This is a genomic window from Pollutibacter soli (genome assembly GCA_029269725.1).
Classification (GTDB): domain Bacteria; phylum Bacteroidota; class Bacteroidia; order Chitinophagales; family Chitinophagaceae; genus Pollutibacter; species Pollutibacter soli.
In genome coordinates this window covers 1-57,671 of the sequence record JARJHS010000006.1, presented here as the reverse complement: position 1 = coordinate 57,671, position 57,671 = coordinate 1, and the positions used below count along the sequence as shown (strand labels likewise).

Annotated in this window: 46 protein-coding genes (1 of these 46 running past the window's edge); 23 read left to right on the top strand and 23 right to left on the bottom strand. The window is 42.1% G+C overall.

Annotated features, from left to right (window positions below; genetic code table 11):
• Together P2W82_RS15450 and P2W82_RS15445 are read left to right on the top strand one after the other, a co-directional pair.
• Window positions 1–3,340 carry the 3' portion of a HAMP domain-containing protein gene (locus tag P2W82_RS15450; RefSeq protein WP_336516812.1) on the top strand. 3,083 nt of this gene lie to the left of the window's left edge, so the window shows 3,340 of its 6,423 coding nt (coding positions 3,084–6,423); its start codon lies beyond the left edge, outside the window; it ends in the stop codon at window positions 3,338–3,340.
• Window positions 3,341–3,346: 6 nt separating this feature from the next.
• A complete protein-coding gene (locus tag P2W82_RS15445) occupies window positions 3,347–4,627 on the top strand; it encodes a response regulator (RefSeq protein ID WP_336516811.1) in 1,281 nt (426 codons plus the stop codon).
• A 62-nt stretch (window positions 4,628–4,689) separates the two neighbouring features.
• Here P2W82_RS15445 and P2W82_RS15440 read toward each other — a convergent pair whose 3' ends face one another.
• The gene (locus tag P2W82_RS15440; protein WP_336516810.1) at window positions 4,690–5,034 is read right to left on the bottom strand and encodes a response regulator; all 345 of its coding nucleotides are present in this window, start codon (window positions 5,032–5,034) and stop codon (window positions 4,690–4,692) included.
• A gap of 194 nt (window positions 5,035–5,228) precedes the next feature.
• On the opposite strand from P2W82_RS15440, the gene P2W82_RS15435 reads away from it, so the two are divergent.
• Complete coding sequence (locus P2W82_RS15435; RefSeq protein ID WP_336516809.1) at window positions 5,229–5,489, top strand: YtxH domain-containing protein; 261 nt, start codon at window positions 5,229–5,231, stop codon at window positions 5,487–5,489.
• Window positions 5,490–5,744: 255 nt separating this feature from the next.
• Here the strand turns inward: P2W82_RS15435 and P2W82_RS15430 are convergent, their stop codons facing one another.
• The 3 genes from P2W82_RS15430 to P2W82_RS15420 all read right to left on the bottom strand — a co-directional run bounded on the left by P2W82_RS15430 (window position 5,745) and on the right by P2W82_RS15420 (window position 8,125).
• Window positions 5,745–6,176 carry a response regulator gene (locus P2W82_RS15430; protein WP_336516808.1) on the bottom strand — a complete coding sequence of 144 codons (432 nt, stop codon included), beginning with the start codon at window positions 6,174–6,176 and terminating at the stop codon, window positions 5,745–5,747.
• A 215-nt stretch (window positions 6,177–6,391) separates the two neighbouring features.
• Window positions 6,392–6,556, bottom strand: a complete 165-nt coding sequence (locus P2W82_RS15425) for a DUF1328 family protein (RefSeq protein ID WP_336516807.1) — start codon at window positions 6,554–6,556, stop codon at window positions 6,392–6,394.
• A 186-nt stretch (window positions 6,557–6,742) separates the two neighbouring features.
• Complete coding sequence (locus tag P2W82_RS15420) at window positions 6,743–8,125, bottom strand: sensor histidine kinase (protein WP_336516806.1); 1,383 nt, start codon at window positions 8,123–8,125, stop codon at window positions 6,743–6,745.
• 212 nt (window positions 8,126–8,337) lie between these two features.
• On the opposite strand from P2W82_RS15420, the gene rpoN reads away from it, so the two are divergent.
• Genes rpoN through P2W82_RS15400 form a run of 4 tightly spaced genes read left to right on the top strand, consistent with a single transcriptional unit; the run spans window position 8,338 to window position 14,724 of the window.
• The gene (rpoN, locus tag P2W82_RS15415) at window positions 8,338–9,762 is read left to right on the top strand and encodes an RNA polymerase factor sigma-54 (RefSeq protein WP_336516805.1); all 1,425 of its coding nucleotides are present in this window, start codon (window positions 8,338–8,340) and stop codon (window positions 9,760–9,762) included.
• Window positions 9,763–9,785: 23 nt separating this feature from the next.
• Window positions 9,786–11,276, top strand: coding sequence for a sigma-54-dependent transcriptional regulator (locus tag P2W82_RS15410; RefSeq protein WP_336516804.1), 1,491 nt, complete (start codon window positions 9,786–9,788; stop codon window positions 11,274–11,276).
• 3 nt (window positions 11,277–11,279) lie between these two features.
• On the top strand, window positions 11,280–13,268 hold the full coding sequence (locus tag P2W82_RS15405) for a PAS domain-containing protein (RefSeq protein ID WP_336516803.1): 1,989 nt from the start codon (window positions 11,280–11,282) through the stop codon (window positions 13,266–13,268).
• 13 nt (window positions 13,269–13,281) lie between these two features.
• Window positions 13,282–14,724: a hybrid sensor histidine kinase/response regulator gene (locus P2W82_RS15400; protein ID WP_336516802.1), complete on the top strand. Its 1,443-nt coding sequence runs from the start codon at window positions 13,282–13,284 to the stop codon at window positions 14,722–14,724.
• A gap of 109 nt (window positions 14,725–14,833) precedes the next feature.
• Here P2W82_RS15400 and P2W82_RS15395 read toward each other — a convergent pair whose 3' ends face one another.
• The gene (locus P2W82_RS15395; protein WP_336516801.1) at window positions 14,834–15,301 is read right to left on the bottom strand and encodes a ferritin-like domain-containing protein; all 468 of its coding nucleotides are present in this window, start codon (window positions 15,299–15,301) and stop codon (window positions 14,834–14,836) included.
• A gap of 275 nt (window positions 15,302–15,576) precedes the next feature.
• Here P2W82_RS15395 and P2W82_RS15390 point away from each other — a divergent pair, with 275 nt between their 5' ends.
• On the top strand, window positions 15,577–16,461 hold the full coding sequence (locus tag P2W82_RS15390) for a DMT family transporter (protein ID WP_336516800.1): 885 nt from the start codon (window positions 15,577–15,579) through the stop codon (window positions 16,459–16,461).
• Here P2W82_RS15390 and P2W82_RS15385 read toward each other — a convergent pair.
• The gene (locus P2W82_RS15385; protein ID WP_336516799.1) at window positions 16,447–17,676 is read right to left on the bottom strand and encodes a pyridoxal phosphate-dependent aminotransferase; all 1,230 of its coding nucleotides are present in this window, start codon (window positions 17,674–17,676) and stop codon (window positions 16,447–16,449) included. The two genes, P2W82_RS15390 and P2W82_RS15385, sit on opposite strands and share 15 nt — an antisense overlap.
• A gap of 312 nt (window positions 17,677–17,988) precedes the next feature.
• On the opposite strand from P2W82_RS15385, the gene P2W82_RS15380 reads away from it, so the two are divergent.
• A complete protein-coding gene (locus P2W82_RS15380) occupies window positions 17,989–18,849 on the top strand; it encodes a polysaccharide deacetylase family protein (protein WP_336516798.1) in 861 nt (286 codons plus the stop codon).
• A 6-nt stretch (window positions 18,850–18,855) separates the two neighbouring features.
• Here P2W82_RS15380 and P2W82_RS15375 read toward each other — a convergent pair whose 3' ends face one another.
• The 5 genes from P2W82_RS15375 to P2W82_RS15355 all read right to left on the bottom strand — a co-directional run bounded on the left by P2W82_RS15375 (window position 18,856) and on the right by P2W82_RS15355 (window position 27,079).
• Window positions 18,856–21,270: an alpha-L-rhamnosidase-related protein gene (locus P2W82_RS15375; protein ID WP_336516797.1), complete on the bottom strand. Its 2,415-nt coding sequence runs from the start codon at window positions 21,268–21,270 to the stop codon at window positions 18,856–18,858.
• A gap of 64 nt (window positions 21,271–21,334) precedes the next feature.
• Entirely contained in the window at window positions 21,335–21,940 is a 606-nt protein-coding gene (locus P2W82_RS15370) for a hypothetical protein (RefSeq protein WP_336516796.1), read from the bottom strand.
• An 18-nt stretch (window positions 21,941–21,958) separates the two neighbouring features.
• Complete coding sequence (locus P2W82_RS15365) at window positions 21,959–22,534, bottom strand: outer membrane beta-barrel protein (RefSeq protein ID WP_336516795.1); 576 nt, start codon at window positions 22,532–22,534, stop codon at window positions 21,959–21,961.
• 235 nt (window positions 22,535–22,769) lie between these two features.
• Entirely contained in the window at window positions 22,770–25,664 is a 2,895-nt protein-coding gene (locus tag P2W82_RS15360) for a glycosyl hydrolase (RefSeq protein WP_336516794.1), read from the bottom strand.
• 86 nt (window positions 25,665–25,750) lie between these two features.
• The gene (locus P2W82_RS15355; protein WP_336516793.1) at window positions 25,751–27,079 is read right to left on the bottom strand and encodes a Gfo/Idh/MocA family protein; all 1,329 of its coding nucleotides are present in this window, start codon (window positions 27,077–27,079) and stop codon (window positions 25,751–25,753) included.
• Between the two features lie 203 nt (window positions 27,080–27,282).
• Here P2W82_RS15355 and P2W82_RS15350 point away from each other — a divergent pair, with 203 nt between their 5' ends.
• The gene (locus P2W82_RS15350; protein WP_336516792.1) at window positions 27,283–28,392 is read left to right on the top strand and encodes a hypothetical protein; all 1,110 of its coding nucleotides are present in this window, start codon (window positions 27,283–27,285) and stop codon (window positions 28,390–28,392) included.
• 76 nt (window positions 28,393–28,468) lie between these two features.
• Here P2W82_RS15350 and P2W82_RS15345 read toward each other — a convergent pair whose 3' ends face one another.
• The gene (locus P2W82_RS15345) at window positions 28,469–28,909 is read right to left on the bottom strand and encodes a DUF1573 domain-containing protein (protein WP_336516791.1); all 441 of its coding nucleotides are present in this window, start codon (window positions 28,907–28,909) and stop codon (window positions 28,469–28,471) included.
• Window positions 28,910–28,913: 4 nt separating this feature from the next.
• Window positions 28,914–29,375 carry a DUF1573 domain-containing protein gene (locus tag P2W82_RS15340; protein ID WP_336516790.1) on the bottom strand — a complete coding sequence of 154 codons (462 nt, stop codon included), beginning with the start codon at window positions 29,373–29,375 and terminating at the stop codon, window positions 28,914–28,916.
• Window positions 29,376–29,598: 223 nt separating this feature from the next.
• Between P2W82_RS15340 and P2W82_RS15335 the strand changes: the two genes are divergently transcribed.
• The gene (locus P2W82_RS15335) at window positions 29,599–31,992 is read left to right on the top strand and encodes an alpha-ketoacid dehydrogenase subunit alpha/beta (protein ID WP_336516789.1); all 2,394 of its coding nucleotides are present in this window, start codon (window positions 29,599–29,601) and stop codon (window positions 31,990–31,992) included.
• A 235-nt stretch (window positions 31,993–32,227) separates the two neighbouring features.
• Here P2W82_RS15335 and P2W82_RS15330 read toward each other — a convergent pair whose 3' ends face one another.
• The 3 genes from P2W82_RS15330 to P2W82_RS15320 form a co-directional block, all read right to left on the bottom strand.
• Window positions 32,228–32,626: a thiol-disulfide oxidoreductase DCC family protein gene (locus P2W82_RS15330; RefSeq protein WP_336516788.1), complete on the bottom strand. Its 399-nt coding sequence runs from the start codon at window positions 32,624–32,626 to the stop codon at window positions 32,228–32,230.
• Window positions 32,627–32,825: 199 nt separating this feature from the next.
• Entirely contained in the window at window positions 32,826–33,548 is a 723-nt protein-coding gene (locus tag P2W82_RS15325) for a YebC/PmpR family DNA-binding transcriptional regulator (protein WP_336516787.1), read from the bottom strand.
• A 129-nt stretch (window positions 33,549–33,677) separates the two neighbouring features.
• Window positions 33,678–35,165, bottom strand: coding sequence for an amino acid permease (locus tag P2W82_RS15320; RefSeq protein WP_336516786.1), 1,488 nt, complete (start codon window positions 35,163–35,165; stop codon window positions 33,678–33,680).
• Between the two features lie 187 nt (window positions 35,166–35,352).
• Between P2W82_RS15320 and P2W82_RS15315 the strand changes: the two genes are divergently transcribed.
• Genes P2W82_RS15315 through P2W82_RS15300 form a run of 4 tightly spaced genes read left to right on the top strand, consistent with a single transcriptional unit; the run spans window position 35,353 to window position 39,647 of the window.
• On the top strand, window positions 35,353–36,624 hold the full coding sequence (locus P2W82_RS15315; protein ID WP_336516785.1) for a dicarboxylate/amino acid:cation symporter: 1,272 nt from the start codon (window positions 35,353–35,355) through the stop codon (window positions 36,622–36,624).
• Between the two features lie 52 nt (window positions 36,625–36,676).
• A complete protein-coding gene (locus tag P2W82_RS15310) occupies window positions 36,677–37,378 on the top strand; it encodes a DedA family protein (protein WP_336516784.1) in 702 nt (233 codons plus the stop codon).
• 5 nt (window positions 37,379–37,383) lie between these two features.
• The gene (locus tag P2W82_RS15305) at window positions 37,384–38,616 is read left to right on the top strand and encodes an MFS transporter (RefSeq protein WP_336516783.1); all 1,233 of its coding nucleotides are present in this window, start codon (window positions 37,384–37,386) and stop codon (window positions 38,614–38,616) included.
• Window positions 38,617–38,648: 32 nt separating this feature from the next.
• A complete protein-coding gene (locus P2W82_RS15300; protein WP_336516782.1) occupies window positions 38,649–39,647 on the top strand; it encodes a glycosyltransferase family 9 protein in 999 nt (332 codons plus the stop codon).
• 4 nt (window positions 39,648–39,651) lie between these two features.
• Here the strand turns inward: P2W82_RS15300 and P2W82_RS15295 are convergent, their stop codons facing one another.
• The 3 genes from P2W82_RS15295 to P2W82_RS15285 form a co-directional block, all read right to left on the bottom strand.
• A complete protein-coding gene (locus tag P2W82_RS15295; RefSeq protein WP_336516781.1) occupies window positions 39,652–39,939 on the bottom strand; it encodes a hypothetical protein in 288 nt (95 codons plus the stop codon).
• Between the two features lie 121 nt (window positions 39,940–40,060).
• A complete protein-coding gene (gene mdh, locus P2W82_RS15290; RefSeq protein ID WP_336516780.1) occupies window positions 40,061–40,990 on the bottom strand; it encodes a malate dehydrogenase in 930 nt (309 codons plus the stop codon).
• A gap of 268 nt (window positions 40,991–41,258) precedes the next feature.
• Entirely contained in the window at window positions 41,259–41,753 is a 495-nt protein-coding gene (locus P2W82_RS15285; RefSeq protein WP_336516779.1) for a TlpA family protein disulfide reductase, read from the bottom strand.
• A gap of 134 nt (window positions 41,754–41,887) precedes the next feature.
• Here P2W82_RS15285 and efp point away from each other — a divergent pair, with 134 nt between their 5' ends.
• The 3 genes from efp to accC all read left to right on the top strand — a co-directional run bounded on the left by efp (window position 41,888) and on the right by accC (window position 44,523).
• Window positions 41,888–42,454 (top strand): elongation factor P, encoded by a 567-nt coding sequence (gene efp, locus P2W82_RS15280; protein ID WP_336516778.1) that lies wholly within the window; start codon window positions 41,888–41,890, stop codon window positions 42,452–42,454.
• A gap of 158 nt (window positions 42,455–42,612) precedes the next feature.
• A complete protein-coding gene (gene accB / locus P2W82_RS15275; protein ID WP_336516777.1) occupies window positions 42,613–43,095 on the top strand; it encodes an acetyl-CoA carboxylase biotin carboxyl carrier protein in 483 nt (160 codons plus the stop codon).
• A gap of 69 nt (window positions 43,096–43,164) precedes the next feature.
• Entirely contained in the window at window positions 43,165–44,523 is a 1,359-nt protein-coding gene (gene accC / locus P2W82_RS15270) for an acetyl-CoA carboxylase biotin carboxylase subunit (protein ID WP_336516776.1), read from the top strand.
• Window positions 44,524–44,858: 335 nt separating this feature from the next.
• On the opposite strand, the gene P2W82_RS15265 is transcribed toward accC, so the two are convergent.
• From P2W82_RS15265 to P2W82_RS15255, 3 genes are all read right to left on the bottom strand, one after another.
• A complete protein-coding gene (locus tag P2W82_RS15265) occupies window positions 44,859–47,051 on the bottom strand; it encodes a glutamine synthetase III family protein (protein WP_336516775.1) in 2,193 nt (730 codons plus the stop codon).
• Window positions 47,052–47,221: 170 nt separating this feature from the next.
• Window positions 47,222–48,484 carry a hypothetical protein gene (locus tag P2W82_RS15260; protein WP_336516774.1) on the bottom strand — a complete coding sequence of 421 codons (1,263 nt, stop codon included), beginning with the start codon at window positions 48,482–48,484 and terminating at the stop codon, window positions 47,222–47,224.
• Between the two features lie 64 nt (window positions 48,485–48,548).
• Window positions 48,549–49,724, bottom strand: a complete 1,176-nt coding sequence (locus P2W82_RS15255) for a glycosyltransferase family 4 protein (RefSeq protein WP_336516773.1) — start codon at window positions 49,722–49,724, stop codon at window positions 48,549–48,551.
• 56 nt (window positions 49,725–49,780) lie between these two features.
• On the opposite strand from P2W82_RS15255, the gene purL reads away from it, so the two are divergent.
• From purL to P2W82_RS15235, 4 genes are all read left to right on the top strand, one after another.
• A complete protein-coding gene (gene purL, locus P2W82_RS15250) occupies window positions 49,781–52,000 on the top strand; it encodes a phosphoribosylformylglycinamidine synthase subunit PurL (RefSeq protein ID WP_336516772.1) in 2,220 nt (739 codons plus the stop codon).
• A gap of 33 nt (window positions 52,001–52,033) precedes the next feature.
• Window positions 52,034–53,029, top strand: a complete 996-nt coding sequence (rfaD, locus tag P2W82_RS15245) for an ADP-glyceromanno-heptose 6-epimerase (protein WP_336516771.1) — start codon at window positions 52,034–52,036, stop codon at window positions 53,027–53,029.
• A 74-nt stretch (window positions 53,030–53,103) separates the two neighbouring features.
• Window positions 53,104–53,901, top strand: a complete 798-nt coding sequence (proC, locus tag P2W82_RS15240) for a pyrroline-5-carboxylate reductase (protein WP_336516770.1) — start codon at window positions 53,104–53,106, stop codon at window positions 53,899–53,901.
• 64 nt (window positions 53,902–53,965) lie between these two features.
• Window positions 53,966–54,361, top strand: coding sequence for a hypothetical protein (locus tag P2W82_RS15235; RefSeq protein WP_336516769.1), 396 nt, complete (start codon window positions 53,966–53,968; stop codon window positions 54,359–54,361).
• Between the two features lie 81 nt (window positions 54,362–54,442).
• Here the strand turns inward: P2W82_RS15235 and P2W82_RS15230 are convergent, their stop codons facing one another.
• Window positions 54,443–55,543 (bottom strand): T9SS type A sorting domain-containing protein, encoded by a 1,101-nt coding sequence (locus P2W82_RS15230; RefSeq protein WP_336516768.1) that lies wholly within the window; start codon window positions 55,541–55,543, stop codon window positions 54,443–54,445.
• Window positions 55,544–55,906: 363 nt separating this feature from the next.
• Here P2W82_RS15230 and P2W82_RS15225 point away from each other — a divergent pair, with 363 nt between their 5' ends.
• Window positions 55,907–57,553 (top strand): CTP synthase, encoded by a 1,647-nt coding sequence (locus P2W82_RS15225; RefSeq protein ID WP_336516767.1) that lies wholly within the window; start codon window positions 55,907–55,909, stop codon window positions 57,551–57,553.
• Window positions 57,554–57,671: the final 118 nt, after the last annotated feature.

Here is a 57,671-nt window from a genome sequence, read left to right as displayed (position 1 = left end):
CCGTGAAGTTGGTACTGAAGGTAAGCTCGGCGGCCAGGCTGAAGTACGCGGTGTTGCAGGTACATGGAAAGATCTGACAGACTCCGTGAACATGATGGCCAGTAACCTGACCAGCCAGGTGCGTGGTATTGCGAAGGTGGTAACATCAGTGGCAACAGGTAATCTTCGTCAGAAACTTTCTATCCAGGCTAAAGGTGAGGTGGCTCAGCTTACGGACACGATCAATGAAATGATTGAAACTCTCGCGGTGTTCGCTGACCAGGTAACAACGGTTGCGCGTGAGGTAGGAGTTGAAGGAAAACTGGGGGGGCAGGCGAGTGTACCTGGTGCGTCCGGTATCTGGAAAAACCTTACGGAGAACGTAAACCAGCTGGCCCAAAATCTTACAACGCAGGTACGTTCAATTTCTGAAGTGGCATCCGCGGTAACGAAAGGTGACCTTACACGAAATATACGCGTGGAAGCGAAAGGTGAAGTGGAAGCGTTGAAAGATACCATCAACCAGATGATCACCAACCTGCGTGAAACCACTTTGCGGAACCAGGAACAGGACTGGCTGAAATCCAACCTCGCGAAATTTGGCCAGATGCTGCAGGGACAAAAAGATCTGCAGACAGTAACACAAAAAATTCTTTCAGAGCTTGCACAGGTAGTAAATGCTCACCACGGTGCATTCTACATTCTCCGACAGGATGATGAGACACAGAAATTCAAACTGACGTTGTTTGCTTCCTATGCGTATAGGGCAAGCAAAAATATCCCGCTGGAGTTTGGTATCGGCGAAGGTTTGGTGGGGCAGTGCGCACTTGAAAAAGAACGTATCATGCTTACCAATGTGCCTGACAATTACATCAAAATCAACTCAGGTCTCGGAAGTGCATCTCCAGCCAACCTCATTGTTGAACCGGTGTTGTTTGAAAATAAAGTGAAGGCCGTTATTGAACTGGCTTCACTGGAATCTTTCAGCATGACGCATCTGGCTTTCATCAGTCAGCTTACAGAGAGTATCGGAATCGTGTTGAATACAATTGAAGCAAATACAAGAACAGAAGAACTTCTTGCACAATCACAATCTCTGGCTGGTGAGCTCAAGATTCAGCAGGAAGAGCTGCGCAGAACAAATGATGAGCTCCAGGATAAAGCTTTGCTGCTGGTAAAACAGAAAAATGAGGTAGAAGCGAAAAACAAAGAGGTAGAAGAAGCCAGGAGATCGCTTGAAGAAAAGGCAGAACAGCTGACACTAACGTCCAAGTATAAGTCAGAGTTCCTTGCAAACATGTCCCATGAGTTGCGTACACCCCTGAACTCATTGCTGATCCTTGCGCAACAGCTGTACATCAATGCCGAAGGAAACCTTACGGAAAAACAGATCCGCTATGCGAAAACGATTCACTCCTGTGGTGATGACCTTATTCAGCTGATCAATGATATTCTCGATCTTTCGAAGATCGAATCCGGATTTATTTCCACGAATATTTCACCGGTCAAATTTTTCGAAATTGCTTCGTTTGTGGAAACCACATTCAAGCCGATCGCAGAAGCAAGACATCTCCGGTTTAGTATTGATACCGATCAGCAATTGCCGGATATAATGCATACGGATTTGCAGCGTCTCAACCAGATCTTAAAGAATCTGCTTTCGAATTCATTCAAGTTTACCGAGAAAGGTGAGGTGAAGCTCAGAATTTTCGCAGCAGATAAAGGATGGAAACCAGGCATTCATTCGCTTGACCAGGCACAGAAAGTGGTTGCATTTTCGATAACGGATACGGGTATCGGAATTCCGCAGGACAAACAGAACATTATTTTTGAGGCATTCCAGCAGGCGGAAGGTTCAACGAGTCGTAAATATGGTGGCACCGGTCTTGGACTTTCCATCAGTCGCGGCCTTGCAGAACTGCTTGGCGGTACAATCGAACTGGAATCAATTCCGGGAGAGGGTAGTACGTTCACACTCTTTGTGCCATTAAGTTCTGTAACAGAAACCATTCAGCATCTTCCTTTACAAAAAGAAGGAAGTGTTGCTCATAGTTTAAGCCAGGGCGACGGCGATATCAATACTTTGCTCAACAGGCTTACTGCTGAAGCGAAAGACGGGCGCACGATGGGGCAGGTGAATGAAATGATCAATGAAACCGGTGACGACAGAAGTAATATTCAACCAGGTGACGGTGTAATACTGATCGTTGAAGATGATCTTCGTTTCGGTAAGATCATTGTAGATAAAGCGCATGAGCGCGGATTAAAAGCGGTTATTGCTGTCAGTTATTTTGATGTTTTTGATTTCATAAACAGGTTCAATCCGGTAGCTGTAACGCTTGATGTAAAACTTCCGGACACCAGTGGTTGGAAAGTGCTTGACCTTCTACGCAATGATCTTAACTATCGTCATATTCCGATTCATTTGATTTCAGGTGAAGAAAATAAGAGCCTGGCAATGAAGAGAGGCGCAAGAAGTTTTCTGATGAAGCCGCTAACCAATGAAGCTTTGGATGATTTGTTTGATGATATTATTTCTTTGCGTAACAAACAGAAGCGCAATGTTCTTGTCGTGGAAGATAATGAGATTGAATCATCACAGATTGCGCAATTGCTAAAGGAAGAGAATATCGATATAACAATTACCGATACTGGAAATAAAGCGTTGAAACAGTTGACGGAAGAAGAGTACGATTGTATCATTCTTGATTATACACTGCCGGATATCCCGGGTGAGCAACTCCTGGGGCAGATAGCTGCAGGTAAAAAGAGTAATACGCCAGTGATTGTTTATTCAGCAAAGGATTTCAATAAGAATGAATGGATTCAGCTCAACCATCACAGCAATGCTGTAGTTGCGAAAGGGGTGAATTCAATTGAGTACCTGCTTGAAGAAGCGGTGTTGCAGATGCATATCAATTACAGTGACCTTGCTCCTGAGAAGCAGAAGCTCATTGAAAATCTGAGGAGAAAAGAAGATATTCTGATTGGTATGAATGTGTTGGTTGTTGATGATGATGTAAGAAATCTCTTCGCACTTACAACCGTTTTTGAACGTTATAACATGAATGTAATAACGGCCGAAAGTGGAAAAGAAGCGATTTCCATTCTGAATAATGACAAGCAAAAAGTGGATATGGTGTTGATGGATATTATGATGCCTGAGATGGATGGATATGAAACGATGCAGAAGATCAGGAGAGAACATAAAAACAGTTCACTCCCGATCATTGCGGTCACTGCAAAGGCAATGAAAGGCGACAGGCAGAAATGTATCGAAGCAGGTGCTTCAGATTATATTACCAAACCATTGAAAGTGGATCAGTTATTGTCTCTGATGCGCGTATGGTTCTATAAATAATATATTTTGATACAGGATAAAATTCTTCTTGTGGATGACAGGGAAGATAACCTGATGTCCATAGAGCTTACCCTTGAACCTGACGGTTACCAATGTGTAAAAGCCCGTTCGGGGCGTGAAGCGTTGAAAATATTGTTGAATCAGTTTGATTTCGCATTGATCCTGATGGATGTAAATATGCCGAATCTGAACGGATTTGACACCGCTACCCTTATCTATGAAAGGGAGCGACTGCGCCACATCCCGATCATATTTATTACCGCAAATAATTATGGTGATGAGAATATGTTCAAAGGCTATCGGTCAGGAGCAGTCGATTATATTTACAAGCCTGTAAATCCTGCATTGCTGAGAACTAAAGTCGGCGTTTTCGTCGATCTGTATCGTAAGAACAGGCAATTGCGTGAGCAGGAGCGCCGGATGTCCATCATCAATAAAAATCTTGAAGAGGAAATTTCAGAACGAAAGGCTTCTGAAGAGAAAGTTAATGAACTCAATCACCAGTTGCTTGAATATATCGGAAGGTTGGAAGCGGCTAATACCGAACTGGACAGGTTTGCGTTCATGGCCTCCCATGATTTGCAGGAACCGCTACGAAAAATCAGGATGTTCTGTGACCGGCTTTCTATTAAATACCGGGACAGGCTAGACGAAGAGGGGCAGATGTTTATCAACAGAATTCAGAATTCGGGTGCCCGTATGCAGGCGCTGATTGAAGATATTCTCACATTTTCAAAAATTAGTTTCGATAACAATCCGCTTGAAGAAACAGATGTTAACAGCGTGATCAAAGAGATTCTTTCTGAACTTGATGATCAGATTGTTGAGAAAAAAGCTGTTATTACTGTTGGTGAAATTCCGAAGTTGAATCTCATCCAGGGATTGATGTATCCCCTGTTTCAAAACCTGTTAAGCAATGCGTTGAAGTATAGTCGCAAGGATGTTCGGCCTGAAATAAGCATCAGTTCGGAGATGTTGGAGCTCAATGAAAATGGTGATGAAAATCAAATTGGTAAATACTGCAGGATTTATATACGGGACAATGGCCTTGGCTTTGAACAGCAGTATGCGGAAAAAATCTTTGCCATGTTTTCCCGCCTGCACCAGGGGCCGGAATACCAGGGTACAGGAATCGGCCTCGCGCTATGCAAAAAAATACTCGAGCAGCATAAAGGGTTTATTTCAGCGAGAAGTGCGGTGAATAAAGGCGCCACCTTCATCCTTTCATTTCCGGTTTATAATTCGGTAGCTGCTGAAGTTCCCACGAGGGCTCGAGTAGAAGATTGATCGGAAAATTTATAGAAAGTTTGAGGCAGTCGGCATTTGCAAGCTGCGCCTGATCTTAAGTGTTAGTAAAATAAATTGAGGTTGTCCAGATTCAGGGGCTTCTCCAGAATACGAACATCTCCCGGAATATTCAGATGTGAGAAATCTGATTTATAGGCACTGATTAATGTGAGTTCTGTAGCGGGATAGTCTGTCATAATACCAGCTGCAAAATCCCACCCCAGGCCATCAGGAAGATTGTTGTCGAGGAAAACAATATCAGGAGAAAAGTTCCTGATGCTCTGTAATCCCTCTTTTAATGTATGCGAAAAATTTACTTCGTAGCCTTTTCTTGCATAGAACGATTGAAGGAGCAAACAGAAATCTACCTCGTCATCAATAATCAGTATTTTCTTCTTTCCAAGCATGGATTAACAAGCAATTTAAATAAAAATCTGTTGTTTGAACGGAGATTAGGGGTCTTTGTTGCAAATGGTCTAATCATTATTGTATTTTAACAATCAAGCGTTACGGAAATTGAAGAATTAATCAATCATGGCATGTTATTTTCATCCGATATAGTGTAATTGCCTTTATTACTTAATGAATAAAATTTGAGGTTATGAACATTTCAAAAAAGAACAAAATACTTCTGGGCGTTTTAGGTGCAGCGGCAATAGGCGCCGTAGTTGCCATGCTTGTGGCTCCCGAAAAAACTAAAAAACTCAGGAAATCAATGAAAGATATGGCAGGGGATTGGTCAGATAAATTAAAAGATCTGGCAGCTTCAGGGAAGCATGAACTGGAAGGAGCAAAAGTGAAGGCCAGGTCAGAAATGAATCATCTTAAATCCAAAGCGGAAGAATCATTGGGCCGAATGTAAGCTGCTTAAACGCATACTGCCGCAGATGGGAGCGATCCGGTCTGCGGCATTTTTATTAAGATTACAGAATTCAGAATACGGGGATACGGAAAGAACAACTGAAAACAGAAACAGTGGAAAGAAAATCAAGCTATTGAATATTTGTCCGAACGGAGCTCTTCCAAAGGGCATAGAAAACTGATACGAAATACAGGAAAAAATAAAGCGGGCTCACCCTGTAGTATCTGTCACCTATTGCATACATCCCTCTGCGCTTTAGGCAGGTACGGTCGCCGTCTTCAGCCAATAAGATCTGATTTCTGACAGAACAGTGATTAGACCATCGAAACTGGTCGGCTTAACAACATACGTATTCGCTCCAAGTTCGTAGCACTTCCTCACTTCATTATCACTCTTTGTTGTTGTAAATATAATTACGGGAATACGCTTGTAAACAGGATGTTGTTTAATGAATTGAAGCACTTCGCGCCCATCTTTTTTGGGCATATTCAAATCGAGTAAAATAAAAACAGGAAAATTTGTGTCCACATGTTTGTTCTGCTGGATAGAATCCAGGTAACTCAGGAGTTCAACTCCATTCTGTACAAAATCAATTCGTTCGCCATATTGCTGTTCCTGGAATGCGGTCTGAAGTAAGAATCGGTCGTCTGCATCATCTTCTGCAACGAGAATAAAAAACTTTCCCATACGGGCGGTAAATTACAGAATTTGAGGTGATCCTGAAATTTTTTGCAACAACTATATAATACTTTGAATATAAAGCGCATATATACCTGAAAACCTATTAAAATACCGCAGTAGCTGTAATACATACTTCCAGTCATCAACAGCTGAAAATTAAAAATGCAGTCTGGGAGACTGCACTTTTAAAACCTATGAAAACCATCCTTATAAATGCATTGTTATGTTCTTCTTACCAGGCCTGCTAATAGCGATAGCACAAACAGGACTATAAAAATGAAGAATATTATTTTCGCAATTGATGCTGCTCCTGCTGCAATTCCACCAAATCCAAGTAATGCTGCAATCAATGCTATAATCAAAAATGTTATCGTCCAGCGAATCATAAAATAAGTTTTAATAGTTTAAAAATTATCTCTTTTAATCACTTTTCAACCGCTGCTTCGTAGTATATAGTTCAAAATTTTGTGCCAGTTTTTTTTAGCCTGAAAAATGACAGGTACCGAATTTTATCGTGTAAGGAATTCTACAATTTGTTAAACCCGTTTAACAAAAATGTAGAAAATTGAAAATCAACGGTGGGATCTGATCGGGAAATAAAGGTGGAAGGTAGCACCCGCTCCAGGCTTTCCCTCCGCAAGAATATATCCTTTGTGATTGACCATTATTTTTTCTGCGAGCGCCAGGCCTACACCTTTCCCGTCCGGGGCTGTCTCTGCAGTCTGCAATCTTTTAAAAAGCTGAAATATCTTTTTACTGAATTCCTGTTCGAAGCCAATACCGTTGTCAGCAACACTTACTTTATAATAACTGGTCTGCAGAATTCCATGCTCATCCTGTTTATTATTATCTGTTACCGTACCTGTTATACTCAATTGAAGATTGCGATCTTCATGAGCATATTTTATGGCATTATCAATAAGCGACTTAAACAGCAACCTCAGCTGAGATCGAAAACCCAATATTGTAACCGACAAATTGATTTTAATATCCGCCTTCTTCAGCACAGGATGATCAATCATGTCGTTCACCGCTTCGTTCACCACAGAAGTAAGATTGAATTCAGTCATGCCTTCGGTGGTTCGTGAAAGCGCCATGTATTGTACAGCCTCCTGTATCAGTTCCTGTATCCTTGTCGCAGCCACCTGTATCCTGTCGATGATCATCTTTCCTTCTGCATCCCCGTGATTTTCAACCAGCCGGGAACTCAGAATTCGTATTTTTCTAAGCGGTTCCTGGAAATCATGTGATGTGATAAAGGTGATCTGCTGAAGTTCTTCATAGGTTTGATTCAGTTCGATAATATTCGCCTGTAAATCCCGCTGGAATCGGGAACGCTGAACAATTTCACGCATAATTAAAGCAAATGTGATCAGCAGGAGAGAAAGTGATACAAGAAAAAGATGTCTGAAATTTTCCGGCGTTTTTGACTCAAGTATGTTTTTACTGCCACTGGTCTTACTTAAAAGGCTATCCTGCTCATCTTCAATCTGCCTTATTAACATATGACAGGTGTCCATCAGGACTTTACCCCGATGCAGGTTACCCCTCAAAATACTATCGCCCTGATCAAATGATTGAAGTGAAAAATGCATTGACTCCATACGCCTGCTGATGTAGCCTCTGAGCTGCGTTACTTTGATCTGGGTGTTGATGTCGTCTTCAGTCAGCTCCTGGATTTTCTCCGTAGCCGGATAAACCTGTTTTGAATAATATATGTACGGTTCGAGAAAACTGCTATCACCCGTAAGTAGAAAACCTCTTTGCCCTGATTCTGCTTCCTTAATAAAATGTTCGAGGCGATTAAGTTCTATAATGATCTTATTGGATTGTTCTTCGCTATGCGACAGTTTGAGTAGTTCGTTTATGCGACGTTGAAATGTTAGTGATAGGATCACCAGCGTCGCCAGTGAAACCACAAAAACTATGATCGCATAAGAGAATTTCGACTTCAAACTTTTGGGAATTTAATACACACTTGTAGATCTATTTCTACATTTTTCAGGGTTTTGCTGGTAATCTTACAGGACGATCCGGGGGAATTGGGAAATAAAATTTACAAAATATCCGCTTAATACGGCTTTTTTAGCGCTCTTTCTTAGAAAAGTGTGGAATTGCAGCGAAATGGTAATGTATTTGTTTTATACATCCTGCAAAATTACCGGCTATGATTAATCAGGTTCAAACTCAAAAGCAGCAGTATAAGATATTACCTCAGCAAATTCAACTTCTTAACTTATTTCATCTGAACAACCTTGAATTGGAACAACGTATCCAGGATGAAATCGATGATAATCCCTTACTGGAAGAAAATGGGGCTACAGATGAGTTGGTCGCCGATAAAACTGCAAAGGATGCAGTCCAGGATTTCCAGAATTGGGACGAATATGGTTATGACGATATTCCGGATTATAAAAAAGAATACGAGAATTATTTGTCAACGGAAAAAATGCCGGACAGACCGCTGGCCGAATCCGTCGATTTCCGTGAAGAACTGAAAAGGCAATTCCGCTTTCTCGATTTTTCTGAGAAAGAAACTATTTATGCGGATTTTCTGATTGACTCGGTTAATGAGCAGGGATTTCTTGAGGGAGATCTTGAAGCTATTGCAAATGAACTTTCTTTTAAATACCAGGCTTGGGTGGAAGAGTCTACATTGTCTCCCATACTCGAGGCTATCCAATCTCTCGAGCCCCGTGGAACTGCCAGCCGAAATCTCCAGGAGTTTTTTCTGATTCAACTCTGCGACAGAGATCAGAGTTGCCCTTTAATTCATAATGCAACTGCGGTTGTGCGTGACTGTTTCTCACATCTCCGCCAGGGAAATATGGAAAGAATAAAAAAAGAACTGGGTATCGATGCAGATGATCTGCAAAGCATACTGAAATTACTTGCATCATTGAGAACCCGCCCGATTGATGAAACAGGTTCATCTTTCCAGAGTAATCATAGTATTATTCCTGATTTTGTAATTACACAGGAAGGTGAACAGATCCAGGTAAATCTGTTTAAATCGAGAGCAGCCAGCCTCTATATAAATCAATCCTGGATCAATATGGTGCAGGATGCTGAACATGATAAAACAAAGGATCAGCATACAAGACAATACCTGCGTGGGAAACTGAATTCTGCACAATGGTTTGTAAATGCACTTCAGCAGCGCGAATCAAATATGCTGAAAGTGATGAAAGCGATTGTGCAATGGCAGTATGATTATTTCCAGGACGGTAATATCAGTCTGTTGAAACCGATGGTATTGAAAAACATTGCAGAAAAAACAAACCTGGATATCTCTACTATTTCCAGGATCACTTCAAACAAATATGCCGATACTCCATTCGGATATATTTCACTGAAGAATCTTTTCTCAGAAGGACTTTCCAATGCGAACGGGGAAATGACAAGTAATAAAGTGATACAAAACAGTATCGAGGAAATCATCAGTATAGAGGATAAGTCGAATCCCTACACTGACCAGCAGATTGTAAAACTGCTGACGGACAAGGGATATGGAATCGCTCGCAGAACAGTTGCTAAATACCGCGAACAACTCAGAATACCTGTTGCGCAGATGCGCGCAATATGGGGATAATTAAAAAAATCTAATCTACTAATATGAATAAACGAATTCTCGTAATAGATGACGACAGGGACATGTGTCTCTTACTCAACAGATTTCTTACAAGGAATCAGTTTCATGTGGATGAAGTATCCACCGGCCGCAAAGCCCTGGCTTATCTTGAAACCTCCGAGACCGATCTCATCCTTTGTGATGTGAGGCTGGATGACATGGATGGAATTACACTACTTGCAAAGATCAAGGAAATGATACCATCAGTTCCCGTGATAATGATTACGGGGTACAGTGACATCCGTACCTCAGTAAAAGCAATGAAGCTGGGCGCATATGATTATGTAACAAAGCCATTGCTTCCTGAAGAAATCCTGATCACGATTCAGAAAGCTTTGAGTCAGCCTGCGCAGGCGAGCACGGTGAAACAAGCAGCACCTGTTTCAGAAATGGAAAACGGAAGAACTCCTCAGCAATCAGCTGTTCATTTTGTGCCAGGCGGACAATCAGCTTCCGGAAATGAAAAATATATATTCGGTAACACGGAATCATTCAAGAAAATTATCCACCAGGTAAAGCTGGTTGCACCTACTAATTACAGTGTAATTATTTACGGTGAAAGTGGTAGTGGTAAAGAAGCTATAGCGAATGAGATCCACAAGCTGAGTAAACGTAATGCAAAACCTTTCGTTGCCATTGACTGCGGTGCACTTTCAAAAGAACTTGCCGGTAGTGAATTGTTTGGTCATGAAAAAGGGGCATTCACCGGTGCATTGAATCAAAAGGTGGGAAGTTTCGAATTGGCTAACGGCGGTACCATATTCCTCGACGAGATCGCCAATCTTTCTTACGAAATACAGGTATCGCTTCTTCGTGTTGTGCAGGAGAGAAAAATGCGTCGTGTGGGTGGAGTGAAGGATATTGAACTGGATGTTCGCATCATCATCGCCAGTAACGAACAATTGTGGGATGCTACACGCACGGGTAAATTCCGCGAAGATCTTTATCACAGGTTCAATGAATTCAGCATCAATGTACCGCCATTACGGGAACGCAGAGAAGACATCATGTTGCTGGCTGAGCATTTCCTCCGCCAGACAAATAGTGAACTCGGCAAACAGGTAAAAGGATTTTCTCCGGATGTAGAAGAAGTGTTTAAGAATTATGTGTGGTACGGTAATCTGCGTGAATTAAAGAATGTAGTAAAGAGAGCGACCCTTCTTACAGAAGGTGAGAAGATTGAATTGTACACACTGCCATTCGAGATTACTCACTTTTCAAAATTACAATTCAATGAAAGCGCCAACCAGAATAGTTCGCCGCATGATGGTGAAGAAAATGGCAATAGTGCCGGCAACTTCAAATTTCGCGAAACATCCCTGCGCAAAGCCACAATCGATGCTGAATACCAGATGATACTGGATGCTTTGAAAGAGGCCAATTACAACAAAAGCAAGGCAGCCAGGATTCTGAATATTGACAGGAAAACACTTTACAATAAGATGAGCCTCTACAAGGAATTAAAAAATACCTAATCTATGATGCATCCCGGGAAAGACGACCATAGCAACCATTTCAAATTACTCCTCGAAGAGGGGCTTGACGGAAATTTGTTTGAAAGAATCACGGATTTTTTCCCGGCGATCATTTATGTATATGATGCAGAAAGAAAACAGTTGGGTTATGTGAACAAACAACTCAAAGAGGTACTTGGTTACAGTATTGAAGATGTGAAGGGATGGGATGGGGATATGTTGAAAATGGTTTTCAAAGACGATGTTGACGCCGTAAAACAGGAACTTTCACATTACGAAGAACTAACGGATGATGCCAGTTATTCTTTTGGCTGTCGGTTCAACAGAAAAGAAGGAGACTTTTTTCATTTTCGGGTAAAAGGAACTGTGCTCAGACGTTCTCCTGATGGCAAACCCGGTTCTATTCTTTTTGTTGCACAGGATATCACCCGCGAAGTGAATTCGGAAGCAGAGGTAAAAGCATCGCTTCAATTAATTGACGATTCTGAAGACCTGCTTAAGTACGGTACGTGGAAACTGGATATCGGGACGGGAAAAATGAAAATGTCCCGGGGGATGTACAAGTTATTGGGGTATCCTGATGAAAAAGAAGTTCCTGAACCTGATCTCGCTCTTTTTCTGAACCATGTTGATAAGGAAGCACTGCCTGATTTGCAGGGGATGTTTGACGACAGCATCATCAGAGGAAAAGAATTTGAACACAGCTACGAAATCACCGGAGAGGATGGAATTACAAAAAGCGTTTCTTCAAAAACGCGCGTTGTAGTTAACGAGGATGGCACAGTTAAATCTGTTCTTGGCATCACCTGGGATGTTACGCGATACTATTCTCTGTATCGTGATCTTTTGCATTATAAAAATATGGTACTCGAGAAAGAGTTGTTCCTTAATAATGGGTCGTGGGAATATGATGTCGCTACGGGAACAATGGAATGGTCTGAAGGAATGTTTCATTTGTTCGGTTATGAGAATACAACAGAGTATTCGGGGCGTAAAGTTGATCGCGCATTTATGAACTCTCATCAGAGTGTTGAAGAGGCAATAAAAAGCAATGAGTCGTGGGAGCATGCACTTGCCACCGATGACTATTTCATCAGAGAAGAAAGGATCGCAACCAGAAGCGGAGAATCTAAACTGATCGAGACTTATGGAAAGATTATCCGGGATAAAAAAGGAGTTGTTGAGAAAGTACTGGGGACCACAAGGGATATCACTAAACTTCGGGAGTACGAACTAAAGCTGGAGCACAAAATAGAAGAATTAGCGAGAAGCAACCGCGACCTCGAAGAGTTTGCCTATGTTGCTTCGCATGATCTCCAGGAACCACTGAGAAAAATTGCCACTTTCTCTGAACGCCTGAGCTCAAGGTTTTCGGAATTGCTGGGGACGGATGGTGGCGTATACCTGGAAAGGATGAAGGGCGCATCAGAAAATATGCGGATCTTGATTGATAATCTTCTTGAATTTTCAAGGACGACCAGGAATGAGCCGTATTTTGAAAAAATTGATTTGAACCAGCCGCTCAATAATGCGTTAAAAGAGCTTGAGTTGAAGATGGAGGAAACAAAGGCGATCGTGATATCGGATAACCTTCCGCAGATACAGGCGGTAAAATCCCAGATGCAGCAGTTGTTCAATAACCTCATTTCAAACGCAGTTAAATTTTCTAAACCTGGGCTTCCCCCGGAAATACAGATTAGATACAGGATACTTCCCGCTGAAGAGAAGAAAAGGTTCAACCTTAATGGGGTAATGAACTACATCGAGCTGAGAGTGCAGGACAACGGTATCGGTTTCGAAAAAGAATATGAAGAAAGGATCTTTAAAATATTTCAACGCTTGCACGGGAAATCGGAATATCCAGGTTCGGGAATAGGTCTTGCCATTTGCAAAAAAATTGTTGACCACCATAAAGGGATTATTTATGCAGAGAGTGAACGTGGAAAAGGATCAAGCTTTATCTTCATCCTACCCGAAAAACAATATAGTTAAATCACCTACTGAAATGCCTTCTGAGAAACCTTCCACGAGGATACTCATCATTGATGATGATGAAGATGACTTTTTTATCACCAGTGAGTATATCAAGAATATACCCGGTCATGAATTTATCATCGATTGGAGTTTTAAATACAGGGAGGCTCTTGATCTTATCAGCTCCCGTAAATATGATCTGTATTTTGTTGACTATCGCCTTGGAGCTAAAACCGGCCTCGACCTGATCAGGGAAGCAAAAACTTTCAATTGTGAAGAGCCGATCATCCTGCTGACAGGAAAGGGTAATCATGAAATCGATATCCAGGCCATGCAGGCAGGTGCTGTTGATTACCTTATTAAACCGGAATTGTCAACTGAAAAACTCGAAAGGAGTATCCGCTATTCGCTGGAAAGGATGATGTCGCTAAAAGCACTTCGCACCAACGAGCGAAAGTTCAGAAGTATTTTTGAAAGATCTAAAGACGCAGTTTTCCTCGCAGACAACGAACTCTATTTTATTGATATCAATTACGCTACTACCGAATTGCTTGGGTATGAGAAAGAGCAGTTGGGTTTTCTGAGTGTATTCGATCTTCTGATCAACAAGACTGATCAGCAAAAAATTCTTGATGACCTGGTGAATACCGGTGACGTTGATGATATGGAAGTGGAGCTGGTGACAAAATCAGGTGAGAAAAAATACTGCATTCTCTCACTGTCACGGGAAACCGATCTGCAGGGTGATAGTTACATACAGGGAATTATTCATGATATAAGTAACCTTAAAAAAGTAGAGAAAGCCAATCTCCAGATCGAAAAACTGGCTATTGCAGGTCGCCTTGTTCGTACCCTTGCACATGAGGTGAGAAATCCGTTGAACAATATCAGTCTTTCTGTACAGCAATTAGGACTGGAACCTTTCTCTGAGCAGGCCAAGGTCTATCTTGAAATCGTTGACAGAAATACACGGAGGATCGGAGATCTGATTTCTGAGCTTCTGGATTTTTCACGACCGGGTGACCTTGTGCAGGTGAAAGCCGCTTTACAAACCATTGTAGATGAAAGCATTTCCGCGGCATTGGATCGTATTACTTTAAAGCAAATCAGTCTTCATGTAAAATATCCGCCGGATCCTGCCTGGATTCATGCTGACGCTTCGAAGTTACAGATCGCTTTGCTGAATATTATTATCAATGCAATTGAAGCAATGCCGGAGAAAACCGGTGTTTTGGAAATTGAAATTATGGCTGAGCCAGGTGGTTACAAAATGATCGTGAGAGATAATGGTGTGGGCATTACAGAAGAAAATCTCCCGCGACTTTTCGAACCTTATTTTACGTCAAAAAGAAACGGACTCGGTTTGGGTCTTGCAACTACACTGATAATTCTGCAGCAACATAAAGCGACTGTAGATGTAAATTCTGTTCCTGGTAAGGGTACTGAGTTCAAAGTGAGCTTTCGCGAATTCTAATATTGTAATAAAGAAAATTAAAAAAGTCCCGGTTGGTTTCGGGACTTTTTTATTGGCTGGGGAGTTTTATTACCCTTTACCGATATATATGGAGTTAAGTGTACTATCGTTAACGGATAACTGCGTTTGCATCTCTGTAACTTCTTACCTGGTTATGTGCAAGTTGTATACCAGCTTTTTGCCTGGTGATGAGGTTAAGAAGAGCAACGGTCATGTCGGCATCAGATTGTAACGCATCTTCATATGCTTCAACTGCAACATCTTCTCCATATTCACAGGAGTCAAGAATAGCCAGTCGATCTGATGATGACAAACTTGTCTTTACATCCATCCATATTCTGTAAATTTTTCCACCGATTGTACTGCTTGTAGCAGGTTCACCACCCAATGCTGCTACCTCATTGGACAGTTCAATATTGTTTTGCCTGCTTTCCTGAATCATTTTACCAAAAATGGCTTTAATATCCATGTCCATTTCGCCTGCTTCACTGATTGCCTTTTCATAACCAGCAATGCGGTCATGATTTGTCTGGATCAGGTCATTTAATACCCTGATCGTTTTTTCATTACTAATCATACCTACACGTTTTACTTGGTGAATATTTATATATCTGATAAAACCATGCCATTTTTTAAAAGATGATGTTGTTAAAAATGTAATTCACATGATCTGAATAACTGCCAGATCACATGTACAGATTCCTGTACATTCTGTTCGTATTTTCAACAGTATTACAAATATGAAGGTTTACAATTGTGCAATTATGTTCGGTTTGAATAGAAAATGTGTATGAATTCTCACTCCTATTTTTGCTGCGACATAAATTTTATTACTAACAAAAAAATTATCGGTTGACATATTTTAAACTTACGCTGGTTGCCTTATTCTGGGGAGGAACGCTGATCGCAACGCGTGTTGCTGCACAGGTGTTTGAGCCATTCTGGGGCGCATCTTTGCGTTATATTCTCGCATTGTTATTTCTTATCCCGCTGGCGCTCCATTTCAACAAAAACTTTTTTAAGATCGGCCTGAAGACGTTTATTCAGGTGTCACTATTAGGTTTCACCGGAATTGCTGCCTACAATTATTTCTTCTTTAAAGGCCTGCAATTGGTTCCTGCGAGTCATGGCGCGCTTTTGATTGCCTTGAACCCGGTTTTAGTAATGTTGCTTTCTGCCTGGTTATATCACGAAAAAATTGGTGGACTAAAAGCGCCAGGAATTATTCTCTCGCTTTGCGGAGTTGTATTTGTGATATCAAGAGGTCATATTACAGGATTATTCAGCCAGTTTGAAAAGGGTGATCTGTATATGTTGTTCTGCCCGATTGCCTGGGCCATTTATACCCTGGCCATTCGAAATGTGATGAAAAAGGTTTCGGCAGTGTCAGCAGCAACCTGGGCAACACTAACAGGTTGTGTTATGTTGTTGATCTTTACGACAACAGAAACATTTCCAAAAGTTGTACCGGGGAAAGTATGGATAGCTCTCGTGTATCTCGCATTGTTCGGAACAGTGCTTGGCTTTATCTGGTATTTTGATGCGATTCAGAAAATCGGAGCTACGAAAGCTGCGGTCTTCAATTACCTGATACCCGTATTTGCTTTACTGCTTTCGGTTGTTATTCTGAAAGAAGATGTTCATTGGTATACATGGATTGGCGCACTGCTCGTAGTAGCGGGGATAGTTTTAATCAACATCCATCCCAGACATATTGCCAAACTAAGCAACAGCTGAACCTTCTTTCTGTTTTTGGGGTATCGTCTTTCCAGGATAAACCTCCAGCGCTTTTTCGAGGCAGTCCATGGCGTCATTGATTGCTTCTTTGTTCAGCACATAAGCCAAACGAACTTCATTTTTACCAAGACCTGGAGTACCATAAAAACCTGTTGCAGGAGCAAGCATCACAGTTTTGTTGTTGTGCGAGAAAGATTCAAGAAGCCATTGACAAAACCGGTCACAATCATCGATCGGTAATCTTGCAATCGCATAGAAAGCGCCACCGGGATTAGGACAAAAAACATCCGGCATAGCGTTCAATCTTTTTACCAGCAAATCTCTGCGGGATAAATATTCAGCTTTGGGTGCATTAAAATAATCAGCAGGCAGATCTACTGCTGCCTCAGCGAGTATCTGTGCAAGACCGGGAGGACTAAGTCTCGCCTGAGCAAATTTCATTGCTGTATCGTATACGGCTTTGTTACGTGTTACCAACGCTCCAATTCTTGCTCCGCAAGCTGAATACCTTTTCGAGATGGTATCCATTAGTAAAACATTTTCTTCCAGCCCATCCAGTTGCATGGCGCTGATAAACTCACCATCGTAACAGAATTCACGATAAGCTTCATCGGAAAAAAGATAGAGGTTATGTTTGAGACATATGGACCTTAACTCTTCCATTTCCTGTCGGCTATATAAGTACCCTGTCGGATTATTGGGATTGCAGATGACAATGCCCTTTGTTTTTGGCGTGATCACTTTTTCAAACTCACTGATGGGGGGTAAGGCAAATCCATTTTCAATATGTGAGGTGATGGGCACCACTTTTACACCGGCCATAATTGCGAAACCATTATAGTTTGCATAAAACGGTTCCGGGATGATTAACTCATCACCAGGATTCAGACAACTCATTAATCCGAAAATGATCGCCTCGCTTCCGCCTGCGGTAATCAGAATCTGGTGGTGGTTAACATTTATGCCTACATGCCTGTAGTATTCTGTCAACTTGCGGCGATAACTTTCATTACCTGCGCTATGACTGTATTCCAGCACAGGAATATCTGCTTTTCGCACAGCATCCATAATCGCCGGTGGTGTTTCAATATCGGGCTGGCCAATATTGAGATGAAAAACTTTAATACCTTTTTTCTTTGCTGCTTCCGCGTAGGGAACCAGTTTTCTGATCGGCGACGGGGGCATCAGTTTGCCCCTTTCTGATATGGATAGCATAAGGCGAAGGTAGGTAAAATAGGCAGAAGGCAGGTGGGGAGGCAGGAGGAAACAGCCGGGGACAGGATAGAAAATATGGAATGCAGGGCAGAAAACTGGAACTGAAAACCGACAACTGGAATAAAAACATAAACAGAGAACATTGAACATAAACAGATATTAGAAACAGTAAACAGAATACTGAAAATTGAAAACGGTGAGAGCAACATCGGGTTAGTTGCGTAGTATTTGTTGTCTGTTGCCTGCAGGCTCCTTGGTTCACTGCCGCTATTTACTGCATCATTTTTCTTATTTTCATAGAAATTGCCTGATATGAAATTTCTTTTTTGTTTGCTCTTTGTTTTTCTGTTTTTCGTTCCGGATTGTTCGGCGCAAACAAAATCACCAAGGTTGATTGTCCGCGGGGATGATATGGGTTTTGCTCATTCGGGAAATGAAGCGATTCAGAAAACCTATCGTGATGGGATCGTAACTTCTGTTGAGATCATCGTTCCTTCACCGTGGTTTCCGGAAGCTGTAAAAATGTTAAATGCATACCCTAAGATCGATGTGGGAATACATATTGCTCTGACCAGCGAATGGGATAATGTGAAATACCGCCCCGTTTCCAACTGCCCAAGTCTTGTTAATGAAGATGGATATTTTTACCCGATGATCTGGCCCAATATTAATTATCCCGGTCAGAATCTTAAAGACAAAGCATTTAAGAACGAGGATATCGAAAAAGAATTAAGAGCGCAGATAGAACTGGCGATAAAAAAGATTCCGCGTATATCTCATATCTCAGCACATATGGGGTGTTATGATATGACCCCTGAAACAAAAGCCATCGCAAAAAAAATTGCTAAAGAATACAAAATTGATATCGACCTGGCTGACTATAATGTCAAGTATGCTCCTTTTGTCGGAGCCCATAAAACATCAGCAGAAAAAAAGCAAAGCTTCATCAAAATGCTGGAAGGTTTGAAAACAGGTGAAACTTACATTTTTGTTGAACATCCTGGATTAGATACGCCCGAGCTTCGTGCAATATCACATATCGGATATGAAAACGTTGCTGAAGACAGACAGGGGGTTACAGACATGTGGACCGATGCCGATGTTAAGGCAGCAATTAAAAAATTGGGCATACAGTTGATCAGTTACGCTGATCTCAGACAAATGTCTAAATAATATTCATCAACGTATTTGTGGAATTAGTTCTGATGTCGTCGTAATCTTCAACTCATTTCTGCCTTCCGATAGAAGTGTAGTCATGCCATTCCAGGTAAAGCTGCCTGGAATGCCTTTAGGAAGGTCTATCATTACGAGAAATTTGTTTCCCGTAAATTGATAGTCTACAACGATCTTACCGGCAGGATGTGGCATTGATCCTTTTGCTGATTTCAATTTTCCAAGATGAGGTTGAATCTTCACTTTTGAAAATCCAGGCGCATCAGAATCTATTCCCAATACGATTCTGAAAAATTCAATATTCGGACTAGCGCCCCACGCATGGCAATCTGATCTTGTCCGATTGATATCAGAAATCTCCGCCCAGGTTGTCATTCCCATCTTTAAATTTTCTCTCCATACATCCAGCCAGTTCATATAGTCATTTCCTTTGCCTGCTTTTGCGAGCGCCTGGTGGATATAGTATTTGAAGTAAATGGTTGCCTCGGCGAGACTTGTATCTGTTGCAATTTTTTCAGCAATTACAGCCGCAGAATCCTTTGAAATTATTCCGCTGAGAATGGCAAGAGCATTGGTGTGTTGTGAGAACAAATCTTTTTCCGGCGTATCAGCAAAAAGCATTTTGTTCTTATCCCAGTATTTTTCTCTGATAGTATTTTGTAAAAGAATTGCGGCCTGGTCATAGTCGTTTGCTATTCCTTCATTACCGAGTTTTTTCTCGAGCTCTGAGGCGAGTTTGTATGCCCACAGGAGTTGTGCATCCAGCATTGCAGAGTTCCCGTTTTTTCCCATCGGTCCGATGCCTCGATACCATCCATGGCTTTCGCACCAGTCAGTAAAGGTCCAATAGGGGAGATCTTTTAATGATCCATCGGTTTGCTGGTACCTGCTGAAAAAAGACAGAAGCTGACGTATACCGGGGATCATTGATTTCACGAATGCGGGATCATTCCTGTAATAGTAATAATCATGAATCATCCCGATCCAGAAAAGTGAAAATGGCGGAATTTCCTGTGCATGCGTGGTAGGGAATCGGCTCAATGTAACGCCTTCGGCTAAACGGGAATGGTCAATCTGGCTGATCGCCTGTCGCGCGAGACGATCATCTCCGGAGTTGTAATAAGAAATCAACGCCTGTATCCTCGTATCTCCAATATACTGAAGCTGTTCGTAGTAGGGGCAGTCCATGTAAGTTTCTGCCGCACACAATCTTGCTGTTCTCCATCCCACATCGAAAATCCGGCTTGCCGAATCATCATTGGTGAAATTAATTGAAGCTTGTCTGGTGAATGGATATCCAGTAAATATTCCATAGAAATCTTCAATGGTGAGAGCGTTATTTTTTGTTTCAATTTCAAACTGGATATAGCGCCAGGTTCTCCAGGCAAGTGTACTGAATTCCTGGTTGTCACTTCCATCGGAAATAACCATGTCTCTTACGCCGACAAATCTTTTTCCTTCTGTTTCATTACGATTGCCTTTTTGATTCTGCGCTTTCCAATTGTTTCCTGCTTCTTGTATGTACAACGCTTCAGCATTACCGATATTGATAGCAGCATCCTTCCCTTTACTGAATTTCAAAACCGGGTATGCATTTGTGAGATGTCCCTGGTCAATAAGAATAGTCGCCTTTGTATGAGCAGGAATACTGAACGATTTTTTTGAAGAAGGAAACTCCCTGGGAACAGTCACATTGGCGGCTCGGACAACAGATTTCATCCGCTCAGGCTTCATCTCCATCGCCGGGATATTCCGCGGAGTAAGCATCCAACCCTCTGACCATTCGAACACACCTTTCGGAAGTCCGTTGGAAAGCTGTCTGCAATTCGTCCAGCCTTGCTCGCTCGTGAACGGATTGGATGCGGAGTTCATATCCACCTTATCCCCGGGACCAGCGACATAAAATGTATATATCAGGTCCGGAGTAAGCGGGCTGTATCTTTTATCCTGGATGCATTGCCAGCTTTTATCAGTGTTGACAATTGACTCTTCTGAAGTGTTTCCCTGCAATATAAAAGCCGTCTGAATGGATACCTGTGCTTCCGGATTTCTGCTCCCAAAATTCCAGACTATCGCGTGGATGGTGTTTTCGCCGTGTTTGAGATTTGCAGCAATGTCTACTGTTTCAAAATTCCAATGATAGATGTCGCTTCTTGCAGGCCCAGTCGATACGAGTTGGTTATTGATAAAAAGCTTATACCTCGAATCTGCAGAAACGTGTATAATAAATGACCCTGGTTTTTGATTGAGGCTAATCTTTTTTCTGAAATGATAAACGTGATAATCACTTCCCGATTCAGATTGAAAACTGATCCAGTACGCACTCCATTTCTTGTTCAGTATATCCGGATGGATAGACTGTGCAGAAAGGGATTGGAGAATTGCAATGACGAAAAATATTATAGGCAGGCATCGTTTCATTGTCGAACAAATTGAACAGGTAAGAATTGACGACCTGCAAAAAAATGCTTTTATGTTTTACCATTTACTGTTTTTTAGAACTTTTTTTAGGGGAGAGGTAAACCTGGAAGCCTAAATTCAATATAATGTTATGTACCCCAGGACTGTGGCTATTTTCTGTTTGATATTGGTACATTAATGATGTTTCAAGTGAAACTGTTTTGTTTAAAAAGTACGCCATTCCAAAAGCTCCCGAGTATTGATACCCATTGTATTTTGTGTCACCATTATCTGATTTGAATGCCGCTAACCGAAGTCCGCCGGCTAATTCTCCGAACAAATTAATTTTCGATGCAGGGGCCAAAAAATAGTACCGTGTAAATATTCCTGGAGTAAACCGGGAAAATGAGTTTTCATCCCAATCCGATATTGACGAGTTAAAATATTTTGAATGTGTAAATGAATAGCCCGTATTTATTCCAACAGCAAATTTGTCCAGAACAAAATAACCTGCCTTAGGTGTAATTGAAATTTCGATAGATCTGTTTTTAAACTGCGTCTCTTCACCAAATTTCTGGAATGCGCCATTGATCTGTCCTCCAATCATCCAGTTGTCTTTTTCCACCTGGCTTTTCCCCTCGTATGATTGCATCAATAAAATAATCAAAAGAACAAGTTTTCCTGGTCTCATATAATTAAGTTGTGTAGGTTATTTTTTATTGGGGAAATAGATCTGTAATCCGATTTCCGCATTGATCTCATTGTATGTGAATCTATCGGAGTAATGAACTTTCAGCCATTTTAAGATCAATTCCAGGCTTAGCGATTTATTCAGAAAAAACACCGGGCCACCTCCAACACCATATTCAAAGCCAGATGTATTTGAACCTTGGTCGAGGTTGAAAGAGTTGCTGTAAAAAATTGCTGGTTCGACGATAAGGTTAACTTTCGCATCAGGCTTAAGAAAATAATACCGCGCAAAGGTTCCCACACGTAAATAGAGAAATTTCGTCTTTTGTTCAGGAGTAACGGGATCAATATAACTTGACTGACTATATGCGCTCGAGAGTTTTAGTCCGACGGCCAGTTTATCCATTATAAAATATCCGGCAGAGGGACTCAGAGAAAATATAAAGCCTTTTGAAGTAGAACCAGCTGATGGGTTACTGTAATCGAAGTCAAATCCGGCAGATCCACCTGCCATCCAGCTTTTCTTTTCAAGCTGTGCGTGAGCTTGTAATGCGGTAATAAAAAAGAGAAGTAATGGCAAAAATGTTTTGCGCATAGATGGTGTTTTTCAGGTTAAAAAAAGTTTTCAGTTTCCGTAAACCAGTAATTTTCAACAGGTAGCTTCGATCAGAATATTTGCTGCATTGTAATTGTTAAAACTAGCAATTCCATTACTTACTGAAACATATTCCAGGAAAAATGTATTCCGATGTAAATTTCAGGTATCGGTTCGATTCATGTTTTTCATCGCTTAACTTTTTAATGCTCGCATATCCCAGGTTTTTATTTGTTCATGGAATTATAGTTCCTTTCCTCAACTGGACAGGTCCGGTTAACCCTGCTTCAATCAGTTTCGCATCCGCAAATGGAGTACGCCAGGCATTATCCAACTTTGTGATATTGCTTCTTGAATTTCTGAAGGCAGCAGGTTTCTTCGCCTCACCGATCAGCCAGTTATTGATTGTTGCAACAACTTCGATGGTAAGATTATTTTTTCCGGATTTTACTTTACCTGTGATATCGAATCTTTGACTCTGATGCCAGTGGTCTCCCAGCCATTCTCCATTCAGATATACCCTGGCAATTTCTCTCACGCGGTTGATTTCAAGAAAAAGGGGAGTGTTGCTGTTGCCCTCCCAGTTGAAACTGCTCTCATAAGTAGCAGTACCGCCAAAATATTTTACTGAATCTTTTGAAGAAGAATTCCAGGCTATAAGCTCATTAACAGTATCCGTTACCGGTAGTCCAGGCTGGAAAGCGTATTTAACTGTCCATGGTGAGGAAATCGGTTCAGCTGCCTTGTCTAACCGAATGCTCCTATTCCCCGAATAAACCAATTTCTCTTCAGTCGTAGGAATTGATAATTTTTGGGTAACAATATTTTTTACAGGAGTTCTGAAAATTATAAAAACCGATTCTTCACCTTCAAGTGTAAATGGTATTGCTATTTGTTTACCGGTATTTTTGAAATGTTTAATTAAAGAGCGGCTTCCTTCTTCAGCGCGCCAGGTTTCCGGTTGTTTGTTGGTAACGCGGAAACTCAATTCGCCATTATAAACTTCCTTTCTTTTATTTCTTACAAAATAAATTTCCGTTTCTTCATCGGTACGATGAATAAAATCAAGGGAATCTCTACCATTATTGCTGTACGCAAAATCCTGCACAATTCCTTTTTCATTCAAAACCTCTTTAAGCGATTTGCCCCATACGATTTTTCCCTGGCCGTAGTTTCTTTCCTTCACATGTATGCTATCGCATTTACCCCATAACATTTCTGCATTTTTTTCTATTTCCCTATCTGCAGCTGCAGCATTTGCAAGTCCGTATGCGCGCAGAGGTTTTGGACCTATGATTGTTGCACCAGCACTTGCCATTTTCATTAGTTTTCTGAGTACTGCTGGATTCATGCGCTCATCGTGCGGCAATACCAATACTTCGTAATACTGTCCATGCGGAAGGTAAATACGGTTGTTCTTTACCGTCATGTGGTTCAGAATAATGTCTGTATTCACAACATCATAATCATAACCCTCACCCGGATCGTTGTCGGAATGTTTTGGAGGAACAAAATTCGGAGCCTGGTCGCCATAATAGTAAGCAATATCTCCTCTGAAATTTCCCTGTTGCAGAAGATAGCATGCTCTTGCGATGTAATGATGAAATCCATCGGAAAGTGGCCACCATCCGTTCGTTGTATTGATCAACGTTCCAAAATTATAGATCCATCCGGGTCTGCCCGATTCAGGAGGAGTATGCGGGAAAGTATGGTACACAAATCTGTTCAGTCCTTCGCACATCGCCCGGTCTGCGAGTGGTTTTAATTCGCCCGGACCTTCCTGCCACAACCAAACGCTGGTGAAAGCTTCTGCTTCTGCAAAACGTTGATTATAGATATGTGCAGAACTGCTGATACCTTTTACGATCTGCAACAATTCACCCTGAGGATGTTTATTCCAGAATTCACCACGGGGAACCGTTAATGCACCCAACGCTTTCAGATCTTCAAAAGGAACATTATGAATAGGTTCGCCCGGCCCGCCGGCTTCAGCATAGAATCCAAGTCCTTCTCTGGCAGCCATATCTCTTCCTTTGAGATAATGGTTTTCGATGATGAGATTCGACAACAGCTTTTTAAAATCGAATAAAAATCGATTTGTTTCGATAGGTGTACCAATAATGAACCGGTCGAATACCGGCAGATAATTCGTAAGCGGATAATGATAATTTTTTAGAAATGCGTCCGGAAGGAGCGGTGTCCAGACAGCGCTGTTTACTTCGTAACTATCTTCATAAATGTATTTCAGCGAACGATTCTTTAATGAGCCTAAGGTTGCACTGAGTTTGTTAAGAATGAATTGCATGTTCGCTTCCTGTGCAGCTTTGCTGAAATGATCAATTACTAATCCTTTTGAATTTGGACTGGGTATTGTCAAAGGCTGCCCCGTGGGTATGCAGACATATCTTACAATTCTCCATTTTCCTTCCGGCACCTGCCATTGTAATTCGCTGCGCTGATTCATCGACTTTGACAGATCTTTTACCTGGCTCGAGGAACCGATAATGGAATCCTCTGAATACGGATGTGCTATAATAGCTACTTCTTTATAAAAGGCGGGTAGTCCTGTGAGTGAGTCTAAAAATCTTATAGTAGATGCTGGGCCACGCGAGTCGGGCGGAATGGAAGGAAATCGAATGACTGAATGAAAATTTGCGGGACCCTGCACAACAGTATCAGAACGATAAAGACCCATTGCACCATGTTTTGGTTTCACCCAGGCACCGCCCGCATTCCAGGAGCTCGAACTAATGAGCCCGATTTCCATTTTCAATCTTTCTGCTTCACGAACGGTATGGGCAATCGCTTGCATCGATTGTTCTCCAAGAAAAGGCGGGCCGGCAGGTACTGCTTTATCTGGGTCTACAAGAATACCGCAATCCCAGATATCAAAACCTGCCATGCCTTTTGCTTTTGCTTCAGTAAGCTCATATGTGATTTGTGCAAGGCTGAAGTTTCCATTCACCCAGGGCCACAGCGCTTTTGGGCGGGCGATCAACGGAGGGTTTAAAAATTCCGATTCGGTTGTGCTGCTTTTTTTCTGTGCAGGTGTTTTTAATGGGCATACTGCCATCAGCACAAAGACGAACGGCAGTATTTGACCGAAGAGACCTCTCAGCTTCGTTGACATAGCAATCTTATTGTAATAAGAAAACTACTCCAATTATTGCAGGCTGTTGTGCAGTACTGTCCTGCTGACTCAAAAAATCAGCACTATCAGATAGCTGGGAATACCCAGGGACTGCGATATTTTGGGCGGATCAATGCATTTGCTGCAGCATTATTTCCAAAATCATTTTTATTCGGATCCCAAACCAAAGAGGATTTTGTTCTCAGCGCAATATTTGCCATATGCGCATAGGCAGCAACAAGTCTGCCGGCTTCTATCGGACAAGCCGGGTCCTTGCGACTGCGGATACACTCGATGAAATTTTTCATGTGGAGCTCATGCGATTCGGAACCGGATTGTTTTGGAATTGCAGGCACCTTGTATTTGCCGTTATCGCTCTCAGGAAACAACTCATAACCTCCGCGATCAGCAACCAGGGTTGCATCGTTTCCGACAAATGCAAGTCCGTATAATCTTCCATAAGGACCTTGTTGTAAACCAGCATTGTGCTCCCATCGTATGACATGATCTTTCATCTGGAACACAGCATCCATCGTATCAAATGTTTCGTGTGCATGATCAGCAAATGCAAAATTGCCACCTGTTGCTGCAACTGAAAGCGGAAGTGTAGTAGTATTTGTGGCCCATAATGCCATGTCAAGTAAATGTACACCCCAATCGGTCACGAGGCCTCCGCCATAATCCCAGAACATGCGCCAGGAACCATGAAAACGTGCTGAATTAAAACTTCTTTGCGGTGCCGGCCCCAGCCACATATCAAAGTCAACACCTTTGGGTACAGGACTGTCCGGCACTTTCGGCTGGCCGATACCGTAATTGAAATTTCCCCAGACATTTATTCGTCTCAACTGGCCGATACCACCCGATTGTATTATCTCCATGGCTTTTTTCCAATGCGGCCCGCTTCGTTGTTGCTGACCAACCTGTACAACCCGATTGTACTTTCTTGTTGCTTTCACCATCTGATCACACTCTGCAATACTGTTGGCCAAAGGCTTTTCCACATACACATCTTTCCCGGCCTGGCATGCTGCAATGAAAGGCAGACAATGCCAGTGATCCGGCGTGCCAATGATCACCGCATCGATCGCTTTATCATCCATCACCTTACGAAAATCTTTGTAAGTAACGGGAACTTTACCCTGTATGCGTTGTACATCAGCAGTACGTTTTGTAAGCACTTCGTCGTCAATATCGCATAGAGCCACGCACTCAACACCTGGCTGCTTAAGAGCATTTTCAAGATCATAAAACCCCATACCCTTACAGCCAATTAGTGCAATATTGATTTTATCAGCCGCAGATTTTTTATTTGCCGGAGCAAAAGATGCAGCAACAGTTTCCGGGACAATCAATCCTGACACAAGGGAAGATCCTGCAAGCTGACCGATAAATTTTCTACGGGAAGTTGGCATAGCAATTTTTTTATATAAATCCGGTATTGAGTTGCTAGAACGATTTGCAAAGATTCAAAATAAGAAAGATCAGGTTAAAAACACTTATCAGTACAAATAAAATAGTTTCCTGAAAGCAGATTGTTTTTTTGCCCGGAAAAGGCCTGCACTTTATTTTTTGGGTCTGAATCCATTGTCGTAAATTAACTCCAATCTCCACCAACATGTTCAATCTAACGCTTAAGAGGAATACCATCCTGGCGATATTTCTGTTCCTATCGTCAATTGGTTTTGCTTCGCAACAGGTATCAGAAGTTGCAGCTCAACCGGATTCTTCGGGTAAAAAGAAGAAAGAAAAAGATCCTTCGGATAGCATTAAAAAAGTAAAATTATTCAAAGATGATGAGCCTTTGCAGATGTCGATAACCGCAGACATCCGGGCAATGATCGGCGAAAAAAAAGATACTGTTTTTCAAAAAGCATTGGTCAGGCTTCGCTTGCCCGATAGCACAGACGCAGAAGATGAAATTGAGATTCGTGCGCGTGGGAATTTCAGAAGAGAGTTTTGTTATTTTCCATCGGTGATGCTCAATTTTAAAAAGAAGGGAGAGAAAACAAAATTATCCTCACTGGGCAAAATCAAAATGGTATGTACTTGCAAAACAGGAGGTGATTTTGAACAGCTGGTGTTGAAAGAATACCTGACTTACAAAATATTCAACCTGCTCACTGATGTAAGTTTCAGGGTGAGACTGACCAAAGTAAATTTTATTGATGTGACGAATAAACGTAAGCCCTTCCAGTATTACGGATTTTTGATTGAAGATGTTGATGATGTGGCCAAACGTAACGATTGTAAAGAGTACGAAATAAAAAATCTGAATTCGGAATTGACTGATCGAAAGTATATGACTATGGTCAATATCTTTCAATACATGATCGGCAACCTGGACTGGTCAGTTCCCGGTGCGCACAACATTAAATTCGTAATCAGCCGGGATTCGGGTATTCATCGTCCTTACGCCATACCCTACGACTTCGATTATGCGGGACTGGTAGATGCTCCTTATGCTGTGCCACCGGAAAGTATCGGTACTACTTCTGTAACAGAACGTGTGTATAGAGGTTATGCAAGATCACCGCAGGAACTGAATGAAGTGGTAGCTATATTCAAGGCGAAGAAGGATTCGATCTACGCCCTGGTCAACAATTTCCAGCCTTTGGATAAAAGACAGAAAACGAAAATGATTAGCTACCTGAACGAGTTTTATGAGACAATCAATTCTGACCGCGGGATTAGAATGGCTTTTATTGATAATGCACGAACAAACTGACTTCTTTAGCTGTGTTTAATAGAAAGAGGCTGTCTCATTGTTTTGAGACAGCCTCTTCTTTCATGTAGAACATCAATTATTTAGAACCTGTCTTAGGTTTTTTTGTTGATTCGTATTTAGCGTACTCATCAGCGTTCAGTACTTCGCCGGAAATTTTTATTTCCAATGGATAATCAATCCCTTTCAGTTTAACGTAAATTGATTTTTCGAAAGTTCCTGGTGCTGCTGCATTGAAGCCTGCAGTCACTTTGTCGCTCTTTCCTTTCATGATCGGCTGTTGGGGCCAGGTGGGTGTTGTACAACCGCAGGAAGCTGATGCGTTTTCGATTACTGCGGGTCCATCTCCGACATTTGAAAAGACAAAGTCATGTGTTACGGGCACACCCTGTTTGATTTTTCCGAAGTTGTACTTTAATTCTTTGAATTTGATAAAGTCTTCAACTTTTTTCACCCCTTCCTGTGCAAAGGACACCATGCCGATTCCTACAAGGGTTAAAGCCAATAATACTCTTTTCATAGTCTTAGTTTAAATTTTTTATTAAGGTTAATGAACTATTTAATGGTGCTGACTGATCGGGCGCTTTCCAGACATTTCCCCTGATCAACACTGTCTTCATTTTTCCATTTTTATAGAAAATAGAAATCGATTTTTCGAATTCACCTTCTGCGGCTGCGTTATAACCCACGATTATTTTTGAAGATGCACCCGGCGCTATTGGCTCCTTGCTCCATTCAGGTGTGGTACACCCGCAGGAAGCCTGCACATTTTCAATAAGCAAAGGTTCGTTGCCCGAATTGACAACTTCAAAAATATGAGTTACCGGTTTGCCCTGGGCAATCTTTCCAAAGTTGAAACTGGTTTCTTTTAAGGTGAGAACTTCAGCATCTTTAGATGATTGGGCTGGGATGGGGGAAACAGCTGTTTGTGCGGACAGCGATGAAAAAGCTGTCGCCATGCAAAACGCAAACAGTAATCTTTTCATTTTCAGGGAAATTTGAATGCCTAATAACGATCTTACAAATCTACATATTGTAGATTATAATCTCCAACGGAAACGTCGGCTCAGGTATTTTTTAACAGAAAAGCACCCAGGATGTGCATTTCTTTTTAAATATTTGATTTTCAATGTGTTGAAATTTACCCTTACGTGCATAACATTGATCCACAAAACGTTCGCGTATATAAAATTCAGGTAGATTTGTTTTATGGACACCATAGCGGTAAATGATACAGCCCTGTCGGACCAGCTGTCGTTCGAAGCCTTTCGTACGGCTGTTTTGCAGGATTTCCGGATGGCCTGCGACAGCCGACAGGCCAGTTTGCTCGGTCGGAAGGAAGTGCTGACCGGAAAGGCCAAGTTTGGCATTTTCGGTGATGGCAAGGAAGTGCCCCAGGTGGCAATGGCTAAATTCTTCAAACCCGGAGACTTTTACAGTGGTTATTACCGCGACCAGACTTTCGCATTCGCTACTGGTGTGGCGACAGTCCCTGAGTTTTTCTCGCAATTGTATTCTGATCCTGATCCCGCACACGATCCGCACAGCGCCGGAAGGCAGATGAATTCCCATTTCGCATCCGCATTCGTGGATCCGCAGGGTGAGTGGCTCGACCTGGTGAATAGAAAAAATCTGACAGCCGGTTTAGCACCAACCGCGGGTCAGTTACCGAGAGCTTTGGGTCTCGCTTATGCTTCAAAAGTTTTTAGGGAAAATCCTGCTTTGCAGCAGATGCGGAACCTTTCCCGCAGAGGTGATGAAGTATGCTTCTGCACAATCGGAGATGCATCAACGAGCGAAGGTCATTTCTGGGAGACGGTGAATGCCGCCTGTGTACTGCAGGTCCCTATAGCATTTTTTGTATGGGATGATGGTTATGGAATATCTGTTCCGAAAAAATACCAGACGACCAAAGGTTCGATTTCAGAAGCTATGCGTGGTTTTCAGAAAAAAGATGGAACCAATGGCATGTACATTTATAAAGTGAAGGCATGGGACTATGCCGGCATGTGTGAAGTGTTTGAAGAGGGAATACGCAGGGTGAGAAATACACATACACCTGTTTTATTTCATGTGGAGGAAGTGACGCAACCTCAGGGCCATTCGACTTCGGGCAGCCATGAACGTTATAAACCAACTGCACGCCTGGAATGGGAACGTGAGTGGGATTGTATCAGGAAAATGCGCGAATGGATTCTCGCAAATTTCCTGGCCACAGAAGACGAGATCACCAGAATTGAAACAGACGCAAAAAAACATATCCTTGCCAGTAGAACAGAAGCCTGGGAAAAGTATCAGCATCCGATTAAAAACCAGGTCACGCGAGCAGTTACGCTCCTGAAGGATATTACAGAAGTGAGTTTAGAAAAGTCACATGAAATTCATGATGTAATTGAAAAGCTGAGTGCCAACAGGGAGCCGAGTCGCAAGGATATCATGCAGGCGCTTGGGCAGGCGATTCTGATTGCGGATAACCCGCACGCATGCAGGAAAGCTTCTCATTATTACGATTTACTCAAAGAAGAAAACGCTGAACTATATAATACCAGCCTTTACCACGAAGGTCCACGCTCTTCATTGCGCGTAACACCACAAGCGCCAGAATATGCTCCTGAAGCGCAAGTCGTAAATGGTTATGAAATACTCAACCGCTATTTCGATCAGCTTTTTGAAAACAAACCGGAAGTAATCGCTTTCGGCGAAGATGTTGGTCAGATCGGTGATGTAAACCAGGGTTTTGCCGGATTGCAGGCAAAGCATGGTAAACACCGCATTTTTGATACTGCTATCCGGGAGCTTACAATCATGGGGCAGGGCATAGGGATGGCAATGCGTGGACTACGTCCGATAGCAGAAATACAATATGTAGACTACCTGTTGTATGGCCTTCAGCCATTGAGTGATGATCTTGCTACACTGCAGTTCCGGACTGTAGGCCGACAGGCTGCGCCGCTGATTGTGCGTACACGCGGTCATCGTTTAGAAGGTATCTGGCATAGTGGTTCACCGATGGGGCTGATCATCAGCTCTCTTCGTGGTTTGCATGTTTGCGTGCCGAGAAATATGGTGCAGGCAGCGGGAATGTATAACACACTCCTGGAAGGGATCGACCCTGCCATTGTAATTGAATGTCTGAATGGTTACCGCTTGAAGGAAAAACTTCCGACCAACCTTGCGACAATGAAAGTTCCATTGGGAGTTCCGGAGGTTATACGCGAAGGCGCTGACATCACCGTGGTTTCCTATGGCTCAGTACTTCGCATCATCCAGGAGTCGGCAAAACTACTTGATGAACTTGGCATCGATGTGGAGATCGTCGATATACAAACTTTACTTCCCTTTGATATTCACCATATCATTCTTGCGTCATTAAAGAAAACCAACAGAATTCTTTTTGTTGATGAAGATGTACCAGGTGGAGCAGCAGCATTCATGTTCAATGAAGTCATCGAAAAGCAAAATGGTTATCGCTGGCTTGACGCGGCTCCGCGCACTATCACCGGCAAAGCACACCGGCCAGGTTACGGCAGCGATGGAGATTACTTTTCCAAGCCTAATCTTGAAGAGATTACTGAAGTAATTAAGGAGATGTTCAAAGAGTGAAAGTTTAAAGTATAAAGTTGAAAGTGAACTTTACAGGGTATAACGTTGAACGTAAAACGTAAAACGTATAACGTATTTTCTTTTGAGGGTAGAGTCGATTTAATTCAGAAACAGGTTCTCACTCGGGAATGTCGTCGCTTCTTTCGAATACAATACGATTATACAATTTTCAGTTTCCCATTTTTTCAGTTTTCAATTTCTGAATCTCTTCCGTTCAACTTTTAACATTCAACTTTCAACTCAGAAATCGCTTCTTCAACTCCGGAGTTGGCACCCAGCATTCTTCTTTTTTTCCGAACCATCGGTAACGGTTAGCTGAAACCCAATCGTAGACGGCGTTGCGTATAAACGGAGGAACGATAATAAAAATGTACAGCAATGACCAAGCACTGCCGAGTTTTTTTGCTACCCTTAATGCAGCAGTTGATCTCGAATAGATTTTGTCGCCTTCCTTTAGCAGAAATGAATTTAATCCGGAAGTGGTTGAATATTCTTTCCGAACCTGTTCTCCGTAAGTACTTTGTAATGATGCAAAACGGAATATACCCGCTTTGTCTCTTTTCAATACAAATTGAACCGAGGCAGTACAGAGGTTACATACTCCATCAAAAAGGATAACCGGGTATTCGGTCAATGTGGGAGGTTGTATGTGATAAGTTTTAAGTTAACTTCTTTTGATGTTCAGCGATTGCGATTTGCAAACAATGGAAAAAGAAAAGTTGAAAAACTGATATTCAAAAGTGCATTGAACAATCAACTTCAAAATCCCGATATGGAGAACAGCACAGTATCAGCGGCCTCGTACTTAAAATCTAAAATTTAACACTTACCACTTATTTCAGGCTATGAAATACTTTCTGAACATCCTCATCCTGTTCAAGTCTGTCAACTAACTTCAAAACCTCCTGCGCTTTTTCTTCGTCAAGTTCTGTTAATGCTGATGGGATCCATTCCACTTCCGAGCTGATGGGAGTAATACCTTTTTCTTCAAGCGCCTTCTGCATATTTCCGAAATCATTGAAAGCACAATGGATAACGAGTACAGGCTCTCCGTTTTCTCCGGTGCCTTCACCAAGTTCTTCCAGGCCGAAATCGATAAGTTCGAGTTCCAGGTCTTCCGCAGAAAGACCTTCGGGTTTCAATTTAAAAACACCCATTTTTTTAAACTGAAAACTTACGCTCCCACTGTTTCCTAATGTACCGTTCAGTTTATTAAAATAAGACTTGATATTAGCGACAGTACGTACGTGATTGTCTGTGGCTGTTTCCACAAGAATGGGTACACCATGCGGGCCATAACCTTCATACAGGATCTCTTCGTAATTCTCCATCTCCTTACCCTGCGCTCTTTTGATCGCCGCTTCCACGCGGTCCTTTGGCATGTTCACACTCTTCGCATTCTGCATACACCGGCGCAAAGCGGGGTTCGTATTGTGGTCGGGGCCACCGGCTTTCACTGCAATTGCTATCTCTTTCCCGATACGGGAAAACTGTTTCGCCATTTTGTCCCACCGGGCAAACATGGTGGCCTTTCTTACTTCAAAAATTCGTCCCATAGAAAATCATTGATAGTCTGGCGATGGCAGACTGTTTGCATTTGAGGTTGCAAATTTACGCAGAGTCCCCATAAAAAGAAAACTGTTCTGTAATGCCAGAACAGTTTCCAGATATAATCTCTTTACAATTTATTGGTTTTTCAACTTACTGTGATTCTTTCCGTACATAAAATAGATGATCAGACCCAATACCATCCAGGCCAGCGCACTGGAGAGAGTCATATTATCAAGGGAAATAATCATTGCGGAACAAACGAGGATACCCAGGATTGGTACAAGCGGAACCAGCGGAGTTTTAAATGGCCGCGGTGTATTCGGATCTGTTTTTCTCATGATGATAATACCAAGACAAACCAGTACAAATGCCAGCAGGGTACCAATACTGGTAAGGTCTCCTGTGATATCACCAGGGATCAGGGTTGCAAAAGCTCCTACAAACAGGAACAGCAGTGCATTTGATTTATAGGGGGTTCTGAATTTCGGGTGAAGTTCAGAGAACACTTTAGGCAATAATCCATCGTTGGCCATCGAATAAAATACGCGGCTCTGACCCATCAGCATCACCAGGATTACCGATGAGAAACCCGCAAGAATACCTACTGTTACAGCAGTAGCCAGCCAGTGGTAATTCTTCATATAGGTTTCAATGGCATAAGCAACCGATGCTTCACGACCTTCACGTACGAAATCTGTATACGGGGCAACGCCTGTAAGGACCCAGGAAAACAGGATATACAGGATAGTACAGATGACCAGGGAACCAAGAATACCGATCGGCATATCTCTTTTTGGATTCTTCGCTTCCTGTGCTGCTGTTGAAACGGCATCAAAACCGATGAATGCAAAGAATACAATGGCAGCTCCCCGTAGCACACCTCCCCATCCATGCCGGAAAGTATCTGTATAAGAGTATTCAGTTCCATCAGGCAGTATTCCAGGTTTTGCATCAGCCGGAATAAGGTAAGGGTTATGGTTATCAGGATTAATAAACTGCCAGCCGATCAGGATGAATGCAACAACGATTGCAACTTTAATGATTACGATGATGGAGTTTACGATGGCAGATTCCTGTGTTCCTTTGATAAGCAATAAAGACAATACCAGGAGAATGAAAAGTGCAGGCGCATTCAGAATTCCATGATGCATAACACCATTAGCGTCCAATGCTCTCTGGAACGGGGAGTGGGTCCACTCATATGGAATAGCCCCTCCCAGCAGCTTGTTCAAAAATTCACTCCAGGCGATAGAAACGGTTGCTGCGCCAAGTGCATATTCAAGAATAAGGGCCCATCCGATGATCCATGCCACTAATTCTCCCATGGTGGTATATGCATAAGTATATGCACTACCTGCTATAGGAATCATAGAAGCAAATTCCGCATAACAGAGGCCGGCAAAAGCACAACCTATCGCGGCAATGACAAAAGATAATGTTACCGCAGGACCAGCATGGCCGCCGGCCGCTGCCGCAGTTCTCACAAACAAACCGGCACCGATAATTGCGCCGATACCCAATGCTATCAGACTACCTGAACCGAGCGTTCGCTTCAGTCCTTTCTCAGAGTCCGAAGCCTGCGACAGCAACGAACTGAGGGATTTCTTCCTGAATAAACTCATAAAGATTTATTGGTTAAGTAAAGAAGTTGAAATGCAATGATACTAAAGGAAACAAGATAAATATTTCTTTCTTTCCCATGTGTAAAAAATAGGAAATAGGCTTTATTAGAAATAGACTTAATATCCGGAACACCATGAATTTTAGCGCATTTCCCGCTATATTGCAAACTTTAACCCGATCTGAAATATGGGCAAAGGGAACCGGCTGACAATTTATATTTTTATCTCAATGGTATTGGGGGGAATCATCGGTTACCTCATTCATAAGCAGGCTTCGCCGGAGTTTATCAAAAGCTTTGCAACCAATGTAAGGTTGCTGACCAATATTTTTCTCCGACTGGTGCAGATGATTATTGCGCCGCTCGTTTTTTCAACACTGGTCGCTGGCATAGCCAAGCTGGGAGATCTGAAAACTGTGGGTCGCGTAGGAGGAAAAGCTTTGTTGTGGTTTATTACAGCTTCTCTTCTTTCATTGCTGATAGGATTGTTTTGGGTAAATGCTACAGAGCCTGGTCTTGATTTTCCAAAAACAATCAGTGAACAGGCTGCGGGGGCTGACGACGTCATCTCAAAAACAAAATCATTTTCCATCGTCGAGTTTATAAATCACGTTTTCCCAAAAAGCATTTTTGAAGCACTGGCCACAAACGAAATATTGCAGATAGTAATATTCTCCATTTTCTTTGGTGTTGCGGCAGCGGCCATTGGTGAAAAAGCCAAACCTATAATTCATGCATTAGATACGTTTGCGCATATCATTCTGAAGATGGTCGGCTATGTGATGAATTTTGCACCGCTGGGTGTTTTCGGAGCGATTGCTGCCGTTGTGGCTTTATATGGCGTACGGGATATAGGAGTAGTATATGTAAAGTTTTTCGGTTCGTTCCTGTTGGGGATTTTTACTTTATGGATATTGTTGCTCGTGGTCGGTTATCTGATCCTTGGAAAAAGATTGTTTGATCTGATTAAAAGAATAACCAATCCGCTGTTTATTGCGTTCAGTACAACCAGCAGCGAAGCTGTGTTTCCAAAACTGGTTCAGGAACTGGAAGCGTTCGGTTGCAAGAATAAAATCGTCGCGTTTATACTTCCGCTGGGATATAGTTTTAACCTGGATGGAAGTATGATGTACATGACATTCGCCAGCATTTTTATTGCGCAGGTTTTTGGAATACATCTCGATCTCGGTACACAACTTACCATGTTGTTGGTACTGATGTTAACAAGCAAAGGTATAGCGGGTGTACCAAGAGCTTCACTGGTTGTCGTGACGGCAACCTGTGCCATGTTTAATATTCCACCGGAAGGAATTGCACTGATATTGCCGATCGATCATTTCTGTGATATGTTCAGGTCGATGACCAATGTTATCGGAAATGCATTGGCCACAACAGCAGTAAGTAAGTGGGAAGGGGAATTGGGAAATCCTGTGAATCCTGAAGTCACATACGAAACATAATCATCGAAACGGAGTTATTGTACCTGAAGATTACATCCTTTAAATTTACAAAATGCTAGACTTGCTGGAATTTACATGGAGGGATTTGCTGAACCCTGAATTTTATATTCAGAATGGCGGATTATGGGTTTTTCTTTTTATCGTATTTGCTGAGACGGGTTTGTTTGCCGGTTTTTTCTTACCCGGTGATTCACTTTTATTTGTTGCGGGAATTTACAGCAATGAACTGACGGCTGAATTATTTAATACCAATAGTGATTTCGTAAACCTTTTATTGCTGACTGCGCTTGTTGTGCTTGCCGGTGTGATTGGTAATACTGTTGGCTATTGGTTTGGCGCACGAAGCGGCCCGTACCTTTTTAAGCGGGAGGACACATTTTTTTTCAAGAAAAAACACCTGTTCGCTGCCAAGGAATTTTATGATAAACATGGCGGAGGAGCTATTGTATTCGCAAGATTTCTGCCCATCATCAGAACTTTTGCGCCGATCATTGCGGGAATCGTAGGCATGGATAAAAAGAAATTTTCCTACTACAACATCGTTGGTTGCCTGGCATGGGCCGTGTCTATGCTTTTTGCAGGGCACTATTTGTACAAGTTTTTCCTGAACAAACTTGGTTTCGATCTGAAAGAACATCTTGAGGTGATAGTACTGGGAATCGTTCTGGTGACTACGCTTCCTGTAATATTTAAACTGGTTACTTCCGGTCGTTCAAAGAAAAAAACAAGCGATTCATCCACTCCCCATTCCTGATCTCCATGGAGCAGAAACAGCAGTCTGTTTTTAACCTCACTGTAATAGTTGCAGCTTTAGGTTATTTCGTTGATATCTATGATCTCCTTTTATTTACTATCGTACGTGTCCCGAGTCTGCAGGGATTGCAGGTGAGTGCTGCTGAAATGCTTACGGCAAGTACAAAGATCATCAATTACCAGATGATTGGTCTGCTGATCGGGGGAATCTGCTGGGGAATCATGGGTGATAAAAAGGGGAGGCTTAGTGTATTGTTCGGTTCAATCATGCTTTATTCCGTAGCGAACTTTGCTACCGGTTATGTACAAACGGTGAATCAGTATGCACTCGCGAGGTTTATTGCCGGTATCGGTCTTGCGGGTGAACTTGGCGCAGGTATTACATTGGTAAGTGAATTACTGCCAAAGACAAAAAGAGGTGTGGGCACTTCGCTGGTAGCCGGTATTGGTTTGTTTGGAGCTGTGTTTGCTTATTTCATATATAAAACAACAAATGACTGGCGGCTATGCTATAAAATCGGAGGAGGACTTGGGATTGTATTATTGTTACTCCGAATAAGTGTAGCCGAAAGTGGTATGTTTAAACAGATACAACAGAAAGATGTTGTTAAGGGAAATATCCTGATGTTCTTTACTGATGGTAAGCGACTTAAAAAATATATCCTTGCAATTTTGATTGGTTTGCCGACATGGTACGTGATTGGTATTCTTGTCAATTACAGCAACGCCTTTGCCAAAGGACTGTATGGGGAAAACGCGATTGATTCTGGTCGATCGATCATGTTTGCATACGCAGCAATTGCCATTGGAGATATAAGTGTTGGCTTGGTAAGTCAGTATTTTAAAAGCAGGAAAAAAGCGCTGTATATTTTTTACGGTCTTACTATTATTTCAGCCGTTCTGTTTTTCAGTCCACTGAATAATTCAGATAGCAGGATGTATATTTTCTGTACGGCGCTTGGATTCAGTACCGGCTTCTGGGCCATATTTGTTACGATGGGAGCTGAGCAATTCGGAACAAATCTCCGTGCAACTGCGGCTACTACTATTCCGAATATGGTGCGCGGCGCCTTACCATTGATTAATCTGATGTTTAAAGACCTGTTCCAGGACAACTGGCATTGGACTATAGTAAAAAGTGGAATTGTTACGGGACTTATTGTTATGTGCATTACATTGGTTGCAGCATGGTATACAGAAGAAACCTTTAAAAAAGACCTCAATTACGTTGAGCGTTGAACTTTAACGTTTAACGTTCAACGTTTAACGTCATGAAAATACTGATCATCAGATTTTCTTCCATTGGTGATATTGTTCTCACAACTCCGGTGATTCGTTGTATCCGGAAACAGATGCCTTCTGCAAAAATTCATTATCTCACAAAAAAACAATTCGCGTCCATTCTCGAAACAAATCCTTACCTCGATAAGGTTCATCTGTTGAATGAAAAATTCAGTGACACAATGGATGAATTAAAGCAAGAGAAATTTGATGTAATTCTTGATCTGCATAAGAACCTGAGAACACTTCGTGTTAAGAATTCACTTGGTGTTTCATCACATTCTTTCGGTAAACTCAACATTGAAAAATGGCTGATTACGAATTTTAAAATCAATCGTCTGCCGGATATTCATATCGTTGATCGATATCTGCAAACAGCAGCAACATTGAAAATAGAAAACGATGGTGAAGGACTTGATTATTTCATTCCTGAAAATGCCAAAGTCGATTTCGAAACTTTACCTGGTGAAATATCAAAGGGATATGTTTGCGTAGTAATAGGTGCAGCACACGCGACAAAAAAACTTCCTCCGGCAAAAGTGGTTGAAGTGATCAATCGAATATCGAAGCCGGTCATTCTTATTGGCGGAAAAGCGGATTTTGATGAAGGTGAAGAAATCAGGAAAAATGCGTCTGGCTTCGTAGTAAATACCTGTGGACAGTATAATCTCCATCAATCAGCAAGTATTGTACAACAAAGTTCCGTGGTACTTAGTAATGATACCGGTTTCATGCACATTGCAGCCGCATTGAAAAAACCTGTTGTTGCTGTCTGGGGAAATACCATTCCGGAATTCGGAATGTATCCTTATTACGGCGATCATAAAATTCCCACGGTCAATTTTGAAGTAAAAAATCTGCCTTGCAGGCCCTGTTCAAAAATCGGTTATGATCATTGTCCGAAAAAGCACTTTAAATGCATGCTTGAACAGGATACATCAGGAATAGCACTGCGCATTGAACAGCTTACTTTCAACGTTCAACGTTAAACGTTCAACGTTGAAAGTGCCTCAACGTGATCATTCCATAAAAGTCCATCGTCAATAAAATCGTGGAGACTACTATTATTACAATCAACCCGACTTCAAAAAATCTTCTCCATTTGAATGTCAGTGATGTATGGGTAAGTGCATCTGCTGTGAGAAAAACCAGAACTCCGACAAGGGAGATCATGTAGCTTTCCGGAAGTGAAGGATGAAGGCTGATAAAAGCTGAAATGAATCCGGCAAAGGTTAATAGAATGCCGGTCACTTTCAACGGTGAGTCGAAGTATCTTGTCATGGGGTAAGGATTTGAATAATATAACGAAAGCGGACAGCCGCATAGTATAAACAAAAAGCCCCGTTACATTTTTGCAACAGGGCCGTTTTACGTTAAACGTTTCACGTTGAACGTTAAACGTTTAGAGTGTTTTTAAAACATCATTCATTGTACGAACTGCTTCCGCACTCTTATTGAAGAGACTTTTTTCTTCTTCGTTCAGATCAAAATCCAGGATTTTTTCCCAGCCGTTTTTACCAATAGTAACTGGCACGCCGAGACAAATATCCTTCTGGCCATACTCACCTTCGAGCGATACGCAACAGGTGAACAATTTCTTTTCATCTCTGACAATACTTTCAACCAATGCAGCTCCTGCAGCACCTGGGGCATACCATGCAGATGTGCCAATCAGTTTGGTAAGGGTCGCTCCGCCTACCATTGTATCAGCAACAATCTGTTTCTGTTGATCTTCGCTTAAGAATTTTGTGACCGGTACACTGTTCCATGTAGCGAGACGAATCAACGGAATCATCGTTGTATCTCCATGACCACCCACAACAACTGCATTCAGATCAGATGGGCTGCATCCGAGGTGTTGACTTAATTGGTATTTAAAGCGGCTGCTGTCGAGCGTACCACCCATGCCAATGATCCTGTTTTTTGGAAGACCTGTTGACTGCAATGCGAGGTAAGTCATGGTATCCATCGGATTGCTGATCACGATGATAATTGCATCAGGAGAATATTTGAGAATATTTTCGCAAACGCCTTTAACAATTCCTGCATTGGTGCCGATCAGTTCTTCCCGTGTCATTCCTGGTTTACGTGGAATACCTGAAGTAATAACAACCACAGAACTGCCTGCCGTTTTAGAATAATCATTTGTACTTCCTGTGATACGGGTATCAAACCCGAGAAGAGCAGCTGTCTGCATCATATCCTGGGCTTTCCCTTCCGCAAGGCCTTCTTTGATATCCAAAAGAACCAATTCCTGGCAGAGAGCAGCACGGGCGATATTGTCTGCAGTAGTCGCACCAACAGCGCCGGCTCCAACAACAGTAACTTTCATAATGAGAGAAATTTTATAATGGAAAAAAATAGTTACGAACGAACAGGTATAAGCTGCCGCCAATACCGGTTTTCACGGGCGGCCAAAGGTAGGTTTTTTAAGTAAAAAGTGATAGGTGAGAAGTACCGTGAAGTTCGAATAAAAGAGCCAGGCAGCGGGCAATAGTAAGCAGGCAATAGCCTGCTTGCCGGCAGGCGGGCAACAGCCGCCAGTTCAAACGAACAATGAACAACGAACAACGAAAAACGATCAACGAACAACGATTACCCTACTTCACTTTAAAATCCGTAAGAATCTTAGCCGTCGGCGCACCGCCATCATATGCCGTGATCAGTTTATGTGAAGAATCATACAGCGCGACGAACGGAGTACTTTTCAATTTATAGAATGGCCCGAAGAAATATTTTACATCGCGTCCGAAGTAAACATTTTTATAGTTATCTAATCCCAGCTTTTTTGAAAACTCATTCATTTTTGTAATTGGCTGATAAGTCGCCATTACAATCTCGACGCCGGTAAATTTGGAATAATCCTTTTTCAATTCCTCTGCAAATTTTACACAGTGGTCACAATCAGGACTAAAAAGCACGATCATTACGGGTTTCCCAGCCTTTAAAGTTTGAGGGGTAATCCAGGCAGCACTGTCTTTTGCAAGTAGGCCAAATTCCGGAATGGTCGGGTTTTTCTGATAAGGGGCCTGGGCATTTGCCAGGCTGAACATCAGCAAAAAAAAGAAAAGGGTACTGCCAAAACGAAGTGACATGGGAAATGATTTATTTTAATCGTCAAATTTAATCCAAATTGATGAGCCGGTGGTTGCGGTGTTTTGCATGTGAAATTGCCTTAGTTTTGCGCCCTGTTCATAAAAATAGCTTAATAACTTTTTAATTTTGTGTTATGGCGAGTACAGCTGATATCAGCAGAGGCTTAATTATCAAACTCGATGGCAGCCTTTATACCGTAATTGAATTTGGTGAGAATAAAACTGCAAGAGCAGCGGCGAAAGTGTGGGCTAAACTGAAGGGTGTCGACAATAACCGCACTATTGAAAAGACCTGGAACTCAGGGGATAATATATTCCCTGTAAGGGTTGAAAGAAAGGATTACCAGTTCCTTTATAAAGATGAAACCGGCTTCAATTTCATGGATAATGAAACCTTTGAACAGATCACTGTCGAAGAGAATAAAGTCGATTCTCCACAGTTCCTGAAGGAAGGGCAGGCTGTATCTGTTTTGATCAACACAGAGACTGAACAGCCCATGAGCGTTGAGTTACCCGATAAAATCGTTTTTAAAATTACCTATTCTGAACAGGGGCTTCGCGGTGATACCGCTACCCGTACACTTAAACCGGCAACCATTGAAACCGGCGCTACTATTATGGTTCCGCTTTTTGTAAACGAAGGCGATGTGATCCGCGTCAACACCAAAACAGGCGAATATCTCGAGCGCGTAAAAGAATAAAATCAGGCAATTTTCAGCGAAAAATGGGCAAAAACGACCAGATTTTGGGCAGTTTTGCCCTTTTTTCTCAAAATAATACTGGTTTTTTAAAAGAAAAGATTCATACCTTAGTTTGCACGACCTGTTTCAAACAATTTTAAGAACCCAACATGGAGTCCATGGATTTTAAGCAAATACAGGACCTGATCAAAATGATCAACAAGTCCAATATCGGCGAAGTAACGATTGAAGAGAAAGAGTTTAAGATCACTATTAAGCAGAAAAAAGACCAGGTATTAACTTATGCTTCTCCGCAGCCAGTAATGCCGGTATATCAACCTCAGGCACCAGCTGCGCTGCCTGGTGCAAGTCCCGCTACGCAAGCGGCCGAACCAGCCCCGGCGAGCGCCAAGCCTGAAAATACTGTTGTAATTAAAAGTCCGATGATCGGTACATTCTATCGCAAGCCTTCGCCGGACAAACCCCTGTTTATCGAAGTTGGCGATGAAGTGACGCCAGGCAAAGTGGTTTGTATCATCGAGGCTATGAAGCTGTTTAATGAAATCGAAAGTGAAGTGTCAGGAAAAGTAATTAAGATCCTCGTGGATGACGCTTCTCCGGTTGAATATGATCAGCCGTTGTTTTTGGTGGAAGTAAATTAAGCTGATTAATTCTTGACCCGGCAGGTGCCCGACCGATATGCCCGGCTAAGTTTCAACTAACGTAATCCAATGACAAAAGACTCAAAAACCAATTTCAAAAAGATATTGATTGCCAATCGCGGTGAGATAGCATTACGTGTGATCAGAACCTGTCGCGAAATGGGAATTAAAACCGTAGCAGTTTATTCAACAGCAGATAAGGACAGCCTGCATGTAAAATTTGCAGACGAAGCTGTTTGTATTGGTAAGCCGGCAAGCAGCGATTCTTATTTACACATACCTCACCTGATGGCCGCAGCAGAAATTGTAAATGCTGATGCAATACATCCGGGTTATGGATTTCTTGCAGAGAATGCAAAATTTGCTGAAATCTGCAATGAGTCCGGTATAAAATTCATCGGCCCGCTTCCGGATCAGATCAGATCGATGGGTGACAAGATTACTGCAAAAGAAACGATGATCAAAGCCGGTGTTCCTGTTGTTCCCGGAAGTGGTGGCCTGCTTGAAAGCGTTGATCAGGCCAAACGCCTTGCTAAGGAAATCGGTTACCCGGTTATTCTGAAAGCAACAGCTGGCGGCGGTGGAAAAGGTATGCGTGTAGTTTGGCAGGAAGCTGATATAGAAAAGAATTACAACACTGCTAAAATAGAAGCTGGTGCATCATTCAAGAATGACGGTATCTATATGGAGAAGTTCGTTGAAGAACCACGACATATAGAAATCCAGGTTGCGGGTGACCGTTATGGCACGGTGTGTCACTTGAGTGAAAGAGATTGTTCAATACAACGTCGCCACCAGAAGCTGGTGGAAGAATCGCCATCACCTTTCATGACAGAAGAGTTGAGAGAAAAGATGGGCGCTGCTGCTGTAAAAGCCGCTTCTGCGATTAACTACGAGAGTGTAGGTACTATAGAATTCCTGGTTGATAAACACAGGAATTTTTATTTTATGGAGATGAATACCAGGATACAGGTGGAACATTGCGTTACAGAAGAAGTAACCAATTTCGATCTGATCAAAGAACAAATAAAAATTGCCGCTGGTGATGCTATCTCTGGAATGAATTATTTCCCATCCATGCATGCAATTGAGTGTCGTATCAATGCAGAGGATCCATATAATGATTTCAGGCCAAGCCCCGGCAGAATTACTGTTCTTCATCAGCCGGGAGGTCATGGTATCCGTGTGGATTCACACGCATATGCTGGCTATGTGATTCCTCCTTACTATGATTCAATGATAGCCAAAATAATTGCGGTTGCACGTACGCGTGAGGAAGCCATCAATACGATGAGTCGCGCATTAAGTGAGTACGTTATTGAAGGTGTTCATACCACAATTCCGTTCCATCAGCAATTGATGAAAAATGAAGACTTCAAGAGTGGCAATTTTAATACGAAGTTTATGGAGTCTTTCAAGATGGTTTAAAGTAGAACGTGTAACGTTTAACGTTAGGTCGTTTATAATGTAAATGGCTTTCGAAATAATAAGAGCAAATAAAAGATCCGCCTTTGGTGGATTTTTTATTTATATGATAGGAGACTGAAGAGCTGGAAATAGTAGTTCTTCCAAAATTTCTCCGCGCGGGTTTATATTTTTATGTTCAATACGTAATACGAAAATGGTTAAATAAAAAAATCCGCCAGCGGCGGATTTTTTTATTTAGCTATAACAGACTTTCACGCTTTGCGTCTAATCATGTTGATTTGAACTTAAACGACTCCACGTTCTACGTTTTACGTTTAACGTTATACGTTTTACGTTTAACGCAAGAATAACAGTTCACGATACTTCGGAAGTTCCCATTCGGTATCATCAACAAGCAATTCGAGCTTGTCGACATGATAACGGATCTCGTCGAAGAAAGGTTTTACTTTATCGCAGTACGCAATTGCTTTCTCGCGTGTATCAGTCAGCGCATTTGCAGCTTTGCGGGCTTCGGTCATATCTTCAGCAAGACTCTTTACCTTGTTCAGATGCTCTGAAATGGCATTGAGGATCTCCAGCTGTGCAGCATATGCTTCTGCTTTGACGCCGATATCTTTCAAACCTTTGATATTCGCGATGAGTACATTCTGATAACGAATAGCAGCGGGAATGATATGGTTGCCTGCCAGGTCACCGATTACACGACCTTCAATCTGAACTGTTTTTACGTATTTCTCCAGTTCAATTTCATGCCGTGCCTCGAGTTCTGAATGCGAATACACGTTGTGTTTTTCAAACAGATCTTTTGCCTTCTTGGTTATCAGGGGATCAAGAGCAACCGGTGTTGTTTTCAGGTTTGGCAATCCGCGCTTTGCAGCTTCTTTCTGCCATTCTTCGCTGTATCCATCCCCTTCGAACAGTACCTTCTTACTATCCTTAATGTATTTTTTGATTACCTGCATGATGGCAACTTCTTTCTTGTCACCTTTCTCAATCAGGCTGTCAACTTCTTTCTTAAAGTTTGACAATGTTTCCGCCATAATGGTATTCAGAATGATCATTCCATTTGCGCAGTTAGCATTTGACCCTACTGCACGGAACTCAAACTTATTACCAGTAAAGGCAAAAGGTGAAGTACGGTTACGGTCGGTATTATCGAGCAGCAGTTCAGGAATGCTTTTATGGATATCCAGCTTCAGCATCACTTCATCCTGCTCATCGAATTTGTCACCAACGCGGCTTTCCACTTCGTCGAGAACTTTATACAGGTATTGCCCGATATATGCAGAAATGATTGCAGGCGGAGCTTCGTTTGCACCCAGACGGTGATCATTACCGGCAGAAGCGATAGCCGCACGGAGAAGATCAGCATGATCATAAACAGCTTTGATGGTGTTTACGAAAAATGCAAGGAACATCAGGTTAGTCTTCGGAGTTTTGCCAGGCGCCAGCAGGTTAACACCGGTATCTGTAGCAAGGCTCCAGTTATTATGTTTACCACTTCCGTTGATTCCTGCAAAAGGTTTCTCGTGCAACAATACTTTCAGCTGGTGACGCTTGGCAACGCGGCTCATCACGTCCATCAATAGTGTATTGTGATCAACAGCAAGGTTCAGTTCTTCGAAAATAGGGGCGCACTCAAACTGTGAAGGTGCCACCTCGTTGTGACGCGTACGGAGAGGAATACCCAGGCGATAGGATTCATATTCGAAGTCGCGCATGAATGCATATACCCTTTCAGGAATTGATCCGAAATAGTGATCTTCCATCTGCTGTCCTTTCGCTGGCGTATGACCGAAAACAGTGCGGCCGGTCATTACGATATCCGGGCGTGCATTGGCCAATCCCTCATCGACAACAAAATACTCCTGTTCCCATCCGAGTGTAGCGTATACTTTACTTACGTTACGATCAAAATAGTGACATACATCAACAGCAGCTTTGTTCAAAGATTCGATCGATTTGATTAACGGCGCCTTGTAATCCAGTGATTCCCCTGTGTATGAAACGAAGATTGTAGGGATACACAGCGTAAGACCCTGACCGATGTGCATGATGAATGCCGGTGATGTCGGATCCCATGCAGTATATCCACGTGCTTCAAATGTTGCACGTAACCCACCGCTTGGGAATGAAGATGCATCTGGTTCCTGCTGAACCAATGCATCACCATCGAAGGTATCTAAAGCGGTACCGTCAGATTTCAATGTGAAAAATGAATCGTGTTTTTCAGCGGAAGTACCAGTTAAAGGCTGAAACCAGTGGGTGAAGTGCGTAACTCCTTTAGTTTCGGCCCATTGGCGCATCCCTGCAGCTATCTGGTTGGCAAGATTTCGTTCAATTTTATGACCGGTTTTTGTTGAAGCAGCGAGGCTTTTATAAGCTTCATCACTCAAAAATTCACGGGCGGTCTTAAGCGTGAAAACATTCTCACCGAAAATACCGGTGATTTTTGGGGCACCTTCAACATTTACTCCGGGCTCGGATGTTGTCAGGTTGTCGATTGCTTTGAAACGAAGAGACTGCATGATGGTTTAATTTTTTTAGGAATAGCAAATTTGCAATTTTTCAGTTTAAAAATGACATTTGAAAAGAGGTATTTGTCAGTTTTTGAAAAAAATTGATAAATAACAAAGAAAAAAAATGATTACGGTTTAAAATCGGTTGCAACTGCGCGCTAAACCATATATTATCAATTCTAAAATTTGATTGAAGCCCGATTTTTCCTGAATGATGACCAATTGATGATCAGCGCTAATGCCATTAGCAGAAAAGGGAAGGCTATACTGCGGTAACGGATTACTGCTCCTGTGTTGGTGATAGTATAACCAATCAATAATAGCAACCCTATAGCGTACATCAGCATAAAATAAAGGAAGGGTTTGTCGGGCATGGGTTTCCTTTTTCTTGTTAAAGCAAGTATGGCGAATACAATTACGGTAACAGATTCAATAGTAAAGGGTATATAAAAAAAACTTCCTTCTCCCGGATGCGGACGAAGGAAAGCCATATCTGCAGCAATCGGAAGATGCTTTACAAATCCCATAACATTGGGCTGAAGGGTATCCATCTGCACGTAGGTATTGCCTCCGAGTAACATAAATTCAATCTGTCTCTGCCTCACGGATTCCGGTAAATCAAGCCTTGGGATAAAATATTTGCTTGTAAAGAATAGCAGGAGAAAAAATACAACACCGCTAACGAAAATGACTTGAGTTTTTTTGGGAAAATGATGGCTGAGCATCCAGAGAAGCCACGCTGGTACAAGCGCAAAAATGATATTATTTCTGAGCAGAAAAATTAAACCAAAAAGAAATATAATCATCAGCACAGATGTCCATCTCCAGGTACTATAAAATGCTTTTAGACAATAAAAAATGATCAGCGACACCGATGTAAAAAGCAATCCCTCTTTATGAAAGCCACAGGTCCAGAACACAGTAGTCGGAAAAAGAAAACATAAAAACAAGTAGATGTTTTTGTTTTCAGAGGTGAAATACCTGACTGACCGATAAAGAGCAACAGGCCCAAAGAATACTATGAAATTGTAAAATATGATATTGACATAATAGTTGCTGCCGGAAAACAGGTTCAGTATCCCTGCAAACTTGATCATGATATTATGTTTCAGATCATTCCAGTAACTGTCGGAAGTACTGAAAAATCTTCCAAAACCACCCTGATAGGGATTGCGTACCAATTCTTTAAAAAAAGCAGCCGGATCATTGATGAGCAACTTTGTTTCATTCAATCCATCAGAAAAAAACTTCCATGTATCCATCGTTGTCTGATAGTCTGGCTGAAGACTATGGACCCAACCGTAAATACAACCTGTGATCACACGGAAAACAAAAAAGAACACGAGTAGAACGGGTGCGAGTTCTGATTTTCGGTTAAAACGAATCCTGGTAATCAGCCAGGAAAAAAACATCAGGTATGCTATGAAAATAATAGTATGCAAAAAAATATTTTGGCTGACGGTATAAAAACCTATTGGTTTACTAAAATATTTCTTTTGCCATAGATCATGGCAGGAGCTGCCTGATATTTTCTTTATAGATATGAATGACTTCTTTTAAATCAAATTTTTCTATCATCAGTTTACGGCCATTCTTACCCATCATCAGTTTATTTTCTGCAGGAAGTTGAATAAAGCGTATCATTTTTTCAGCAAGATCATGAGCGTTCTTCACTTCACATAAATAACCAGATATTCCGTGCATTACCAATTCGCGGCAACCACTGACATTGGTTGCAATAAGTGGTTTTTCCATCGCTGCTGCTTCCATGAGGCTCATGCTTAGTCCTTCTGCATAGGACGGTAACACTACAGCATCTGCCTGCCGGATTTCATTGCGTATATCCTGCGACTGACTGACATAACTGATACGCTTTCCGTCACTGATTTGATTGAACAATTCTTCGGGTATGCTATCCGGCAGAGAAGGGTCATAGCTTCCGGCGATTGTAAATTCAATATCGGGAAACTTGCTTTTTACTTGAGCAGCTGCTGATACAAATTCCCTTACACCTTTATTGTTCAGCAACCGCGCGATCATCAGGAAACGAATTTTTTCAGGCTCGCGCGAATTGTTTGCCATAGGCTGAAATTTTTCGGTATCGATTCCTTCGCCCGGCAGAATCAGCGATGGAGTGCGCCTGATGATCCCCTTTCTGATAAAATGTATTTTATCACCTTCGTTCAGAAACCAGACCTGGTTGGCTTTTCTGGCGGCATTCCGGTAGAGCGGTATCACAAGCAATCCAAGAATACCGGAATTAATAAATGCATATCCCATCCCTGTAACCACCGCAATACATGGAATTCCTGCGGACCTCGCAGCAAGAGTGCCGAAAATATTGGGTTTGATGGTATAGTGAAAAACCAGGTCGGGGTTATGTTGAAGATATACCTGCTCCAGTTCCTTTTTCAGCTTTAACTCTCCCCATGGCGAAGAAAAACCCTGTTTGAGATGTCGTAAAGGGACGAATTCCAGGTTTTCGATGTTATCGAAATGTGGGCGTGTATTGTCTTCGGGCGCTACAACAAGAACATTATAGTCATCCTTTAAAAGCTGACGGATCAGGGAAAATCTAAATCGAAAAATACTCCAGAGTGTATTGGAAACAAAGGCGATTTTTTTCTTTTGTTCCATGCGCAATGGTATATAAAAACCTGCAAATGCGGTTGATATTTTCATGATGGCTGATTTTACAGGTTGGTCGTATAGCTTTACCTTTGACCACACTTTCGACTATGGATACAACAGTGGAAACGGCCGCCCAACTGGGTTTGACTGCCGGAGAATTTGAAAAAATCAAAGAAATACTCAACAGAACGCCCAATTTCGCCGAACTAGCGGCTTATTCGGTGATGTGGAGCGAACATTGCAGTTATAAAAATTCAATCAAATGGCTGAAAACCCTTCCCCGTGAAGGAGGTAAACTCCTGGTGAAAGCGGGTGAAGAAAATGCAGGTCTGGCGGATATTGGCGACGGACTGGGAGTGGTTTTTAAAATTGAATCGCATAATCATCCTTCTGCGATAGAACCTTTCCAGGGTGCGGCCACTGGTGTTGGTGGAATTCATCGCGACATTTTTACAATGGGGGCCCGACCTATCGCTGCGCTGAATTCACTTCGTTTTGGAAATCTGAAAGATCAGAAAACGCAGCACCTTCTCAGCGGAGTTGTACATGGCATTGGTCATTATGGAAACTGTTTCGGTGTTCCCACTGTCGGTGGTGAAGTATATTTTGAAGATTGCTATCATACCAATCCTTTAGTGAATGCAATGAGTGTGGGAGTTGTGGAGGCCGGGAAAACGGTAAGTGCAACTGCCTGGGGTGAGGGCAATCCGGTGTTTATCGTCGGCTCTGCTACTGGTAAAGACGGAATTGGCGGAGCTTCATTTGCTTCAGCAGATATTACAGAAGAAAGTGCCCAGGATCTGCCGTCAGTACAGGTGGGTGATCCGTTCCAGGAAAAAAAACTGCTAGAAGCATGTTTGGAGGTAATTCCAACAGGTGCATTGGTGGGAATGCAGGATATGGGTGCTGCTGGTATTATTTGTTCCACAGCGGAAACAAGTGCAAAAGGTGGCGTAGGAATGGTTATCAATCTGGATAAAGTTCCCAAACGTCAGCAGAATATGAAGGCCTGGGAACTGCTTTTAAGCGAAAGCCAGGAAAGAATGTTGCTCATTGTACAAAAAGGCAGAGAAAAAGAAGTGATCGGGGTTTTTGAAAAATGGGATCTGCCCTGTTCAGAAATCGGGGAAGTGACGAATGATGGGTTACTCAAATTCTATATGAATGGTGAACTGGAAGCTGAACTACCTGCTGAAAGTATGGTGTTGGGTGGTGGAGCTCCTGTGTACGACAGAGAATACCATGAGCCAAAATATTTTGAAAAAATAAGTTCTTTTGATCCGGCCGCTGTTCCTGTTCCGACTGATCTTAAGAACGTTGCAGAACAGGTGGTGTCGATTCCAAACATCGCCAACAAGCGTTGGATTTATCGCCAGTATGATAGCATGGTGGGAACGGTGAATGCTTCCACCAATGAACCCAGCGATGCAGCGGTTGTGCTGGTGAAGGGTACCACAAAAGGTCTTGCTGTTACTACCGACTGCAATAGCAGGTACGTTTATGCAGATCCGCAGGTGGGATGTATGATTGCGGTGAGTGAAGCTGCGAGGAACATCGTTTGCAGCGGTGGCACACCCCTGGGCGTAACCAACTGTTTGAATTTTGGTAACCCATATGATCCTGAAGTTTATTACCAGTTTGTACATGCTATCAAGGGTATGGGAGAAGCTTGCAGAAAGTTTGACACTCCGGTAACAGGAGGAAATGTCAGTTTCTATAATCAGAATCCTGACGGTGCCGTATACCCGACTCCAACCATTGGTATGGTAGGTTTGCTGGAAGATGTGCAAAATAAAATGACGCTTGACTTCAAGAAGCCAGGTGATTTTATATACCTGGTCGGTGAAGTGACTGATGACCTTGGTTCTTCAGAGTATCTGAACAAAATCTGTAACGTGAAATTTTCCCCGGCTCCATTGTTTAACCTGGAAGATGAGTTTCGCCTTCAGTCATCAGTTAAACACCTGATCCAGGAAGGTCTCATTGAATCTGCTCACGATATCAGTGAAGGCGGTTTGTTCATCACGCTTTTTGAAAGTGCTGCATGGAACAATCTTGGATTCGAAATCGATGTTGATATACCTGTGAGAAAAGATGCGTTCTGGTTTGGTGAATCTCAAAGCAGGGTCGTGGTTTCCGCAACTTATCAGCAATCAGCGCAGCTTGAAGCCGTTCTGAATTCTTCAGGATTACCCTGGGTGAGAATTGGAAAGGTGACCGATGGTGAGATTTTTATTGACAATGACAGCTGGGGAAATATTGAAAGCTGGAAACATCGGTATGATACTGCAATTGAAAAGCATCTCAATCACTACCTGCCAGAATAGCTTTTGCATAGCTGAGGTAAAAGAAATTGAACTATGGCTGTTTCGATCGATCTGAATGAAGAATATATAATAGTTACCGGAGCTGCCGGATTTATCGGGAGCTGCATGGTCGGTTTTCTGAATCGCCAGGGCATCGATAAAATCATTGTTGTCGATGATTTCAGCAGGGATGATAAAGCGGGCAATCTCAGCGGAAAATATTTCTCAGCAAGAATTGAACGCGATGATTTATTTGCCTGGCTGAATGAAAATAATGTCCGGATTTCTTTCTTCTACCATCTCGGCGCGAGAACGGATACTACTGAATTCGATTATTCAATCCATGAACGATTGAATGTTGAGTATTCGAAATCTGTCTGGAACTATTGTATCAGCAAAAATACCGCGCTCGTCTATGCGTCGTCAGCTGCAACTTATGGCGATGGTTCGCTTGGTTATGATGATGATCACGCATTGCCATACAAACTTAATCCACTGAATCCTTACGGTGTTTCAAAAAATGAGTTTGATAAATGGGCACTTGAACAGACACAAACGCCTCCGCATTGGTATGGTTTGAAATTTTTCAACGTGTACGGCCCCAACGAATATCATAAAGGCAGAATGGCCAGCGTGATTTTTCATTCGTTTAACCAGATACGTGAGCGTGGTTTTGTAAATCTTTTCAAATCACATCGACCGGATTTTAAAGATGGTCAGCAGTTGCGTGATTTTATTTACGTGAAGGATGTTATAAAAGTATGCTATTGGTTCCATCGTCATTTACCTGCTTCAGGATTGTATAATCTTGGCACAGGTAATGCGCGAAGCTTTGAACATCTGGTTAAAGCTACATTTGCCGGAATAGGAAAAGAAGCTGATATCAGGTATATCGATATGCCGGAAGACATCAGGGACAAATACCAGTATTTCACCGAGGCAAGGATGCATAAACTGGAAAAAGCGGGTTACATACATCCGTTCTATACTTTGGAGGAAGGTGTGATGGATTATGTAAGTAAGTATCTTGCGAACAGCAGTTATTATTAAAGCAAAAAAATGAATTAAAATATCCAGCCACAAGTATTCTTTTTCTTGTGGCTTTATTTTTAAATGCTTGAATTATGAACAAAAAAATTGCAATCATCGGTGGAGGAAATCTTGGAAAGGCAATAGCTGAAGGTTTGATTATGAGTGGTTTTACTTTGCCGCAACATATACTGATTACCAGGAGAAATATTGAACAGATTCGTTATCTCGAACAGAAGGGTGTAACGATCGGAAATAATAATAATGAAGCTGTACGATATGCGGATATCGTGGTGCTTGCTGTAAAACCATTTCAGATTGCCGAAGTATTAAAACAGCTCAAGCCTGATCTGGATAGCAAAAGGCATTTGCTTATTTCAGTAATTACCGGAATTTCCATAGAAGACATTCAGAGTGTTACAGGAAATGATATGCCTGTTGTACGTGCGATGCCGAATACCGCTATTGCAATCCAGGAAAGCATGACCTGCATATGCAGCAGGAGAGCAAGTGATGAACAGCAGGAATATGTCATGAGCTTGTTCAATCAGCTGGGAAAAGTGGTGAGTATCGATGAAAAGCTGATGAATGCAGCAACGGTATTAGGCGCCTGCGGAATAGCATATGCACTGCGTTTTATTCGTGCGAATATCCAGGGAGGAATTGAAATTGGATTTGATGCATCGACCGCAACACTGATTGCTGCGCAAACTGTAAAAGGCGCTGCTGAACTGCTGATTCAAACAGGAAGACATCCGGAAGAAGAAATCGATAAAGTAACTACACCGAAAGGTTGTACCATCGCGGGCCTGAATGAAATGGAACACCAGGGCTTTAGTTCTTCATTAATAAAAGGTATTTCAGCCAGTTATATGAAAATTGCAAAGGACTAGATTTGCGATAATAAAACAGAGCTGTTGTCGTTTAAATGTTTTGTTGACAAAACGACAATATCTCTTGAAAAAAACCATCCTATCTGCAAATCAAACGCTTAGAAATATTTCTCTCGCGTTTATCGTCCTGGCATCAGTCAGCTGTACCAAAGAAAATACGAATCCATTTCTTTTGCGTGTAGAAAATAAATCTTCAGTGGCACTGGAGAACCTTGTTTTTTTCGCGCTGGAAGGTGAATATAGTTACGGTGATGTCACTCCCGGAAATACCAGCAGATACCAGGTAATTCAAAGTGCATACCGAACTCCGGCCTGTACTTTCAAAGTAAAAGGTTCATCGTACAACGCTGTGGTGCGTTGTGCAACACCTTCTCCGGAAACAATCAGTTCAGGTAATTTCTCTTTAGTTATCCATTCCGTCGGTGGAACTGACGCCGATATCGAACTGGTGCGCGAATAGTTTTTTACTTACCCATTATAATTCTGGCCCGCAATGAACGTTCGTTGCGGGTTTTTTTATTCAGTGTCTGGTTCAAAGGAATCAGAACTTCACGAGTTTCTGACTTTCTGTATTTCCGGAAAGATCAATGATATTTAAGAAATATGTACCGGGTTGCCAGTTTAAGGTTGGGATCTGGTGTACACCTGTTTTTAAGCGATGGTTGTAAATTAAACTTCCCTGCGCGGAGTAAATATTCAGTGTTGCTTCTTTCGTGATCTCCAATTGAAATGAACTGCTTATCGGGTTTTGGATTTTGGAAATCAATTTCTGGAATGATTTTCCACCCGCAATCAGATTGACCACCAAAGAATAATTGATCAAACCATCTGTGTCAATGGTTTTAAGTCGATAGAAATTCCGACCCCTTAAGGGAGATCGATCTGTATACGTGTAATGTCCGGCGAAGCCATCGTTATCCTCAATATTTTTCTTTCCGATATCTTCCCAGTCACGTCCATCTCCTGAGCGTTGAACTATAAATTCATTAAAACTCCATGCGCTTTCCACCTGCCATGATAATAATGATTTGTTTTCTTTCCATGTCGCTTCAAAAGAGGAAAGTGTAAATGGCAAAAGGATTGCGCATCGGGAGAACATATCAAATATTACATAATCACTCCATGCCGTCCGGGTCAGCACAACACTATCCACCGGGCCTGAAAAAAATATGCGTACAGCAGACTGTACAGTCGATGTAGTTGTAGATGCACCATTGATAATATTCCCACCGGTGATGTATGCACCGTTGACGAAATCTTCGAAATTCGGTGTAACCGGAACGCCGTTGTTATATCCCTCAATGCGTTGCGTTTCGTTCTGGTTGATTGCATCACCGCGCACATCACTTACGCGAAAATGGATATAGGTACTACTTAAGGGCTGCGCCAGTTTTATATAGGTGGATGTTGACGCGGGAAAACTATGTCCGCGGATGATCTGGATCGATCGCCATGTGAACCCATTATAGGTGAGGTTCTGGTGAACATATATTGGTCTGCCGCTTGCAAAACTGCCTGATGACTGGATATGAGCCGCAACGGTCCCCTGGACAAAGCCGTTAGCAGAAGTCGTTCCAGCAATTGGTGTAGGTGAAAATAAAGTGCCCCCCGGGCACTGGCCCCTTGCAATACAAATCTGCATGAAGCAGATTAGAAGCAACAGCGATTGCGGTTTCAAGGGAGGGTTTAGTATAAAACGGCATATTTTAACGGCTTATTGCTCTATTGAGCGTTTACTATGTTGTTGAAAACCAACTATTAAATAAGATAAATTTTTCTAATAAATATCTCTCTGAGAATCCCCGACTTTTCCACACCCGTTTTCATTTTTTTTCCGGCCGACAAATTCAACGTAAGTTTGCATGACCTCCAAGAATTTCTTCTCCGAATATTTTCAAAAGGTCCGGTTTCAATCTATTGTGGTAAAATTTTGTGGCTAGCTCTTCAAAGGCTTTATCGTTTGGATGGAAAGATTATTTGAATGAATAAATAAATTCTTTCATACATGGCTAAATTTATTTTTGTAACCGGTGGTGTTACTTCTTCTCTGGGAAAAGGAATTATCTCGGCTTCATTGGCTAAATTATTACAGGCCAGGGGGCTTAGAGTAACTATTCAAAAATTTGATCCCTATATTAATGTTGACCCCGGGACGCTGAACCCTTATGAGCACGGTGAGTGTTATGTTACCGAGGATGGGGCGGAAACCGATCTCGACCTTGGTCATTATGAGAGGTTCCTGAGTATTTTCACTACACAGGCTAATAACGTTACAACTGGTAAGATTTACCAGACAGTAATTAACAAAGAAAGGGAAGGCGCTTACCTTGGCAAAACAGTGCAGGTAGTACCTCATATTACCGATGAGATCAAGCGGAGGATGAAGCTGCTGGGTAACGAAGGGTATGATATTGTAATTACGGAGATCGGCGGTACAGTGGGCGATATCGAAAGTCTTCCATTCATTGAAGCTGTTCGTCAGTTACAATGGGAACTTCCCGAGGAAGACTGCCTGGTCGTACATCTTACCTTGGTTCCTTATCTGAAAGCGGCAAAAGAATTAAAGACGAAGCCGACTCAGCATAGTGTGAAAATGATGAGTGAGAATGGCGTGCATCCGGATATTATTGTTTGTCGTACAGAACGGCCTTTGTCTCCTGAGATCAGGAGAAAAATTGCATTGTTCTGTAATGTAAAACAGGAGGCTGTTATAGAAGCTGCTGATGCGCCGACAATTTATGAAGTACCTCTTGCAATGATGCGCGAGAAGCTGGATGTTATTTGTCTTAAGAAGATGAATATTACAAAATATCATGAGCCTGAGCTGATGTTATGGAAAGAGTTTCTTGATAAATTGAAATATCCTAAAAGCAAAGTCACTGTTGGTTTAATCGGAAAATATATTGAGCTGCAGGATGCTTATAAATCCATTCTTGAAGCATTTGTTCATGCAGGCGCAATCAATGAGTGTAAAGTAGAAGTAGTAAATATTCATAGTGAATTTATTACCGACGATAATGTAGATGAGAAGATGAGTACACTCGATGCATTGCTCGTTGCACCAGGGTTTGGTCACCGCGGTATCGATGGAAAAATTCTTGCTGTTAAATATGCCCGAGAGAAAGGTTTGCCTTTCTTCGGTATATGTCTCGGTATGCAGATGTCAGTTATTGAGTTTGCAAGAGATGTTTTGAATCTCCGCAATGCGCATTCAACTGAAATGAATCCTGATACACCTAACCCGGTAATTGATCTGATGGAAGATCAGAAAAAAATTACCGATAAAGGTGGTACTATGCGGTTGGGTTCATACACTTGCGAAATCAAGCCCGGATCACTCGCCGAAAAAATTTACGGCACCAGTCTTATTAGGGAAAGGCACCGTCATCGTTGGGAATTCAACAACAATTACCTGGTCGATTTTGAAAGTCATGGTATGATTGCGAGCGGAAAAAATCCGGATAGTAACCTGGTGGAGATTGTCGAAATTCCTTCTCATCCGTTTTTCATCGGTGTGCAGTATCACCCTGAATTGAAAAGCACGGTCGAAAATCCGCACCCGCTCTTTGTGCATTTTATCAGTGCTGCGAAAGATTATTCAGAACAAAAATCTTCAGTGAAAAATCCGCTTTTGCAGAGTGAGATGATATAATTGTCAGAAATGAATTAGAAAGAGGCCGTCTCAAAACAATGAGTCGGCCTCTTTTTATTTTTTTAGGTTGGCGTATAAGTTTTTTCAATTACCCATCAAGGATTTCGATGAAGTGTAT

Excerpts from the sequence above, each read along its gene's own strand:
- P2W82_RS15230 (WP_336516768.1), bottom strand. The coding sequence starts at position 55,543 with ATGCAGATTTGTATTGCAAGGGGCCAGTGCCCGGGGGGCACTTTATTT.
- P2W82_RS15295 (WP_336516781.1), bottom strand. The coding sequence starts at position 39,939 with ATGACAAGATACTTCGACTCACCGTTGAAAGTGACCGGCATTCTATTA.
- P2W82_RS15400 (WP_336516802.1), top strand. The coding sequence starts at position 13,282 with ATGCCTTCTGAGAAACCTTCCACGAGGATACTCATCATTGATGATGAT.
- accC (WP_336516776.1), top strand. The coding sequence starts at position 43,165 with ATGACAAAAGACTCAAAAACCAATTTCAAAAAGATATTGATTGCCAAT.
- purL (WP_336516772.1), top strand. The coding sequence starts at position 49,781 with ATGGATACAACAGTGGAAACGGCCGCCCAACTGGGTTTGACTGCCGGA.
- P2W82_RS15410 (WP_336516804.1), top strand. The coding sequence starts at position 9,786 with ATGAATAAACGAATTCTCGTAATAGATGACGACAGGGACATGTGTCTC.
- P2W82_RS15310 (WP_336516784.1), top strand. The coding sequence starts at position 36,677 with ATGCTAGACTTGCTGGAATTTACATGGAGGGATTTGCTGAACCCTGAA.
- rpoN (WP_336516805.1), top strand. The coding sequence starts at position 8,338 with ATGATTAATCAGGTTCAAACTCAAAAGCAGCAGTATAAGATATTACCT.
- P2W82_RS15435 (WP_336516809.1), top strand. The coding sequence starts at position 5,229 with ATGAACATTTCAAAAAAGAACAAAATACTTCTGGGCGTTTTAGGTGCA.
- P2W82_RS15440 (WP_336516810.1), bottom strand. The coding sequence starts at position 5,034 with ATGCTTGGAAAGAAGAAAATACTGATTATTGATGACGAGGTAGATTTC.
- P2W82_RS15385 (WP_336516799.1), bottom strand. The coding sequence starts at position 17,676 with ATGCTATCCATATCAGAAAGGGGCAAACTGATGCCCCCGTCGCCGATC.
- P2W82_RS15305 (WP_336516783.1), top strand. The coding sequence starts at position 37,384 with ATGGAGCAGAAACAGCAGTCTGTTTTTAACCTCACTGTAATAGTTGCA.
- P2W82_RS15430 (WP_336516808.1), bottom strand. The coding sequence starts at position 6,176 with ATGGGAAAGTTTTTTATTCTCGTTGCAGAAGATGATGCAGACGACCGA.
- P2W82_RS15285 (WP_336516779.1), bottom strand. The coding sequence starts at position 41,753 with ATGTCACTTCGTTTTGGCAGTACCCTTTTCTTTTTTTTGCTGATGTTC.
- P2W82_RS15345 (WP_336516791.1), bottom strand. The coding sequence starts at position 28,909 with ATGAAAAGAGTATTATTGGCTTTAACCCTTGTAGGAATCGGCATGGTG.
- P2W82_RS15355 (WP_336516793.1), bottom strand. The coding sequence starts at position 27,079 with ATGCCAACTTCCCGTAGAAAATTTATCGGTCAGCTTGCAGGATCTTCC.
- P2W82_RS15405 (WP_336516803.1), top strand. The coding sequence starts at position 11,280 with ATGATGCATCCCGGGAAAGACGACCATAGCAACCATTTCAAATTACTC.
- P2W82_RS15325 (WP_336516787.1), bottom strand. The coding sequence starts at position 33,548 with ATGGGACGAATTTTTGAAGTAAGAAAGGCCACCATGTTTGCCCGGTGG.
- P2W82_RS15370 (WP_336516796.1), bottom strand. The coding sequence starts at position 21,940 with ATGAGACCAGGAAAACTTGTTCTTTTGATTATTTTATTGATGCAATCA.
- P2W82_RS15365 (WP_336516795.1), bottom strand. The coding sequence starts at position 22,534 with ATGCGCAAAACATTTTTGCCATTACTTCTCTTTTTTATTACCGCATTA.
- P2W82_RS15265 (WP_336516775.1), bottom strand. The coding sequence starts at position 47,051 with ATGCAGTCTCTTCGTTTCAAAGCAATCGACAACCTGACAACATCCGAG.
- P2W82_RS15225 (WP_336516767.1), top strand. The coding sequence starts at position 55,907 with ATGGCTAAATTTATTTTTGTAACCGGTGGTGTTACTTCTTCTCTGGGA.
- P2W82_RS15360 (WP_336516794.1), bottom strand. The coding sequence starts at position 25,664 with ATGTCAACGAAGCTGAGAGGTCTCTTCGGTCAAATACTGCCGTTCGTC.
- accB (WP_336516777.1), top strand. The coding sequence starts at position 42,613 with ATGGATTTTAAGCAAATACAGGACCTGATCAAAATGATCAACAAGTCC.
- mdh (WP_336516780.1), bottom strand. The coding sequence starts at position 40,990 with ATGAAAGTTACTGTTGTTGGAGCCGGCGCTGTTGGTGCGACTACTGCA.
- P2W82_RS15255 (WP_336516773.1), bottom strand. The coding sequence starts at position 49,724 with ATGAAAATATCAACCGCATTTGCAGGTTTTTATATACCATTGCGCATG.
- P2W82_RS15350 (WP_336516792.1), top strand. The coding sequence starts at position 27,283 with ATGTTCAATCTAACGCTTAAGAGGAATACCATCCTGGCGATATTTCTG.
- P2W82_RS15300 (WP_336516782.1), top strand. The coding sequence starts at position 38,649 with ATGAAAATACTGATCATCAGATTTTCTTCCATTGGTGATATTGTTCTC.
- P2W82_RS15315 (WP_336516785.1), top strand. The coding sequence starts at position 35,353 with ATGGGCAAAGGGAACCGGCTGACAATTTATATTTTTATCTCAATGGTA.
- P2W82_RS15425 (WP_336516807.1), bottom strand. The coding sequence starts at position 6,556 with ATGATTCGCTGGACGATAACATTTTTGATTATAGCATTGATTGCAGCA.
- P2W82_RS15340 (WP_336516790.1), bottom strand. The coding sequence starts at position 29,375 with ATGAAAAGATTACTGTTTGCGTTTTGCATGGCGACAGCTTTTTCATCG.
- P2W82_RS15375 (WP_336516797.1), bottom strand. The coding sequence starts at position 21,270 with ATGAAACGATGCCTGCCTATAATATTTTTCGTCATTGCAATTCTCCAA.
- P2W82_RS15395 (WP_336516801.1), bottom strand. The coding sequence starts at position 15,301 with ATGATTAGTAATGAAAAAACGATCAGGGTATTAAATGACCTGATCCAG.
- P2W82_RS15335 (WP_336516789.1), top strand. The coding sequence starts at position 29,599 with ATGGACACCATAGCGGTAAATGATACAGCCCTGTCGGACCAGCTGTCG.
- proC (WP_336516770.1), top strand. The coding sequence starts at position 53,104 with ATGAACAAAAAAATTGCAATCATCGGTGGAGGAAATCTTGGAAAGGCA.
- P2W82_RS15380 (WP_336516798.1), top strand. The coding sequence starts at position 17,989 with ATGAAATTTCTTTTTTGTTTGCTCTTTGTTTTTCTGTTTTTCGTTCCG.
- efp (WP_336516778.1), top strand. The coding sequence starts at position 41,888 with ATGGCGAGTACAGCTGATATCAGCAGAGGCTTAATTATCAAACTCGAT.
- P2W82_RS15320 (WP_336516786.1), bottom strand. The coding sequence starts at position 35,165 with ATGAGTTTATTCAGGAAGAAATCCCTCAGTTCGTTGCTGTCGCAGGCT.
- rfaD (WP_336516771.1), top strand. The coding sequence starts at position 52,034 with ATGGCTGTTTCGATCGATCTGAATGAAGAATATATAATAGTTACCGGA.